This window comes from Paenibacillus sp. FSL P2-0089, from assembly GCF_038595095.1.
Classification (GTDB): domain Bacteria; phylum Bacillota; class Bacilli; order Paenibacillales; family Paenibacillaceae; genus Paenibacillus_AQ; species Paenibacillus_AQ silagei.
Genome location: NZ_CP152006.1, coordinates 6,226,600 through 6,284,270 on the forward strand (window position 1 = coordinate 6,226,600; position 57,671 = coordinate 6,284,270).

Annotated in this window: 56 protein-coding genes and 1 pseudogene (2 of these 57 only partly in view); 12 read left to right on the plus strand and 45 right to left on the minus strand. The window is 53.2% G+C overall.

The window, feature by feature from the left end:
* From NST69_RS26245 to NST69_RS26295, 11 genes are all read right to left on the minus strand, one after another.
* Positions 1-45, minus strand: partial view of an FGGY-family carbohydrate kinase gene (locus tag NST69_RS26245; RefSeq protein WP_340957979.1) — the beginning only. It extends 1,473 nt beyond the left edge of the window; only the first 45 of its 1,518 coding nucleotides appear in the window; it begins with the start codon at positions 43-45; the stop codon falls past the left edge of the window.
* 9 nt (positions 46-54) lie between these two features.
* Positions 55-2,124, minus strand: coding sequence for a TIM-barrel domain-containing protein (locus tag NST69_RS26250; protein WP_340957977.1), 2,070 nt, complete (start codon positions 2,122-2,124; stop codon positions 55-57).
* Between the two features lie 39 nt (positions 2,125-2,163).
* Positions 2,164-3,045: a carbohydrate ABC transporter permease gene (locus NST69_RS26255; RefSeq protein WP_340957976.1), complete on the minus strand. Its 882-nt coding sequence runs from the start codon at positions 3,043-3,045 to the stop codon at positions 2,164-2,166.
* A gap of 14 nt (positions 3,046-3,059) precedes the next feature.
* A complete protein-coding gene (locus NST69_RS26260) occupies positions 3,060-3,971 on the minus strand; it encodes an ABC transporter permease subunit (protein WP_340958230.1) in 912 nt (303 codons plus the stop codon).
* A 15-nt stretch (positions 3,972-3,986) separates the two neighbouring features.
* Positions 3,987-5,609 (minus strand): extracellular solute-binding protein, encoded by a 1,623-nt coding sequence (locus NST69_RS26265; protein ID WP_340957975.1) that lies wholly within the window; start codon positions 5,607-5,609, stop codon positions 3,987-3,989.
* 41 nt (positions 5,610-5,650) lie between these two features.
* Complete coding sequence (locus NST69_RS26270) at positions 5,651-8,896, minus strand: DUF6259 domain-containing protein (RefSeq protein ID WP_340957974.1); 3,246 nt, start codon at positions 8,894-8,896, stop codon at positions 5,651-5,653.
* Between the two features lie 3 nt (positions 8,897-8,899).
* The gene (locus tag NST69_RS26275; protein ID WP_342547519.1) at positions 8,900-10,351 is read right to left on the minus strand and encodes a family 43 glycosylhydrolase; all 1,452 of its coding nucleotides are present in this window, start codon (positions 10,349-10,351) and stop codon (positions 8,900-8,902) included.
* Between the two features lie 9 nt (positions 10,352-10,360).
* Positions 10,361-12,004, minus strand: a complete 1,644-nt coding sequence (locus NST69_RS26280; protein ID WP_342547520.1) for an extracellular solute-binding protein — start codon at positions 12,002-12,004, stop codon at positions 10,361-10,363.
* A gap of 98 nt (positions 12,005-12,102) precedes the next feature.
* On the minus strand, positions 12,103-13,773 hold the full coding sequence (locus NST69_RS26285) for a response regulator (protein ID WP_342547521.1): 1,671 nt from the start codon (positions 13,771-13,773) through the stop codon (positions 12,103-12,105).
* Complete coding sequence (locus tag NST69_RS26290) at positions 13,748-15,430, minus strand: histidine kinase (protein ID WP_342547522.1); 1,683 nt, start codon at positions 15,428-15,430, stop codon at positions 13,748-13,750. Before NST69_RS26290 ends, NST69_RS26285 begins: the two co-directional genes overlap by 26 nt.
* A gap of 186 nt (positions 15,431-15,616) precedes the next feature.
* Positions 15,617-16,576: an alpha/beta fold hydrolase gene (locus tag NST69_RS26295; protein WP_342547523.1), complete on the minus strand. Its 960-nt coding sequence runs from the start codon at positions 16,574-16,576 to the stop codon at positions 15,617-15,619.
* Positions 16,577-16,676: 100 nt separating this feature from the next.
* On the opposite strand from NST69_RS26295, the gene NST69_RS26300 reads away from it, so the two are divergent.
* Positions 16,677-17,540 (plus strand): PocR ligand-binding domain-containing protein, encoded by an 864-nt coding sequence (locus NST69_RS26300; protein ID WP_342547524.1) that lies wholly within the window; start codon positions 16,677-16,679, stop codon positions 17,538-17,540.
* A gap of 243 nt (positions 17,541-17,783) precedes the next feature.
* Here the strand turns inward: NST69_RS26300 and NST69_RS26305 are convergent, their stop codons facing one another.
* The 11 genes from NST69_RS26305 to NST69_RS26355 all read right to left on the minus strand — a co-directional run bounded on the left by NST69_RS26305 (position 17,784) and on the right by NST69_RS26355 (position 23,618).
* Positions 17,784-18,167 carry an ATPase gene (locus tag NST69_RS26305; protein ID WP_339314978.1) on the minus strand — a complete coding sequence of 128 codons (384 nt, stop codon included), beginning with the start codon at positions 18,165-18,167 and terminating at the stop codon, positions 17,784-17,786.
* 157 nt (positions 18,168-18,324) lie between these two features.
* Positions 18,325-19,098 (minus strand): ABC transporter permease subunit, encoded by a 774-nt coding sequence (locus NST69_RS26310; RefSeq protein ID WP_342547525.1) that lies wholly within the window; start codon positions 19,096-19,098, stop codon positions 18,325-18,327.
* Entirely contained in the window at positions 19,095-20,009 is a 915-nt protein-coding gene (locus NST69_RS26315) for an ABC transporter ATP-binding protein (protein ID WP_036726213.1), read from the minus strand. The genes NST69_RS26310 and NST69_RS26315 overlap by 4 nt, the downstream gene beginning before the upstream one ends.
* A complete protein-coding gene (locus tag NST69_RS26320) occupies positions 20,009-20,200 on the minus strand; it encodes a PLD nuclease N-terminal domain-containing protein (protein WP_036726214.1) in 192 nt (63 codons plus the stop codon). Before NST69_RS26320 ends, NST69_RS26315 begins: the two co-directional genes overlap by 1 nt.
* Positions 20,201-20,240: 40 nt before the next feature.
* On the minus strand, positions 20,241-20,468 hold the full coding sequence (locus NST69_RS26325) for a hypothetical protein (RefSeq protein WP_339311596.1): 228 nt from the start codon (positions 20,466-20,468) through the stop codon (positions 20,241-20,243).
* A 2-nt stretch (positions 20,469-20,470) separates the two neighbouring features.
* A complete protein-coding gene (locus NST69_RS26330; RefSeq protein WP_342547526.1) occupies positions 20,471-20,791 on the minus strand; it encodes a YxlC family protein in 321 nt (106 codons plus the stop codon).
* Positions 20,781-21,323: an RNA polymerase sigma factor SigY gene (gene sigY, locus NST69_RS26335; protein WP_209880030.1), complete on the minus strand. Its 543-nt coding sequence runs from the start codon at positions 21,321-21,323 to the stop codon at positions 20,781-20,783. Before sigY ends, NST69_RS26330 begins: the two co-directional genes overlap by 11 nt.
* Positions 21,324-21,381: 58 nt before the next feature.
* Entirely contained in the window at positions 21,382-21,588 is a 207-nt protein-coding gene (locus NST69_RS26340; RefSeq protein WP_036726218.1) for a hypothetical protein, read from the minus strand.
* A gap of 217 nt (positions 21,589-21,805) precedes the next feature.
* Positions 21,806-22,435: an MBL fold metallo-hydrolase gene (locus NST69_RS26345; RefSeq protein WP_036726226.1), complete on the minus strand. Its 630-nt coding sequence runs from the start codon at positions 22,433-22,435 to the stop codon at positions 21,806-21,808.
* 5 nt (positions 22,436-22,440) lie between these two features.
* The gene (locus NST69_RS26350; RefSeq protein ID WP_036726219.1) at positions 22,441-23,007 is read right to left on the minus strand and encodes a thioredoxin family protein; all 567 of its coding nucleotides are present in this window, start codon (positions 23,005-23,007) and stop codon (positions 22,441-22,443) included.
* Positions 23,004-23,618, minus strand: coding sequence for a DedA family protein (locus NST69_RS26355; RefSeq protein WP_036726220.1), 615 nt, complete (start codon positions 23,616-23,618; stop codon positions 23,004-23,006). Before NST69_RS26355 ends, NST69_RS26350 begins: the two co-directional genes overlap by 4 nt.
* Positions 23,619-23,793: 175 nt before the next feature.
* On the opposite strand from NST69_RS26355, the gene NST69_RS26360 reads away from it, so the two are divergent.
* Both NST69_RS26360 and NST69_RS26365 read left to right on the plus strand, forming a co-directional pair.
* Complete coding sequence (locus tag NST69_RS26360; protein ID WP_340958229.1) at positions 23,794-24,147, plus strand: autorepressor SdpR family transcription factor; 354 nt, start codon at positions 23,794-23,796, stop codon at positions 24,145-24,147.
* A gap of 36 nt (positions 24,148-24,183) precedes the next feature.
* Positions 24,184-24,837 carry an SdpI family protein gene (locus NST69_RS26365; protein ID WP_342547527.1) on the plus strand — a complete coding sequence of 218 codons (654 nt, stop codon included), beginning with the start codon at positions 24,184-24,186 and terminating at the stop codon, positions 24,835-24,837.
* A 629-nt stretch (positions 24,838-25,466) separates the two neighbouring features.
* On the opposite strand, the gene NST69_RS26370 is transcribed toward NST69_RS26365, so the two are convergent.
* The 6 genes and pseudogenes from NST69_RS26370 to tnpA all read right to left on the minus strand — a co-directional run bounded on the left by NST69_RS26370 (position 25,467) and on the right by tnpA (position 32,139).
* A complete protein-coding gene (locus tag NST69_RS26370) occupies positions 25,467-26,417 on the minus strand; it encodes a hypothetical protein (RefSeq protein WP_342550249.1) in 951 nt (316 codons plus the stop codon).
* Positions 26,418-26,894: pseudogene (locus NST69_RS26375) on the minus strand (hypothetical protein); the annotation flags it as partial. It abuts the gene before it with no gap.
* 1,691 nt (positions 26,895-28,585) lie between these two features.
* Positions 28,586-29,767 (minus strand): SAM-dependent methyltransferase, encoded by a 1,182-nt coding sequence (locus NST69_RS26380; protein ID WP_339311604.1) that lies wholly within the window; start codon positions 29,765-29,767, stop codon positions 28,586-28,588.
* Positions 29,768-29,824: 57 nt separating this feature from the next.
* The gene (locus tag NST69_RS26385; RefSeq protein WP_339311605.1) at positions 29,825-30,487 is read right to left on the minus strand and encodes a DUF6483 family protein; all 663 of its coding nucleotides are present in this window, start codon (positions 30,485-30,487) and stop codon (positions 29,825-29,827) included.
* A 170-nt stretch (positions 30,488-30,657) separates the two neighbouring features.
* Positions 30,658-31,731 (minus strand): IS200/IS605 family element RNA-guided endonuclease TnpB, encoded by a 1,074-nt coding sequence (gene tnpB, locus NST69_RS26390; RefSeq protein WP_339311606.1) that lies wholly within the window; start codon positions 31,729-31,731, stop codon positions 30,658-30,660.
* A gap of 6 nt (positions 31,732-31,737) precedes the next feature.
* Positions 31,738-32,139, minus strand: a complete 402-nt coding sequence (gene tnpA / locus NST69_RS26395) for an IS200/IS605 family transposase (protein ID WP_339314980.1) — start codon at positions 32,137-32,139, stop codon at positions 31,738-31,740.
* Positions 32,140-32,447: 308 nt separating this feature from the next.
* Here tnpA and NST69_RS26400 point away from each other — a divergent pair, with 308 nt between their 5' ends.
* Positions 32,448-33,005, plus strand: coding sequence for a helix-turn-helix domain-containing protein (locus tag NST69_RS26400; RefSeq protein ID WP_342547528.1), 558 nt, complete (start codon positions 32,448-32,450; stop codon positions 33,003-33,005).
* Positions 33,006-33,008: 3 nt separating this feature from the next.
* The gene (locus NST69_RS26405) at positions 33,009-34,313 is read left to right on the plus strand and encodes an MFS transporter (protein ID WP_342547529.1); all 1,305 of its coding nucleotides are present in this window, start codon (positions 33,009-33,011) and stop codon (positions 34,311-34,313) included.
* A 79-nt stretch (positions 34,314-34,392) separates the two neighbouring features.
* On the opposite strand, the gene NST69_RS26410 is transcribed toward NST69_RS26405, so the two are convergent.
* Positions 34,393-35,178, minus strand: a complete 786-nt coding sequence (locus NST69_RS26410; protein WP_342547530.1) for an alpha/beta hydrolase — start codon at positions 35,176-35,178, stop codon at positions 34,393-34,395.
* 68 nt (positions 35,179-35,246) lie between these two features.
* Complete coding sequence (gene yyaC / locus NST69_RS26415) at positions 35,247-35,735, minus strand: spore protease YyaC (protein WP_342550224.1); 489 nt, start codon at positions 35,733-35,735, stop codon at positions 35,247-35,249.
* Between the two features lie 201 nt (positions 35,736-35,936).
* Between yyaC and NST69_RS26420 the strand changes: the two genes are divergently transcribed.
* Positions 35,937-36,161, plus strand: a complete 225-nt coding sequence (locus NST69_RS26420) for a DUF1128 domain-containing protein (protein WP_036730289.1) — start codon at positions 35,937-35,939, stop codon at positions 36,159-36,161.
* Between the two features lie 118 nt (positions 36,162-36,279).
* On the opposite strand, the gene NST69_RS26425 is transcribed toward NST69_RS26420, so the two are convergent.
* A complete protein-coding gene (locus NST69_RS26425) occupies positions 36,280-36,999 on the minus strand; it encodes a pirin family protein (protein ID WP_209876824.1) in 720 nt (239 codons plus the stop codon).
* 323 nt (positions 37,000-37,322) lie between these two features.
* Here NST69_RS26425 and NST69_RS26430 point away from each other — a divergent pair, with 323 nt between their 5' ends.
* Both NST69_RS26430 and NST69_RS26435 read left to right on the plus strand, forming a co-directional pair.
* Entirely contained in the window at positions 37,323-37,847 is a 525-nt protein-coding gene (locus tag NST69_RS26430) for a YtxH domain-containing protein (RefSeq protein WP_209876822.1), read from the plus strand.
* Between the two features lie 129 nt (positions 37,848-37,976).
* Positions 37,977-38,306 carry a DUF5665 domain-containing protein gene (locus tag NST69_RS26435; protein ID WP_036694977.1) on the plus strand — a complete coding sequence of 110 codons (330 nt, stop codon included), beginning with the start codon at positions 37,977-37,979 and terminating at the stop codon, positions 38,304-38,306.
* A 220-nt stretch (positions 38,307-38,526) separates the two neighbouring features.
* Here NST69_RS26435 and NST69_RS26440 read toward each other — a convergent pair whose 3' ends face one another.
* From NST69_RS26440 to NST69_RS26485, 10 genes are all read right to left on the minus strand, one after another.
* On the minus strand, positions 38,527-39,297 hold the full coding sequence (locus NST69_RS26440) for a sigma-70 family RNA polymerase sigma factor (RefSeq protein ID WP_036730293.1): 771 nt from the start codon (positions 39,295-39,297) through the stop codon (positions 38,527-38,529).
* Positions 39,294-39,746, minus strand: coding sequence for an anti-sigma B factor RsbW (rsbW, locus tag NST69_RS26445; RefSeq protein WP_036730295.1), 453 nt, complete (start codon positions 39,744-39,746; stop codon positions 39,294-39,296). The genes NST69_RS26440 and rsbW overlap by 4 nt, the downstream gene beginning before the upstream one ends.
* 18 nt (positions 39,747-39,764) lie before the next feature.
* Positions 39,765-40,103, minus strand: coding sequence for an STAS domain-containing protein (locus NST69_RS26450; protein ID WP_036730297.1), 339 nt, complete (start codon positions 40,101-40,103; stop codon positions 39,765-39,767).
* Between the two features lie 96 nt (positions 40,104-40,199).
* Positions 40,200-41,870, minus strand: a complete 1,671-nt coding sequence (locus NST69_RS26455) for a response regulator (protein WP_340980366.1) — start codon at positions 41,868-41,870, stop codon at positions 40,200-40,202.
* Positions 41,871-41,887: 17 nt separating this feature from the next.
* A complete protein-coding gene (locus tag NST69_RS26460) occupies positions 41,888-42,748 on the minus strand; it encodes a protein-glutamate O-methyltransferase CheR (protein WP_235192022.1) in 861 nt (286 codons plus the stop codon).
* Between the two features lie 90 nt (positions 42,749-42,838).
* Positions 42,839-46,507, minus strand: a complete 3,669-nt coding sequence (locus NST69_RS26465; RefSeq protein WP_340957953.1) for a response regulator — start codon at positions 46,505-46,507, stop codon at positions 42,839-42,841.
* Positions 46,504-47,667, minus strand: a complete 1,164-nt coding sequence (locus tag NST69_RS26470; protein ID WP_339251306.1) for a fused response regulator/phosphatase — start codon at positions 47,665-47,667, stop codon at positions 46,504-46,506. Before NST69_RS26470 ends, NST69_RS26465 begins: the two co-directional genes overlap by 4 nt.
* 212 nt (positions 47,668-47,879) lie before the next feature.
* Positions 47,880-48,227, minus strand: a complete 348-nt coding sequence (locus tag NST69_RS26475) for a general stress protein (RefSeq protein ID WP_036730305.1) — start codon at positions 48,225-48,227, stop codon at positions 47,880-47,882.
* Positions 48,228-48,318: 91 nt separating this feature from the next.
* Positions 48,319-48,855 carry a hypothetical protein gene (locus tag NST69_RS26480; RefSeq protein WP_342547531.1) on the minus strand — a complete coding sequence of 179 codons (537 nt, stop codon included), beginning with the start codon at positions 48,853-48,855 and terminating at the stop codon, positions 48,319-48,321.
* 67 nt (positions 48,856-48,922) lie between these two features.
* Positions 48,923-49,429 carry a DUF948 domain-containing protein gene (locus NST69_RS26485; RefSeq protein WP_036730309.1) on the minus strand — a complete coding sequence of 169 codons (507 nt, stop codon included), beginning with the start codon at positions 49,427-49,429 and terminating at the stop codon, positions 48,923-48,925.
* Between the two features lie 187 nt (positions 49,430-49,616).
* On the opposite strand from NST69_RS26485, the gene NST69_RS26490 reads away from it, so the two are divergent.
* Positions 49,617-49,784 (plus strand): DUF1328 domain-containing protein, encoded by a 168-nt coding sequence (locus tag NST69_RS26490; protein WP_036730311.1) that lies wholly within the window; start codon positions 49,617-49,619, stop codon positions 49,782-49,784.
* 323 nt (positions 49,785-50,107) lie between these two features.
* A complete protein-coding gene (locus NST69_RS26495; RefSeq protein ID WP_076080441.1) occupies positions 50,108-50,512 on the plus strand; it encodes a hypothetical protein in 405 nt (134 codons plus the stop codon).
* 269 nt (positions 50,513-50,781) lie between these two features.
* On the opposite strand, the gene NST69_RS26500 is transcribed toward NST69_RS26495, so the two are convergent.
* Both NST69_RS26500 and NST69_RS26505 read right to left on the minus strand, forming a co-directional pair.
* Positions 50,782-51,879: an SH3 domain-containing C40 family peptidase gene (locus NST69_RS26500; RefSeq protein WP_342547532.1), complete on the minus strand. Its 1,098-nt coding sequence runs from the start codon at positions 51,877-51,879 to the stop codon at positions 50,782-50,784.
* 212 nt (positions 51,880-52,091) lie between these two features.
* Positions 52,092-52,961 carry a cation diffusion facilitator family transporter gene (locus tag NST69_RS26505; RefSeq protein WP_339251314.1) on the minus strand — a complete coding sequence of 290 codons (870 nt, stop codon included), beginning with the start codon at positions 52,959-52,961 and terminating at the stop codon, positions 52,092-52,094.
* Positions 52,962-53,092: 131 nt separating this feature from the next.
* Between NST69_RS26505 and NST69_RS26510 the strand changes: the two genes are divergently transcribed.
* Positions 53,093-53,278, plus strand: coding sequence for a hypothetical protein (locus NST69_RS26510; protein ID WP_036694961.1), 186 nt, complete (start codon positions 53,093-53,095; stop codon positions 53,276-53,278).
* A 111-nt stretch (positions 53,279-53,389) separates the two neighbouring features.
* Here NST69_RS26510 and NST69_RS26515 read toward each other — a convergent pair whose 3' ends face one another.
* On the minus strand, positions 53,390-55,015 hold the full coding sequence (locus NST69_RS26515; RefSeq protein WP_209876806.1) for an ATP-binding cassette domain-containing protein: 1,626 nt from the start codon (positions 55,013-55,015) through the stop codon (positions 53,390-53,392).
* Positions 55,016-55,132: 117 nt separating this feature from the next.
* Positions 55,133-56,131, minus strand: a complete 999-nt coding sequence (locus NST69_RS26520) for an MBL fold metallo-hydrolase (protein ID WP_209876804.1) — start codon at positions 56,129-56,131, stop codon at positions 55,133-55,135.
* 559 nt (positions 56,132-56,690) lie between these two features.
* Between NST69_RS26520 and NST69_RS26525 the strand changes: the two genes are divergently transcribed.
* A protein-coding gene (locus NST69_RS26525; protein WP_342547533.1) for a conserved virulence factor C family protein crosses the window boundary here: on the plus strand, positions 56,691-57,671 show its 5' portion. Its footprint extends 153 nt past the window's final position; the window shows 981 of its 1,134 coding nt (coding positions 1-981); its start codon is at positions 56,691-56,693; the stop codon falls past the right edge of the window.

Below are 57,671 nucleotides of genomic sequence, written 5' to 3' on the forward strand. Positions count from 1 at the left end.
CGTGCCTGTTGACCCGATATCTAAGCCTATGAGATCGACGGCCATGTCCCCGATTCAGCCCCTCTCCCCATCCGGGACGTATTTCACACCGGCTATACTATAGCGCTCAGAGATTATGTCTTGTTCCTCTATGCTCAGACCGCCTTCTTGGGTCACCTTAATTGTGGCAAAAGGCAGGCTCTCAGAAATCTTGGAATAGCTTACTGCATCATCACATAAAAGCGAGCATTCCCCTGCTTCCGCACCGTACAGAACAGGCTCTATATTAAAAACGGTGTCGTCCCGGACACATAGAACGGGCTCTGCCCAAGGAATTAGCGCGCCCTGTTTGATATACACAGACACTTCATCCTCTGGAACCTGACGCGTGATCCATTGTCCGCCATCCAACCACTCGCCTGTCAGCCATTCATACCAGCGGCCTCCGGGTAAGTAGATCTTACGCGTGTCACCATTGCCGTAGACAACGGGAGCAGCCATCAGATCGTCTCCCACCATAAACTGGTCGAAGCAATCCAGCACCTCGCGGTCCTCCGGATAATCCATCACCAAGGGACGGATGGGCGGTACCCCTTGTTGACGGTATTTGCCAAATGCAGCATACAGGTAGGGAATCAGGCTCATCCTGAATTGCATCAGCTTTCTGCATTGCTGCGCGAGCTGCGGCCAGTCCTCAAGCCACTCACCGGCATGGTTACGGTCATGATCGAATTGTTTCCAGGGCGGCGATGGGATCATATAACAGTTAAGTACAGCCATTGGTGAGAAAATCACAGCACCGATCCGGCGCAGCAGCTCCTCCCTCGTAGCGGTCTGACGAACCTCCGGCGACCAGAGGAGACCTGAGAAGGATGCGGTGGCCATTCCCCGTACAAAGTCTTCATGGTCGTACAGGTCGCTGTACAGTACATAGGGATAGGGCGCCGCAAGCGCGTGGGAAGCGCGCACCTGTCCATAGGTCCGGCGATCCGCTGCCTTGAACGGGGCGAGCATCGTTTGCTGATAGAGCTGGCCGAACAAGCTGTGCATCTGCTCCCCGTCCGCCCCTCCCGGAAAACGGGCGAAATCGGGAAAACCCCAGTTACCGATATAATCGCCGTTATCACATTCATCCAGCTTGAAGCCTGACAACCCCGCCTCAATGAAGGGCTGGTGGATGTCCGTGAAGGCTTCCCGGGCCTCAGCTTGCGTGAAATCCGGCACCAGGCCGTCCCACACATAGCTGTCTGCCGAATGGGGCTTCAGCTCCGGGAAGACAGGACTCTCCGGATGCACATAAGCATGTTCCCAGAGATTGAGCCGGTAGCCCATTTCATTCAGATCCCGGATAAGCCCTTTTTCATCCGGGAATCTGCTTTTGTCCCACACATAAGTGCAAGAGTAGGCGTTCGTCTGCCAGCCCGGCTCCAGACCGAACATGTCACAAGGCATTTCATCTGCCCTGATTTGCCGGGCGAGCTGCAGGACATCTTCCTGATCCGCATGCCAGTCGGCGCGGTACATGACACCCAACCCCCACATCGGAGGTAACGCCCCGCCGCCGCTGAACAGATTATAACGGCTGACCGCGTCCTTCATATCCCCGCCGCAAAACACATAAATATCTACTCCTTGCGCCGCAGGGATATCTACCAGCATATTGCCGCTTCCCTTTTTCACTTCCCAGTGCCCCTTCTCGGTGCCTGCCGATTCGAAGCCTTCCAGATCCTGCTTGCTGCCAACTCTCTTGCACCCTCCGCTGAAAAAAGTCGCGTACCGTGCCGTATCCACCAGAATGGCATAACCGGCGGTGCTCACATAAAAGGGAACCGGCGCATGAGAGTCGCCCAGATCCGCGGACGGGTCGGAATTCGTGCGCAGCTTCTTCTTACTGCCGCTCTGTCTGAACGATTTAAGCTGTAAGCCCAAACCGTATACTTCCTCTTCCGGCTCCAAGGGAATCTCCAGCAATACGGAGCCTTGGCGCGGTTGAAAATGAATGTCCTCCCTTAGAAAGGGAAGCGGATGATCTTCAAGCGCATTCAGCGCTTCGAGACATGTGACGGGCTTCAATACCGATACCGGTGTAAATTCTTCGGGTGTTCCGAAGGTCAGCTTAAAGATTCCACTGGCAATTTTCTGCATAATCCATTTCTCCTACTCTACTGTAAATAGTTTTTGGAACTATCCCTTCACGCTTCCCAGGACGAGACCAGACACGAAATAACGCTGTAAAAAAGGGTAGACGCACAAGATGGGCAACGTGGCCAGAATGATCTGCGCGCTCTTGGTCGTGCGCGGTGAGATGCTGGCCAGGAGTGCGGCATCCTCAGACCTCACATTGCTGAAATCGAAGCTGACAATAATGGAGCGTAAATAGGTGGCGAGCGGATAGTTCTCGGTCTGGTTCATGAAGATCATTCCGTCAAACCAGCTATTCCAATGCCCTACCATAGCCAGCAGCAGGATGGTTGCAAAGGCAGGCAACGACAGCGGGAAATATAACCGCCACAGGATGGTCCAGTGTCCGGCTCCATCTATGCGGAAGGACTCATCCAGTTCCCGGGGCAGTCCTCTGAAGAAATTGATCATCAGAACGATGTTGAAGACCGCCAGGGCTGTCGGCAGGACCAGTACCATCATGCTATCCAGCATGTGTAGGGATTTCACTTGCATGTACAGGGGAACAATGCCTCCGCTGAAGAGGATGGTGAACATGAAAAACCAAACATAAAACGTCCGCATGCTGAAATCCCTGTTCTCCCTGGAAAGGGGATAAGCCGAAATAAAGGTAACCAGCATTTGCAGGGCGCTGCCCACAAGCACCCGGATCACAGCCACGCCCAAGGATCTTAGGAATTCCGGACGGGTAGCGATAAATTTATAAGCGTCCAGTGAAAAGTCCGACGGAAAAAACCGCACCTTCCCCATCGCCACCGCCGAGGCGGAGCTGAAGGAAATGGCTAACGTATTGACAATCGGCGCAATGCAGAGGATTCCCAAGAGAATGAGAAACACTTTGTTGAATACTGCGAACACGGTGCTGCCGTTCAAACGGTATTTCACCCTTGCTCCCCCTTTCAAAAAATGCGGTAATCGGCAAACTTATAAGCCATATAATAGGAAACTGAAATAAGTACTCCGGATACCAGCGATTTAAACAGTCCTACGGCTGTCGCTACGCTGTACTGCGCCTGATTGAACGCCAGCCGGTAGACCAGCGTATCCAGGATATCGCCGGAATCGACCACCAGCGGATTGAGCAGCATGAATACCTGTTCGAACCCGGCGTTCAGCACATTGCCCAGACTGAGAGTAGCCAGAAGAATGATTGTGGGACGAATGCCGGGCAGCGTAACATGCCAGATCTGCCGCCAGCGGCTGGCTCCGTCAATCATGGCTGCTTCATACAAATCCGGATTGATGGAGGTTAGCGCAGCCATATAGATAATCGTATTGAAGCCAAAGTTCTTCCACACTTCAGTAGTGACCAGTACGCCGGGGAACAGCCGGTTGCTGGACAGGAAGCCCACCGGCTCTCCGCCAAAGGCCTGGATGAGGCTGTTAATCACCCCCTCCAGACTGAGGACATCCAGAATGATGCCGCCGAGCACCACCCAGGACAGGAAATAAGGCAGGTACATCGCAGTTTGCAGCACCCGCTTCAGCCTCTGGCCGCGCATTTCGTTCAGCAGCAGCGCAACAACGATAGGCACAATCAATGAAAATACAATTTTCAAAATCGAGATATAGATCGTGTTATACATGACCTGCCCGAAGCGGGGCATGGAAATAATATATTGGAAATTGTCCATCCCGACCCACGGACCGGCAAGCCAGCCCTTGAACACGCTAAAGTTCTGGAAGGCCATGACAATCCCCATCATCGGGATATAGCAGAATAGAACAGCCAGTATAATTCCCGGTATCAAAAACAAATGGTACGGTAATTCATGTCTGAAGCGGCTCTTCAGGTGCAAAGCTCTCACAATAGGCTACCCCTTTCATCACAAGCTGGCGTTGATCTCGTCCAGAATCTGCTGGCCGCCCAGCTTGTGCCACTCGGATACGAAGGTATCGAAGGCGTCAATAGGCTCCGCACCCATGATGATCTTCGTGAAAATTTCACGTTCATAATCGCCCAGAATGCCCATTTTGTTCAGCATCGTTTCCGTGGTGCCTCCATAAGCCTGGGGAATCAGATGATCCGTGCCATAGCCCTCCACAATCGTTTTGAAGGCTTTGACCTGGTGATATTCCATATAGCCGGTCCCCTTGCCGTCCAGATAAGCTACGCTCGGTTCGTATTTCCCCGTCTCGGTCAGAGCCTGATCCAGCTTGCTGGGATCGCGCTTCTCGATGGCTTCGATCAGGTATTCCAAAGATTTCACGGTGGCATCATCGGTCGTAAGGGTCCGGGCCAGGGACAAGTGCCCCTGTTCCACAATGGTCTGCCCTTTTTCGAAAGCAAAGAATTTCTTGACCTCGGGATCGTTCCGGTTCGGACCGTAAGCCATCTCGTTGTAATCATTCAATAATTGGACAAGAATTTCGGGATGCTTATAGTCTTTGTTCACCGCGTAGTAACTCACCACGGTTGTGCCTACATTGGCAAATACATCCTCGCCGTCGGCGCTTGGGGCCGCCAGTGGAGTCCAGACCATATCCGGCTGGCCCTCCAGGCCCGTACCGTACATGTATACGTTCCAGCAGCGTCCATAGCTGATGCCGTATTTGCCGCCGCTTACCTCCTCCGTTACCTTGGTCGTATCCTTCATGCCAAACTCAGGATCAATCAGGCCGGCCTGATACATTTCTCTGAGCTTAGCCAGGGCATTCTTCATTTCAGGCTGCACGCTACCGTAGGTGATTTTGCCGTCATCTCCTTTGAGCCAGCTCTGCGGATAGGCATGATATCCGTTGAAGAATCCGGTGGTGGAGGTAATCCCGTCGAATAGCCAGTTGCTGAACGCCAGCCCGCCGGTGTCGTCGATGCCGTTGCCGTCCGGGTCCTGTTCCTTGAAGGCCTTGGCCACCGCAATCACATCGTCAATGGTCTTCGGCACTGGTAAGTTCAGCTTATCCAGCCAGTCCTGCCTCACCCATAGCAGACTGGGTTCATAGATGACCGAGGTCGTGTAGGGCAAAGCCATGAGCTTGCCGTCAAAGGTTGCCGAATCCATCGCAAGGCCGCCGTCACCGGTGAGAATCTCCTTCGTCAAATCAGACGCATGCTCTTCGAAAACATCGGTCAGATCCGCTGTCATACCGGCCTTCACCATGGTCTCCAGCTGGTTGGTGGAGGCTTCGATGACGATATCCGGAATCGATCCCGAGGCAATGACGATGTTCAGCTTCTCATTGTATTCATTCTGCAGAGCTGTCCATTCGTGTATGACGTTCAGATTGAACTTGTCAGCATAATGCCGGTACCAGATGTTGTTCGCAAAATCATCCCCTGCGGGATACCCCCAGGTGGGCAGGGAATAACGGCCTACCCGCAGGTCAATGGGTTGCTTGGGATCGGCACTGGAGCTGGCAGTGTCTTTGGTATTGGTATTGGATGGTGAGCTGCAGGCTGTCAGGGCCAAAAGAACGGTACTAATAGATAAAGCGGCAATTTTTCTCATGATTTTGCTTCCCCCTCATATTCGGTTTCTGCATGATCTCTTTATTGCACAATCAGAGCCGGCTGGCCCCAGAAGGCCCTGTCATATCCGTAGTCGCCCAAAGAATCAGTGATCAGGGTGATGATGACCGAAGTTCCGGCATATTCGGCCAGCGGGATACTGAACGGCGTCCAGGCCCCGCCCGGCATGATATCCTGCGACCACTTTACCGTTCCGTTCACCGCTATGCGGAAGCCGGCGCCCTGGGAGTCATCCGATCCGTCCTTAATGCCGGCGAATCCCTGCAGTACAGCCTGCGTGTCTGCGGGCAAATTCAAGGCATATTCAATATGCGTCTGCCCGTGCTGCGGCGGGTGGGCATCCAGCCCCTGCTTCTCAACGCCGAGTACAGAGCCGCTTCCCGGGAATCCGCCGAACGGAGACTGGGCTTGCCCTTCGCTTCCGTCCTCGAACACCAGGCTCGAATGATATGGAGCTCCGGGTAACGATAACGGCAGCTGCACAGGAGCAGACACGTTGTGAATCAGATACACCGTACCCGAGGCAGGTGCTGTAATTTCGTAGTGATTGTTACCTAGACTTACAGACGAGGCTGCTCCATAGCTGGATTGCACCACAGTTAAGGGCAGCGGGCTGTTCACCTTGAAGTTTACGCTGCGATTGCCGCCGTAAGTTGCGACGGCTACCGTAGGTGCCACCCATACGGCAGAATCATTGTCCACCGTCACACCGGGATGCGTCTCCAGCCGGAGGGTCACTTCTTTGCCTGCTAATTCCGACAAATCCAGCTCCATGGCTGTGGGTGAGGCACTTCTGCTGAACTGCTCTTCACTCAGCACCGTACGGTCTTCAGGCGCTTCTGCCTTATCCCAAGCGGATACCTTGAAGGTGACACCGTCACTGCTCGCAACGTTCTGCTCGGAGCCCAGCTGTACACCCGTTTGAAAGCTCGCTGCCGCTGCTGCGGGCAGACTGATATCAAATTCCAGCCAGGTATGCCCGCCCTGCCACTGTCCTGCGTAAGGCGGATGGGCCAGGATCCGGTCGCCCCAGTGCTGCACAGTTCCTCCTCCGGGGAAGGAGTAGGAGAATCCGCCCGTGGTAGGGAACGGGGCTGCGGTTGTATGGACGGTGCCGTCTCCCAGGACCTCTCCTGCTCTGACCGATCCTTCGTAATTCAGCAGATCTATATCCCCGGACTGAAGCTTGTCGTCCATAACGATGGTGGTGTGGGTGGACCGGCTGGACAGCCGTTTTAACGCCACATCCTCCGGCCACTCATAGACATGGAATCCCTCGGGGTCGCGGACCTGGTTCAAATACAGATACGTTTTGTCCGGGTCCAGCCCGAACAGCTTCTGTTCGTCATAGAGCAGCCACCCCGGAATGCTTCCCGGCAACGGATAGGTCTCTGCCCCGTACAAATAACGCATGATGTCGGTGCCCCCGCCGGAAGGGTTCCCGTCGTAGGCGGTCAGCTTCTCACCATAGGAATCGCGCACATATTTGGCACTGCCGCCGTTTGCTGTCCTGAAAGCAAACAGAGTGGGATCTGACATATTGCTGAAATCAGCTGTAGGCTGTGCGCTCTGGTACCAGCCCGCTTCATCCAGCAATTGTTCCATCAGCGGGGTAGGATTGGCGATCTGGCCCAGATTAGGTCTTGTCAGCATCGGAATGGCCCCGAGCCGGTTCTGAACGACCTTATGCCAGGCCATGAAATAATCCTCCGTGATCGGGTTCGCATGATCTGGATGACCGTAAATAGTCGTATACGGGGCAAAAATCGCTGAGCTGGCCGGAACCACCTGATTGATTTTGCTGTCATCCCACGTTCCGCTCGCGGAGAAGATGCCATAGGCATGGCGCTGCGCAAAGGACTCATACCGTGTCGTGATTTCGTTCAGGCTCTCCCCGCCCAAGGCGATATCCGGCAGCGCTTCTCTAAGCTCGCGGTGCAGGGCGATATTGCCTTGCATCATGTTGTTGCCGTCAATCAGGCCGTTGGCATCGTTATACATGAGCAGCGACTGGTCCAGATGCAGCGCGTCCGGTCCGACCTCATTCACCAGGGCAGTCATCTTGTTAACGAAGAGTTCCCGCCATGCCTCCGCCGCCGGATTAATAACGGCAAATGAAATCTGTTCCGATCCTGCTGTATACTCCCAGCGCTTCCGCTCCAGCGTGAACGGATCTTTCACCTGATAGGGCTGCATCTGTGTGTAATTCTCGTTGTTAAATGATGTTCCAAATATATTGACATACAGCATCACTCGGAATCCCAGCGCCTGAGCAGCGTCGATCCTGGCTGCGATATCCGGCTTAGGCTCATAATTTGGAAAATTCACATCATAGGGGTCCGCTCTCCAGCCGGGAACAACCAGCAGCGTCCGCTCCGCATCTACCCGCTGTGCAAGCTCCTCAAGCATCGGCTGGTCTTCCAGATCCGTCAGTACCGTGAATCCGATATCCTTGGCCCAATCCGGTGCCTTCGCGGAAGATTCAGCTAACCCGAAGGCGCCATCTGCCCACTCCCGGTACATTGCCGATCCTTTTGCCCAGTCACCGGCGTAGGCTTTGAGCCGCCAATCGGTGGATACCGCCTTGGTCGTCTGCTGGAATGGCGCCGGCGCTTGCGTCTCTATTCCTACATAGAAGCTGCCATTCTCATGCTTCACATGCAAGGTTTTGAAGAACCCGGCGTTGTCATCCGCATGAACCAGCAGTCCGCCATTCGCCCCTTGCACAAGCAGCATCTGCGCCTCCCACACATCGGGATAGGAGAACTGGGAGAAGCCATAGGCGGCGTCCGGTGATTCGGCAGTGAGCCGGATGCCGCCCAGTGCGGGAATAATCAGATCATACGTATCCGGGACAATGAATCCCCACTGCACACCGGATATGCCGGGCTGCGCTGTCTCTGCATACTGGCTGACGGTCAATGTACCATCATATTTACGGGCAACCGTCGTCTCCAGTTCAGCCAGTGAAGAGCCTGAACCCCATTTGTGTTCGAAGGTGACATGCCCCCGCTTCGCTGAAACCGTAGAGGATGCCGCATCATTCCACAGATTGTTCTGCGCCAGATGGCGGATGCCGGTCAGCTTACCGTCGTTGCCGCCGCGGGCCAGCTGTACCGTGCCGTAAGTGAAGTTGATGGCGGCTGTGCCGGAATCAATCGTTACCTTCCCATTGACTGGATCTGCAGCACTGAAGCCCGGCAGAAGGCTATACAACAGCATACACGCCACACACACCATCACTGTTCTTCTGACAATATTGATCATTACCTATCCCCTCTCTTGATCCGGATTGGAATGAATCTGCATTTCAAACTGGCTGAACCTGAATTCCGCACTCCCCTCACTAACGAACAATCCCTTCCCTCCCTGCTTAAAATCATACAGCCGCGTGCTTAACGCAATCTCCCCATTCACATAGACTACGCAAACCTGATCTTCCAGATAGACGCTTAACGAGCACGGGGTTCCAGGCAGCAATGGCAGCGGGCGCTCCATGCCGATAGCGTAAGGGACATCTCCCTTTCTCGGCCACTGGTCTACGACAATTCGGTTACGCCCGGGCTCCAGCCGGATCATATACCCCTGCCCGAACTCCTGATCGGTCCGCAGAATAATGCCGCAGCCCCGGGTGCCGGCAGCGAACGTTATCGTCGCCTCCAGCTTGCAGGCGCCGTCCGGTAATAACCCCGCATAGGCACCGGCGAAGGAATCGGTTGCCGTAACCGCAGCCGTGCTGCCGCTGAACTTCCAGCGTCCGAGCACTTCGGTGAAGGATAAAGCGCTTTCTTTATTGAACGCAGCATTCAGGGTATCCGGCACTTTTACAAGCAGCGCACCATCCGTGCCCTGTACGACTTCATGCACAACCAGATGTCCGCCCCATTGCCAGGTGCCCCCGTCATGCTCGCCTTCCCGCGTCGGATTCCATCCGAATGCATAACGCCGCTCACCGTCAGTCCAGGTCTTGGCGGCATAGAATGCCCGGGTATCAAGTGCATCGTTCTCGGGCGCCAGCCAAGGCCCCTGCAGCGAGCGGCTCATCCGGTAATGCGTGACCGTACGGTCCGAGAATGTCGAGTACAGAAGGTACCACCAGTCCCCCATCCGGAACAGGTCCGGGCATTCATGAGTCGTATACAAGTAGGGAGCCCAGAACGGATCGCGTACCTCCCAGCTGGTCAAGTCCTTGGAGGCGCATAGGGCAACGCAGCCGCGGCGACCCGCGGGGCCTTCCTTCAAACGGGCGGCAAGGAGCATCCAATATTCCCCCGCCTCCTCGTTCCAGAACACAAACGGATCACGCCAGTCATGCTCCTCATAGCCCTCCGTTGGTGCGTAGAAGGCATCCTCCGGCCGTTTTTCCCAATGTACAAAATCGCTGCTGACCGCATGCATCACTGCCTGCTGCGCCTTACCCTGCGCCGGATAATGAAAATTGTTGCCGGTATAGAAAATATGATACAGTCCGTCTTTTTTCAGCACGCATCCCGTATAGATATACAAGTCCTGCTCGGATACCCCGCCCCTCGGCAAAACCTCTCCGTATTCCTTGTAATGAATGAAATCCCGGGTCCCCAGCAGAAACCAGGGTGTGCCTTCACCGTGTCCTTCCCTGTCACGCCAATCTTTCAGATACAGCAGCTTGAACTCGCCGTCTTCATAGAACGGGATAACGTCGGCCAGCCAGCCGTCTTCAGGCTTGTAGAATAATTTGCTCATGCTGCACGTTCACTCTCCTCCATACGGTTCATTAATTTCTTCCAGGATCGCCTTACCGCCAAGCCGGTTCCATTCCTTTACGAATCTATCGAATTCATCAATGGAAACCGCACCCATAATAATTTTGGTGAAGGTTTCTTTCTCGAGCCTATCCAGCATGGCCCACTTCTCGGTCATCGTAGGGGTCTGTCCGCCGAAGGCAGTCATCAGCAGCCGGTCGCCGCTATAATGATCCATGGTTGTCTCGAACCCGAAATATTGATGGGCAACGGCCCAATTGTCCATATTCCCGGTTGTCAGGTAATCAAGGGTAGGCCCGTATTTGTCGGTTTCGGTGAGCGCATCCTTCAGCAGGCTTCCATCCTCGTTCCTGATGGCCTCGCGCAGTAACGACAACGACTCTGCCACATCCTCGTTGGATACGCCGGATTGGACAAAGGACAGCCTGGAGGTGTTGATCCGTCCGCCGGCTTCTTCCACGGTAATGAATTCGCCTTCGCCGCGTCTGGAGCCGTGAACCACCTCTTCATGCAGGTTCAGCATTTTCACCACAGCCTCCGGGTGCTGATAGCCTTTGCGCACTACGACATATCCGCTGGCCGAGAAGCCTACGCTGGCCTTGGCCGGCACGCCATCCACCGAAGGCACCGCATACGGCTTCCACTCCATTCCGGGGTTTTGCCGTACGGCATCCAGAAATACATAGGGATTCCAGTTGGCGCCGAACGTCATGCCGAGCTTGTTCGCGGAGATATCCTCCACCACCTGGTCGCTGTCCTTGACACCGAATTCCCGGTCCAGCTGCCCGTTCCTGTACATCTCCTGAAGCTTGCCCAGCGCACGCTTCATCTCCGGCTGAATGGAACCGTACATCACTTGACCGTTCCCGCCCATGATCCAGGTCTGCGGATAAGCGTGGTATGCATTGAAGAATCCGGTAACCGAGGCAATGCCGCCATACAGGTAATTATTGATGGCCAGGCCAAAGGTATCCTGCCGGTTGTTGCCGTCGGGATCTTGCCCCGTAAATGCATCGGCAATCGCAAACACCTCCTCCAGCGTTTTGGGCTCAGGCAGACCCAATTTGTCCAGCCAGTCCGTTCGCACCCACAGCAGATTGGCTTCGTAGATCGGAGCATTGACGATGGGAATCGCCAGCAGTTTGCCGTTGAACGTAGCGGAAGCCAAGGCCGCACCGCCGTCTCCCAGCTGCAGTTTTTTGGTGCGGCCGGAAGCGAAGCGCTCGTATACCGCCGTCAGATCTTCCAGTTGATCCGCATCCGCCAGCTGTTTGAGCTGGCCTGCGGAGACGGAGAACATCTCCGGCAGACTGCCCAATGCAATCAGGACATTCAGCTTGCGGCTGTACTCCCCCGGCAGGGCGGTCCAATCGTGTTCAATTTCGATGCCCAGCAGGCTGCGGTACTCCCGGTACCAGATATTATCTTCAATGCTGTCACCGCCGGGATACGTCCAGGTCTGATCGACCGGACGCGCGATATGAAGCTGAATCGGCGGATCGTATTTTCCAAACGGGTAGACTTCATGTTCCGCAGAGTTCAAAATTCTGCCTGTTCCGGGACTGCTCGCGCTCAGCAGCAGCGACAGAACGATTCCGTAAGACGTCAAGACTGCCAATCTCTTTCCCTTCACTTCTTATCCCCCTTCAATCTTGGAGGAGCTTCGTGAAAGTTCGCCTTATTTAGCATTATTATAGGCTCGCTTCCCCTGACCCCTCTACTCGCCGATTTTCACTTTTGATTATCCGATTTGGATAAGGTATGCCGCTCTCTGTATTCCTGGGGAGTAATGCCGGTCTCCTTCTTGAAAAAGCGGTAGAAGGATTGCTCCGTCATAAAGCCGACCGCTTTCGAAATGTCCTGCACAATCAGACTGCCGCCCTCCAGCAGCTTCTGGGCTTCAGCTAACCGGGAGGAAGCCACGTAATCCGGCAACGACTGGCCCGTTAAACGCTTATACAACCGGGTCAAGTAATACGGATTGTAGCCGACGACATCACCGATCCGGGTCAGTGAGAGATCGCCGGCCAAATGGTGCTCCACGTACAACCGGACGCGGGTAATCAAATCATGCTCGCGGTAGACCTGGTCATCTTGCTTTTGTTCAAACAACTGCATGGCCAGCGCCGACAAATAATCTTCCGCGCTCTCCCAAGAAGGGTGGGCCTCATAGCTTGTAAGCTTGTCCAAATCAATGGACTCTCCGATGACCTCATGCAGTTCCCAGCGGTTCATATAAGACAGCAACAAACACATGAGCGAATAGTAGATCTCCAGCTTCAGCCGGTTGTCAGTGCCACGCGCAGGGGAGGCCAACGCTGCCAGCTTGCCGAATTCGAGAAAAAAATGCTCCTGCTGTCCGTTGTCCAAATAAGCCGCCATGGCTCCCAGCTTCCCCAATTGGCTGCTAATTTCATGATTGTGCAGCTCTGCCTGCTGCGCCTCCTCTCCGGCCTCCTTGCCCCGTTCGATCAGGACAAGCTCCTTGCCCATGCCAAGTCCCCGTCCCAGCAGCGCCTTCAGGGTGCTGAACTGCCGGGGCGCCTCCTCCCAGGGGCGAAATGCTGCACCGGCCGAGAACGACAGCCGCAGCTTCAGCAGCCGCTTGCAGCTCATGGCGATCGTCTCAAGCGTCCCATGGATGAACCGGAGCGCCCGCTCCCTGTCCTCCGGAGCGTCTGCCATAGGCTGCAGCAGCCATAGCAGCTTGCTCTTCTCATAACGCAGACTGAGGCAGCGCACGGAGGGGAGCCAATATTCTTCGGCAATATTCCGGATAGCGTACAGCATCAGCTCCCTGTCTGCTACACTAAGCTCGTCCCGCCAATCGTCCACACGCCCGATGGTGAGCAGTACGCCCCGGGCAGCATTCAGCGGGCATTCCAGCTCCTGGAATTTATGTGCAAGCTGGCTTACGCCCGGGCTATCCCCCTGCATCAGCTCCAACAAATAATCGCCCAGCAGCATCGGGCGGACAAGCTGTAGCTGCCGGTGTGCGCGCTCGATCAGCTCTTCTGCTTCCACCGCCGCATCCAACTGTGCAGCAGCCTGCTCCACAGCGCGAAGAATCGCGTCCTCGCCTTCTGTCTTTAACAGATAGTCCACCCCGCCGCCACGCATGACTTGCTGTATATAATCAAATTCGTTATATCCGCTCAAAAAAATAATTTTGCACCACGGCCAGTGACGTCTGATTTCCTGCTGCAGCTCAAGCCCGTCCATTCCCGGCATACGGATATCGGACAATACAATATCGAACTTCATCTTCCCCAGCTGCTCCAGTGCCTCCGTAGCGGAATACGCACCGTATACCTCCAGCTCGAGCTTGTCCCAATGCCCGAACAGATCAAGCAGGTTCCGTACAATCCACCGTTCATTATCGACAATCAGCAGTCTGATCATGGCTGTCTCCCTTCTTCCGTCTTATCATCAGCAGCACCTTCAATCCGCCCAGCCCGCTGCGTGACACCTCAATTCCGAACGCCGGACCATAGTTCAACTGAAGCCGGCGGTGCACATTGAGGATTCCTGTCGTCTCCATAGCTTCTTCAGCAAGAGCCAGCGTTCTGCGCAGCGCATGCAGCTGTTCATCATCCAGCGATTCGCCGTTGTCTTCTACCCCGATGACCAGCCGGTCCGCCCCTTCCTCCCGGAAGGTTACCCGCAGCATCCCTTCTGCCAGCTTGTTCTCCAGCCCGTGGGCATAAGCATTCTCAATTAATGGCTGGACAATGAGCCGAGGCACCATGGAAGCCTCCCACCCCTGCGGTATGGACTCCAGTTCGGCTGTGACCGTACCGGCGAAACGTATATTCTGAATCTCGACATAAGACCATGCGTGCTTCATCTCTGCAAGCAGACTGACCTGCTCTGCTCCACTACGTGTAATAAACTGAAAATAGCCGCTGAGATGGTGAAGCATCCGCTCGGCTACTTCATGTTCCCTCATTCGGACAAGACCCTGCAGAATGAAGAAGGTGTTGTAGAAAAAATGGGGGTTAATCTGCGATTGCAATTGCTTAAGCTCGGATTGCTGGGATCTGATTCTCTGCTCATACACCTCATGAATCAACTCCTGAATCCGCTCCAGCATATGGTTGAAGTGGTTATATACATAATTGAATTCATCCTGATTGCCGTGATAGAGCCTGACACTCAGATCACCCATCTCCACTCTCCGGAAGGAAGTAATCAGCCGCCTCATCGGCTTATGAATAAACCTGTATATCCAGTAAGAGAAAACTACGGCGAGCAGCAAAGCGACCAGCGACTCTCCCCAAATCCAGTTGCGATGCTTGTTCAGCGGCTCGAGCACCGTCTCCGCAGGAACAAACACGGCCAAAGTCGTCCCCAGCAGTGATGAATATTCACTGGCTCCAAAATAGTCAATGCCTGCTGACTCCAGCCGGTATTGGCCGGACTCGCCGCTGTCGTCGAGCAGTTCTCCCCGCAGTGTTTCCCCGAACGCAGCCAGCAGCGAGTCCTCCACGCCGGAGGCAATCTGCCACTGGCCGCCGGTGTCCATCCATACAGCTCCGCCGCCCTCGCCCTCCGCCATGCTGGAGAGCGAGCGGAGAATCTCCGGGCGTGACAGCATAATTTCGATGGCCAGCACAGGCGGCCGGCCGGCGTACACCGCATCGGGGTACACGCCGCTCATCAGCAGCTTCTCGCCCATGCCGAAGATCGGCGATTTCATGTGAGCCGGGTTCAGAATGCCCTCCAGTTCTTCAAGCGGCATCTCACTGTCGAAATTGTTGGCATTGATGCTTCGGTCCAGGGAAGGAATATACAGCTTAACGTTCTCCACGAACGGGCTGGAGCTTTTGAGCAAATACAATTTACTCTTGGCGGATAACAAGGCGCGGGTCCGTTCATAATCGTTCAACTGGTTCGGAACCGTCGCCAGCAAGAGCAAATCGTCATCATTGACATACTCCAGCTTCAGCCGCGTAAGCCGGGTCAGCTCTGTCTCCAGCGAAGTCAGATAGAAGTGGACACGGCTGGCCATGGATTCCGAGATTTGCTTCTGGACAACCTCCTGTCCGGATTGATTCATGACCAGACCCCACAGGTAGAGCGGAATAATGACAAGCAAGAAAGCCATAACAAGTTTGGGATAAATTGAAAGCGTTCTCATAAACCTGATCAACAGCATCTCTCTCCTTCCACAAGCCTCCCCTGTAGTCCCATCATACCTCTGCAGCAGGCCCTTAAACAATAATAAAGAGAGGCGGTTAGCCTCTCACATTTCAAGCAGAAATTGTATGGTTTTGTCCTCGAAGCCCGGCAGCCGTTCATGGATGAAATCGGGATAGATCTCCAGTTTCTTCTCGCAGCGGATTCGGTTGTAGGCGGCGAATTGTGTCGAAGGCGGACACACCGTATCCAGCAATCCCACACCCATCATCACCTTGCCGCTGATCCGGTCCGCCAGATGTTGAACATCAATATAGCCGAGCCGTTCAAAAATCTCATCCTCCCGCAGGTGCTGGGGATCGCGGTGACGGAAAAACGTCCGCAGTTCCTCGTAAGCATCTCGGGCCAGGTCCATTTCCCATACCCGTTTATAATCACACAGGAACGGAACACTGAGTGCAGCCCGGTTGATCCGCGGCTCAAGCGCCGCACAGGCCAGCGCCAGCCCTCCTCCTTGCGATCCGCCGATTGCCGCGACACGGGCAGCATCCACTTCCGGCATGTCCATTACAATTCCAGCGAGCTGTGCCGTATCAAGATAGATCTGCCGGAACAGCAGCCGTTCGGGCGCATCATCCAGTCCGCGAATTAAGTGCCCTTTATGTGTGGTTCCTTTGACCCCGCCAACATCTTCGGACAGTCCTCCCTGGCCTCTGCAATCCAATGTGGCTATAGTAAAGCCCAAGGATGCATAGATTAGCTTGTCGGCCCAGTCATCCGAATGGTGGGCGTACCCATGGAACTGCACTACCGCCGGGTGCGGACCTGCAGCATGCTTCGGCTTGATCAGCTTCGCGTGGATACGCGCTCCGCCTGTCCCTGTAAAATACAAATGGAAGCATTCGGCGAATGGAACCTGAAATTCGCTCCTCACCAGTTCAACGCAGGCATCCGTATTTCTCATCTCTTGCAGTGCCTGCTCCCAATAAGCCTCGAAGTTGGCCGGACGGGGATTCCGTCCCTCATAAGTTAATAATTGCTCTAGCGGCATATCAATTAGCGGCATTAAAAAGCACCTCCGTCACTCTTTGTTTGTGTGTCCTATATCAAATACAGTACAATGTTGCCAGCAACGCAGATCCACCGGAAGAAGAGGAGGCCGCACCATGAGCTTGTTGTTCAACCTGCCCGAAGTCAAGGAATTACTGCGCAATTTCTATACATTGACCGGTATTCGCACCGTGATTTTCGACAATTCCTTCACTGAGCTAGCTGCCTATCCCACCCGCCATTCGACATATTGCCATATCATCCGCAGTGATCCGCGCGCGGAGGCCCAGTGCATCCTCTGTGACCAGGCAGCCTGCACCCAAGTGAAAAAGGAGAAAACCCTCTACACCTATCAATGTCATGCCGGACTTACCGAAACGGTGGTTCCTATTCAAACGGACAATCAGGTCATCGGATATATTATGTTCGGCCAATTGCTGCAGACCGGGTCCCGTGATGAGTTATGGGAAAAGGTCTGTGAGAATATGAGTCCCTATAATGTGGATATGAATAAACTGTACAGCGCCTTCCAGCGCAAAAAACACATCTCCAAGGAAGTCATTGATGCTTACGCCAAAACCATGGAGATGAGCGCCAGCTACCTGTATCTATCCCGAATGCTGGTTCTGAAGGAGGATACGCTGGCACAAAAGATCGACGGTTATATTACAGAGCATATCCAGGAACCGCTCTCCGTTCCCGTTCTGTGCAAAGCATTCAGCATCAGCAAATCCCATCTCTATAAGCTCTCGGAGCAGAACTTTGGCATGGGCATTGCAGAATATATCCGTAGCCTCCGTATCCAAATGGCCAAAAGGCTGCTGGGTGACACCGACAGTCCGATTTACGAAATTGCGGAGCAAGTCGGCATTCCCGATTATAATTACTTTACCAAAGCCTTCAAAAGGGTCACCGGCACATTGCCCAGAGTCTACCGCAAAGAAAACACTTTACAAGGACGCACTCTGGACCGGTTCTAATTATAAGTGGAAGCGTATACAGCATGGGAGGCGCCATGGCTGTCTCCCGTAAGCAGCTGATTTTTATCCCCCCCGGTTTATAGCTATATTGCCCTGCTCTTTGCTGATCTTATCATCCATTCCTGGACCAAAATAGTAATATTCGTTTGAATTAATAGTCATTTTGTTTCAAGGGTGTGGATTATAGGCGGCGTGCCTATCTCATCACAAGACAAAAAAAAGCCGGCATTCGCCGGCCCTTACTTAAATCCAAGCGCGAAGATTCACCTGCTTGATGAAATCCGCCTGGGACAAACCTTCTTGGGATGTTGTCTCTATCTCTTCCACTTCAACTTCTTCGCCGTTCATCAGGTGATGGAACAGCTTCTCGTTGTACGTTGACAATGCATAATCTATCAGCGCTTCGTGCGTGGCTCTCTCGGCTTCTGCTACCAGCAATTGCTCCTCGGCCTCAATATCCTCTGCCGTAACATAGAAATTCCGGTTAGCTTCGGGAACACGAATGACATAATCAAACGCATTATCAGGATTGCGGTCGTAAGCAATCAGGTAGCCATAGTCTCCGATAGGAAGACTCTGCTCAAAAGCGTCCGCGACAATGACAATCTTCTCTCCTAAACGCAGCATCATCCTACCTCCTGACCAAATCTATCATGGATCTGCTTGTTTCAACAGTCTACTAAAAAAAGATAGAGCTGTCCAGCAGCAGGATGATGGTACGATGAATTTCCGCAGAAAACAGTCTGAAAATTCATGAAAGATCGCTTACTTATTGCAAAGCTTGCTATACTGGCAATTTATTCCTCCCAGCCAGCAGTGAGGCACCGGCAATACAAATAATAATCAGGAGCACGGCGGAGACAATGGGCGCCAAGCTTACTCCGGTGCCTCCATCTGCAAGCACACCGGCAGACATTCCCGGCAGAGAAGCAGGCATCCAGTTCAGCTTAACCGGCAACAGGCCATGGACGAGGCTCATGACCGCTGCCAGCAGGAGAGATAGACCGGCAGCAGCAGGCCCGCGCAGCCAGGCACTGAAGAGCAGCGTAAGCGACACCGCACAGAGCAGCCACAGCGCATACAGTCCGGACGCTGCAATCACATCCCGCCAGGATAAAGCCCCCATAAGCTGTACTGTATAATAAGCCGCTCCCGCTGCCCCCAGCCCAATGGCAATAACCAGCACTGTGAAGTTCGCGGTCCATTTGGCTGCAACAACGGATATAGAGGAGACCGGCTTCGCCATTAACAGTTCAGAGGTACCGCTGCTGCGCTCACCTGCCAGGCTGTTCATCGTTCCCAGCACCAGAATCAGCATCCCAATTGTTCCATACTGGCCCAGGGCCTGAGCCATTACAGAGGACGCGGCCGGTCTCTCCATATTCTCCATCAATCCAGCCGGGACATTGGAAGAGAACGCCAGGATATCCGCCATATAAAAGCTGACCAGCGGCTGCATAATTCCCAGAACAATAAACACCACCGGAATCCAAATCAGCTTATAGCTGCGCACGCTCTCCAGCATCTCCTTCAAATATAGAGCCCAAAGCTTCTTCATGTTCCCACCACCTTCATGAACAGGTCCTCCAGTGTCGATGAGCCTGCTTCAAATTGCAGCAGCGGAATATCCAGCTCCACAGCTTCCTGCAAGAGCGTCCGGCGGGCGAGTTCTACATCTGTGACGTTGAACACGGCCTTGCCCTCCGAAATTAGCGCTTCTTCAATAAAATCCTTGTGTCTAAGCGCTTCAAGCCAGCGGATAGCCGAATCTTCTTTCCCTGTAGTGAGCCGGATTACCGGCAGACTGTACTCTGCGCGGAGACTGGACAAGGTTCCTTGAACGGCTATAGTCCCCTTGTTCATCAATACGACATCATCGCATATCTCTTCCGCATCATGCAGCACATGCGTGGAGAAAATAACAGTTGTCTCCTCCCGGATGTCCCTGAGCAGCTCCATGACTTCCCGGCGTCCGATAGGATCAAGCGCGGAAACAGGCTCATCCAGCAAAAGCAGGCGCGGTCGGTGTACCAGGGCCTGGCCCAGCCCGAGGCGCTGCTTCATCCCCCCGGAATAACCGCCAATCCGTCGCCGTGCCGCAGAGCTTAGCCCCACACGCTCCAGCACAGCGCCCGATGCCGCCGCAGCCTCCCGTGCATTCATGCCGCTCATCCTGGCGGCAAATAAGATGTATTCGTGACCGCTCATCCAGTTGTAAAAAGCCGGGGCTTGGGGGAGATAACCCAAATACTGACGGTAATCCGTCCCCGGAGAGCTCCCGCCAAAAGTGATCGATCCGGCAGACTGCGTCAGAAGACCGGCAAGCATACGCAGCGTTGTAGTCTTCCCGGCTCCATTGGGTCCGAGCAGCGCGACACAGCGTCCTGCTTCAATTCCAAAGCTGATGCCGTTCACCGAGGGATGCCCCTTAAAGCTCTTGTGAAGATCCTTGACCTCAAGCAGCGGCATCAGAATTCTTTCCTTCCAAGAGTGAAGTAAGCCACGCTGCCCAGCAGGTTGCCAAAAATCAAGAACAGAACCCACATCCATTTCGGTCCGCGTACTTGCTCTGTCTTGCTCAATGAAATCAGACCGATTATTGCCAGCACTACCTGCAGTGCAAGCAGCGGCCCAATCAATCCCCAATTCAAATCCTTCATAAAGGTATCCTCCTTGTCTCCCTGGCAAGGGACGATTGTCTCAGCGGCTCCTTCCAGCCTTCCGTTTGCGCTTATCTGGAAGAACTACAAACAGCAGGTAACATACTGCCGGTGACGGTGCACCGGTAAGTCCCCAGATTCCCCAGAACCAGGCCTTCATCCCCTGACCTCTGTCCCTGGCATCACGGAACAGCCAGGTTCCCTGCAGCAGCAGCACAACTGCAAGAATTATCCAAATCCAAACAGGTATCTCCTGCAGCTCCTTCACGATTATGATTCCTCCCGCCCGTGTCTGATCCGCGCTGCTCCCAGGCTGCCAAGTGCGCTCAGAATGAACACTGCCTGCAGACTCCAATACAGCACCGGCGCCGTACTTAGAATAGAAATCACTATGGTAACCAGCACAAGAGCCACTAGAATGAATAGCAGCAGTTCCTTACGGCGCCGCTTCCTCCGGCGGACAGCTTCCCCGGCAATTAGCTGCTCCAGCTCCGGCAAGGAGGGCGGAGTAACATCGGCGTACAGCATATCCAGATGATCCAGTTCTTCGGACAGCTTACCCAGCAGCTCCTCGTCACTCTTAAACCTCATCCTCATTCAGCTCCTTTCGCAGTTGACCCAGTCCGGCAGCTACCCGTGATTTGACCGTTCCGGAAGGGATCTCCAGCATCTCCCCGATCTCATCGTAGCTGTATCCGTAATAATGCTTCAGCAGCACAGCCATTCTGTGCGCAGAGGATAGACGCGACAAGGCATCGAGCACTTCACTCCACTCCATATTCCGGCTCTCAAAGCTCCAGCGCAGACTGCGGTTCCCCTGCTCCTGCATCTGCCCTTCCCGCCACTGTGCCTCCCGGCTCCAGCGCCGCTTACGGTCAATATACAACCGGCTGCCAATGGTAATTAGCCATGAAGAGAATGCCGAGGTCCCATTATAAGTCCCGATCTTCTCCATGCATCTGACCATCGTGTCCTGAGCAATCTCTTCCGCAAGCAAAGGGTCAAGTGTCGCTTTGATCAGATACTTGTACAGGAAGGGATAATGCTCCCGCAGCAACACCGCCAGTGCGGCAGCGTCACCCTGCTGTGCCTGACTGATCATCTCCAGCGTCGTGTCGCCCATAGCCCCTCCCCTTATCTCTTCTGTCACACCTGTAATACGTCTATGTAATAGTTATCGTTCATTCCGAGTCAGAATTATTCTGCAGCTCCCACAGTCTGCGTCTCCATGGCTGAATAGCCCCCTTGCCTCCGGGAAAGCTCCAGAACAGCGTATACTTAGTATCACTCTTCCCGGCCAGATCATTCACTTCATTCCGCTCCGCTATCAATGAATCTTTCGCTTCTAATTCCCCGTAATCCAACTGGCAATGCATATTATCCTTCATTCTGCTTCCCCCAATAAAATTCATCTCTATAGGCAAAAAAAAGAACGCAAACCGGGATTATTCCACAGTCTGCGTGCTTCGCGAGGTAAATGTTACATTTAATTAACCATATTGTAACAATCTGGCCCCGGCTTGTCTACCTCTAATTTCCCGGTTTGTGTCAAATCCGGCCAAAAGATGTCGTTACACGGCAAACGGAAACGGCTTTGGCGTCCTCTTACATCGGGACATAAGGGTTGTGAAGCTTCTCATAGCCGATTGAGGTTCGCGGACCATGTCCGGGAAACACTCTCACTTCCTCATCCAGCCGGTAGAGCTTGCCGCGGATCGAGTCAATCAGATCCCGTTCTCTGCCGCCCGGAAGATCGGTACGTCCCACTCCCATTTTGAACAAGACATCACCGGCGAACAAATCATTCCCGCACAGGAAGCTGACGCTTCCCGGTGAATGTCCCGGCGTATGCAACACCCGGAAAGAAAGGCCTAGCAGCTTCAGAATCTGGCCTTCCGCCAGATCGTATTCTGCCGGATCTGTGCTGACGGGAGGCGTGGTATCAGGCCACATCAAGGAGCCGTTCAGCTTCGGGCTGCCCAGCCACTCGCTCTCCAGCGGATGGATATAGACCGGGCACTTCTTCGCTTTGCGGACCTCGTCCAGCCCGGCAATATGGTCAAAATGGGCATGCGTCAGCAGAATCGCTTCAATCTCCATTCCCTCAGCGCCGCGGAGCAGACCCGCAGGATTAGCACCCGGATCAATGATGACACCGCGCTTAGGGTCTGCCCCCGTCAGAAGGTAGGCATTGGTCTGGAGTGCCCCCAGATTATAAGAACGAATATTAAGCATCGGCATTAGAATCCGGAGATCAGACTGCGCAGCTCTTTGGCGATAACTGCGTGTGATTCCGTTCCTTCTCCGTAGGCTTGCCCCATTGCTTTGCGCACTTCGGTAATTTTGCTGTCATAGTCCGCTGCTTCGCGGTCCGGGTTCTCCCGTTTGAATTCTCTCATCAGGGTCTGGACATGCTCCGGACGCGGTCCCCACTGCCCCAGTACATAACCTCCGGTGTCTGCAAAAATCACGATGGGAACGGAACGACCGCCCATGGTCAGGAAGTTATCCATCAGGTCCTGGTTCTCTTCGAGAATCAGCACTTCCGTCTTGATACCCGCAGTCTCCAGAATCCGGAAGACCACCGGGACATTGCGGACCACATCTCCGCACCAGTCCGCAGCCAGAATCAGCACACGCAGATCATCACGGTGATTCAGGCTCTCGAAATATTCTCGGTCACTCTCGTCTTCCCAGGTGAACTTCTCGTACCAGGATTCAAAAGCCTGCTGGTTCTTCGTCATGGCTTCCACGAACTGGCGCGGAGTCAAGCCTTGGCCAAATTTGGATGCTACATTCTGCTTCATACTGCACTACCCTTCTTTTTGGATTTGTACCACTTGAACAGGAAATACAGAATAATTACCGCAATAGCGCCAAGAAGAATCTCATGAGTGTACTTGGCTGCGACCTCATCAATGGTCTCCCACTTGTCTCCAAGCGTATAACCCAGATAGACAAACAACGCGCTCCATGGAATGACTGCAAGGGTTGTCAGCAAAGTGAATTTGCCCAGCGGCATGCGGGAAATACCGGCCGGGACCGATATGGCATGGCGGACAACCGGGATAAAGCGGGCGGTGAAAATCACACCGGTTCCATACTTTTGAAACCATTCTTCAGAGTGGTCAATATGCTTTTTGGAGATGAAAATGTACTTGCCGTACTTCTCCAGCACAGGCCTGCCGCCATAACGGCCAATCCAATAAACAAAGATCTGGGCGATCACTCCCCCGACGGTACCGAACAACACGGCGCCAAAAAAGTTAATATCGCCTTGTGAGACCAAATAGCCGCCAAAAGCCAGGACAATCTCACTTGGAATGACTTCAATCATGAGCCCGATCATAATTCCAAAGTAGCCCAGAGACTGAATCCATTCAAACAAATGTGAAATGACATCAGATATAAAGTGCACTGCAGGTCTCCTCCCGTATGGCGTAATAGCCTGGTATTCTGCTGGCAGAACCCATCTGCTTAACCGCTCTATGTATCCAGCTTCTCCTAGCCTATTCTAGCATATGCAGGCTTACGACTTCTAGTTGAGGGAAATGAAGCAGAAGGATTCCTTTGATTCAAGAGTGAAATCTGCAATTGACAAAGGCTGGAAACGGAACGAATCGTTCAAAGCGCTCGCAGACCCGACCCGAAGGCAAATTCTCCGGCTGCTGCGTGAAAAGGACCGGACGGCCGGGGAAATCGCCGATTTTTTCAATATGACGAAGCCCAGCATCTCTCACCACCTCAATGCGCTGAAGCACGCGGGGCTGGTGCAGGACGAACGTAACGGGCAATTTATCGTCTATTCGCTGGACTCCACGGTACTTGAAGAGGTGCTTGGCTGGTTTCTCGAATTGACGGGTACAGGCAAGGGCAGTACGGACAGCCAACCCGAAGAACATGCGGATGTTGGCTCAAAGGGTTCAGGACCCAAAAGGAAAAAGTAACCCGCACGCTATTAAACATACGGAGGATGAACATTGATGAAGAATTTCACATGGAAGTGGCAGGATACGCTTATTGTCATTCTCGGGTTCCTCTCACTGGGCTATGCGCTGGTGAATTACGGCAGGCTGCCGGATCAGCTTCCCGCCCAATTCAGTCTTACCGGCAAGGTCAACACTTACTGGAGCAAGGGTTCGGTTATTGCTTTGTTCTCTTTTATGGGATTGATTTTTCCTTTGGCGATACAGTTTATACGTAATATTGATCCCAAGGGAGAGAATTATAATAAGTTCCAGGGGGCTTACAAAATGGGCCGTCTCACCATTGCCGTCATATGTGATGCCGCCCTTGTGCTGTCGGTGAGCTACGGGCTGGATGAGCATTTCGCCGCCGCGAAGTGGGCTACTGTAAGTGTGGGACTGCTGCTGGCTGTAATCGGGAATTTCCTGCCGCAGATCAGGGATAATTATTTCACGGGAATCCGCACGCCCTGGACGCTGCATGACCCTGCCGTATGGCGGAGAACCCACCGCTTCTCCGGGAGGATGTGGGTGAGCGGCGGTCTGCTAATTGCGCTTGCGGCCTTCATGCCCGTTACGCTGTCGATCAGCATGATCATCACTGCTCTGGTAATCATGATTATTCTGCCTATTGTGTACTCTTGGCTGATCTCACGGCGGGTTAAAGTCTGAGATTAGTCCGGGGATGGCTAGAAACTGTGGCTTGGGTGATGGGCGACGGCGGCAGTCCTAGTACAGCGTCAATTAAATTTATGGATTGGGTCAGTAAAGCGATAACACCTACTATTGTGTTCGGTTTTCCGCATACATTGGGCCCAAGGACTGCACTCTTTTAGTCCTTCAGGCCTCATCATGCCCACCCACTATTTTTAATCTGATGCGCTACTAGCACAGTGTCAGGTTTAAAAGGGTGGATAAGCTTGTTAAACTCCACCCCGAAATCTAACGGAACGGAGAGACCTTATCCCCACGAAAACGCCACTTTTTGCAGCGTAACGGACTCAGGCGGCCTTATTGTCTCCCTACGAGACGTTTTGGAGCCGAAGTGTAAAGGATAAGGCCCATGGAGTCCGTCACTCGCCCAGTTGGCAACTTTCTTCCCAAATAAGAGCACCTCAGTCCGTTACGCTAAGCCAAACGCCCCTGAAGAACAATCCCCGCTTGGAAAAGATGTAATTTGAAGGGTAATTGCTTCTTCTCCACTATTTTAAATCTGATGAGGTACTAGGATGAAGCTGCAGTCATTATGCTGATATGTTCACCACCTCAGATCAAGCTCCGGTTCCAATATGAGGCGCGTCTTATCTATTACTGGAGCTGAGGGCCGCCTGGGACTGTAAATGTGTTAACTGAAAGTAGATCCCTGCACTCTGCGGAAGCAGGGTGAAGTTGCGGTCATTGTGCTGCGGTCCTCTGTCCTGCTCCTTGGCGGTCAGCAGGCTGTACTGCCGCAGCAGCTCTAGTCCCGCCGCCGCGCTGTCCGCCGCTATACGTCTGTCTCCCTCTGCCAAGCTGCGTTCCCCCATCTCAAGCATTCCTCTTAAAGCAGCAAGCCTTCTGGCAGCATTAAAGTGATCCGTCTCTTGACTGCGGCGGACCCAGTATAACGCTTCTCCAGGATCACTGCCCCGCAGATAACTTGCCGCAAGCTCCCCGTGCAGGGCAACGTCCCCCGGAGAGAATGACAGGCTTCGCAGGAGCAGATCAACCCCCTGCTTCTGTGGAAGCAGCCGCGATAACGCAACCGCAGTCTGCGGCTCTCTCGGATTCCAGCTCAGTGATTGCTGCAGCAGCGTAATTCTTACGGCAGGATCACTCTCCCTGACCGCCTGCTTGAATAGGGCGGCCCCCTTCATGGCCTGGAAGGAAAGACTGCTGCATAGAAGGGTCAGCCCGCAGAGAACGGTTATGCCTGCGTATCTCCATAATCGGCGAAGCCGGTTCTTTCGCTGGCCAGCCGGCTTGCTGCGCCGCCAACGGGAGTCATGCAGAACTGTAGGGACAGCCGTCCTAGCGGTCCGGCTGTTTGCTTCGGCAATTGCCCAAGCGGGCAGCAGGAGCAGCAGCAAACAGACCAGTCCATAGCTCCAGTCGAAATCGGCTGCGCTATGCAGAATAATCACCAGCAGAGGCGGAAGCAGCCTTGGTGATGCCTTGAATACCAGCCCTCCTGCGGCCAAGAGCAACAGGAGGACCGCAGCCAGACCCGCCATCCCGAGGTTCAGCAGGATGTCGAGGTAACCGCTGTGCACCTGGCTGCCCACGTAGGGGCGGGACTGAGCGGCCAGGTACGTATGCCGCCAGGTCTCGCCCCCGCTCCCCAGCCAGGGCGCTTCTGCCGCGAGCTTCCAGGCGTCGCGGTAGAACAGCCCGCGCGCGCGGCGGCCGTCGGTGACGGCCCGGTGATCCGCGCGCGTACCAGCAGCAGGATGGCGCTGGCCGCCGCCGTCCAGCCCGCCGCCGCCAGCGCCAGCACGGCGGCGCGGTGTCCGCCCGCCGCACGGCAGCTGCGGCGGTGCAGCCACAGGCCGGCTAGCCACGCGCCGGCCCAAAGCCCGGCCAGCAGCAGCAGGCCGGGCAGGGGCTCTGCCGCCAGCCCGGAGCGGGCCAGCTGGCGGTAGAGCAGCGCCGCCGCGGCAACGGGGGCGGCGCCGGTGATTAGAAGCGGCACGAACAGTTGCCGCTTCAGGAGAAGGGCTGCGGCACCGGCGGCAGCCGCAGCCAGCCATGCGCCGCGCGACTCGCTGAGCAGCAGCGCGGCGGCGTACGGGAAGAGCGGCAGCAGGCGCGCCGCTCTTAGCCAATACAAAGCGGACCAGGTTCTGGTCCGCTCCCAATTGATGCCTGCATCTCCTGTACCTACCTCACCCTCTCCACTGACACACATAGGCTCAGCATTATTGCCCGCACCCGTGCCTTCTGCATCTGCCTCACCCGCTCTGCTGACACACATAGGCTCAGCATTATTGCCCGCCCCCGCGCCTTCTGCACCTACCTCACCCGCTCCACCGACACACATACGCTCAGCATTATTGCCCGCACCCGTACCTTCTGTACCTGCCTCACACGCTCCCCTGACACCCGAACGCTCAGCATTATTGCCTGCACCCGCACCTTCTGCCCCTACCTCACCCGCTCCACTGACACTCGCACGCACCGCACTGCTGCCTGCACCTCCCTTATCTACTCCGCCTACAGCCACGCCTCCAAACGCACCGTTCTTCTCCCCATCCGCTGCTTTCCCAGAACCTCCAGACCCGAAGCTATAAGCGGCAGCAAACAGCCGTTCCAGCAGATACACCGCCATCACCGCACCAAAGGCATTCGGATACTGAAGCAGCCCGGCCAGCCTCGCACCAGTGGCACTGACCCCGGGCGACTCAGTGTATGCCACCGCATAAGGAATCGGCAGACCTCCGCAGACCGCCAAAAGGGCCGACAAACTAATAGTGATTCCAAGCAGATGCCACACTGCTGCAAGAAGAGTTACTCCCCGGCGGGTTCGCGCCGCCAGCAAAGCGAATGTCACAAAGCTAGTGTAGAAGCCCCAGCGCAGCATTTCATTGAGTGTTCCTTGTGCGGATACGGGGCTGCCCAGTGCCTGGATAGCATACAAGAGACAGATTAGCACACAAGCGCTGAGTAACCCCCAGACAGCCAGCCCCCTCCCTCCACCTATACTGCCAGCCAACTCCCGAATATGCTTTCTACGTTCAGGCTGCTCCTCTACTTGCGCGCCCCTACCAGCCGCCATATAGATAACTACCAATCCCAGCAAGACTCCGCACAAGCCAAACCACACCGTCAGGAACAAATACATTTCCCCGGTGAAAAAGAACCCTCTCAGCACACACGCCGCCGTCCCCGCTGCTAATAACGCCAACCCGCAAACCAAAGTAACCAACCAATCACTTTGCCGTTCATTCCTGTTCACCCGCATCCTAAATCTCCTATTGCTCATGATGCTTAACAGTCTGCCCATATTTACCGGAAAACAGAAGAGCAGCTGATCCACCCGAGTAAGCTCAAATGCACAAATGAAGAGCACTTGTGCACCTCATTCCACCAAAAATAGCTCGAACACGCAATTGAAGAGCACTTATGCACCTGATCACACCCAAACGCAGCTTACACGCTCAATTGAAGAGCACTTGTACACCTGATTCCACCAAAAGTAACTCGAACACGCAATTGAACAGCACTTGTGCACCTCATTCCACCCAAAGTGGCCCTCCGCCAATTCTGGAACACTATTGTCTCTCAAAAGCTATCTATAACCATCATCCTGCCTACTCACCTTCGCGTCAGCACAAATTGTGTTCGGTTTTTCACATACAGCCCCGAACCCGCAAAAAAACAGCCGCCCCCATCAGGAAGCGGCCGGCCGGTCTGTCATACCCTAAACTATTCAACACATGAATTAAACTTCCGTACTGCCGGCGGGCAGCAGGTCGGAGCAGACGCGTTCCAGGTAAGGCTTGGCACCGAGGAAATCGCGGAATGCGGTGTATTCACGCCATTTGGCAGCCCGGTCACCGCTGTCGCTGCGGACGGCACGGATCAGGATGTTCTTCGGGGTGTGCTCCATATCGATGAATTCCAGCAGCTGGCTGCGGTATCCCATCAGGTCCAGCAGCTTCGCCCGGATCGCATCGGTGGCGAGCGCCGAGAACCGCTCCTTCAGGATGCCGTGTGACAGCAGCGGATTCAGCACCTCGCTCTCTACCTGCGCGAACAGCTCATGCTGGCAGCAGGGCACCGAGAGGATCACCGATGCGCCCCAGCGTACGGCCTTCTCCAGTGCAGCATCGGTGGCGGTATCACAAGCATGCAGCGTGACCACCATGTCCACCTGATCCAGCTCATTATAGTCGGCGATATCGCCCACCAGGAACTTCAGCCGGTCATAACCCAGCCTGGCAGCCAGTGCATCGCAGTGCGCAATGACATCCGCCTTAAGGTCAAGGCCGACAATATTCAGCTCCCGCTGCTCGCGGACCGCGAGATAATGGTACAGGGCGAAGGTCAAATAAGACTTGCCGCAGCCAAAATCCACAATCGTCAGCGGCCGGCCTGCCGGCAGATCGCCCAGCACATCCTGAACCATCTCCAGGAACCGGTTGATCTGGCGGAACTTATCATATTTCTTGGCCAGCACCTTGCCTTCGCTGTTCATAATACCAAGCTCGACCAGAAACGGCACCGGCTCCCCCTCATCCAGCACATACTGCTTCCGGCGGTTATGGGCCAGATCCGGCGCTTCCTGCTTGCTGGCTGATTTGGTCAGAATAGATACCTTGTATTTCTTGCTGATCAGCACCTGATAGTCGGCACCGGCAGTACACAGCAGACCTTGGCGGAAGGTGTCCCTCAGCAAAGAGAGCATCTCTTCAGCGGCATCCTCTGCGGGAATGTTGCGGTGTATGGCCTTAGGGCCGATGTAATAGGCAAACTGATAATGCAGCTTCCCTTTTAGCTCAACAGGCTTAACCTGTACTTTATTGTAGGCGGCATCGCCCTTGCTGCGCAGCTGGCTTAGTGTAGCCGTAATCAGAGTGCGGCCGGTTATCACTTGCTCGATCAATTCCTTCAACGCTTCCAAATGGGTACATCTCACTTTCGGGTTTATAAAATAGAGCACGTTGTCTCCTGAATATCGTTACATTATAGCATTAACCGTGAGCTTGCTCCATTCTTCCCTGCCCTGCTGCACTTCCTCCAGAGGAAGACTGCCCTGGGCTAACTGCTCCGGACTTAACAGCAGCAGCCGTTCATACAGCTCTCTGCCTTCCTCCGCTACATTCTCCCCCTGCTCCCAGAGCCGGTAGAGACTGTTCTCCGCCTTGGCGTAATGTCCCCGGGATTCGTGGTAAGCCATCAAGAGGCATTCGGTCTTGGCGGGAAGGCGGTACGGCTCCACTTCCTCCAGCAGCTCATTTATCTCTTCTGTCATGTTCAGCAGCTCACGGTCCGCGCCATGAAGATCGGCATAAATGAATAAATGCAGGGCACGCATCGCCCTGAACAGGGCCGCATCCCGATCTCCTTTGGCCGCGTAAATCCCGCCTTCCTCCTTCAGCAGCCGGGCTACTCCTTGCAGCTTGTCGGCCTCCAGCACGCCTCCGAGACGAAACATATCAATAATATCCTCTACGGACAACGAATTGAGCAGACGCGAATTCAGGCGAAAATGCCGCATCAGCAGCTCATCCACTTCCCACAGAGCTTCCGTTGTTTTTTTATCCTGCTTCAGGGTCATTACTTTGGCGACCATAGCTGTCATATCCTCAATCATCCGTACAATATAATCCCTCCGGAACATACCCGTGCTCCTTTCGTTACGCAGTTGCTTCTCTTCTGTATCCTATGCTTGCTGTTGGACTCATCGTGAACTACCATCCACCTAAGAGGTGGCGGCTTCTTGGTCAATGAAGCTACTGCTCCAAGTTTACCCAAGCTCAAAGGCTAGTCCCTAGCCCAATCATTGCCATATCACATGGCTAGTTTGAGTAGGTTTTGAGCAGCGTTTACATCGCGATCATGATGCACGTTACATTCTGGACAAGTCCACTCTCGCAAGGCGAGATTCTTCACCTCTGCGTTCTTATAACCGCAACAGGAGCAAAGCTGACTGCTTGCATAGTGCTTAGGGGCAATAATAAGTTCTCTGCCATACCATTGAGCCTTATATTCAAGCATCGAACGGAACATACTCCAAGATACCTCGCTAATCGCTTTTGCAAGTTTGTGATTCTGCATCATATTCTTTACACGTAAGTCTTCCATCACGATGACTTGGTTTTCGTTTATCATTTTGGCAGACGTTTTATGCAAGAAGTCTTTACGCTGATTCGCTATTTTTTCATGTAACTTGGCAGCTTTCAGCCTAGCCTTATGACGGTTATGGCTTCCCTTCTTCTTCCGCGATACATCCTTTTGCAGCTTCGCTAATCGCTTTTCAGACGTACGCAAGTATTTAGGATTGGATATGATTTCGCCATTTGAAGTCACAGCAAAGTCTTTCAGCCCAAGATCAACGCCAATCTTCGTATGCATTTTGGGCAACTGGACGATATCCGTTTCAACCAATACGGAAGCATAATACTTTCCCGTTGGTGTTTTTGAAATCGTGCATGATTTGATCAGTCCCACGAATGGGCGGTGCAGCTTGATTTTAATGCCCGTTTTTTGCTTTGGAATCTTAAGATATCCATCCTCTATAGCCACGGTTCCATTTTGGTTATTCGTTGTGAAGCGATGATTACTCGTCTTCTTGCTCTTGAATTTAGGAAATCCCGTTTTCTGGTCCCGAAAAAAATTCTGATAAGCCTTGTCTAAATTCAGTTGTGCATTCGCTAAGGCAAGGCTATCGACTTCTTTCAGCCAGTCGAATTCCTTTTTGTATTGTGCGGGTGTATTCCTCAGCATCGTTTCCGTTTGCTTGTAATGTTCAATTTTATCTGCAAGCATTCTGTTGTAGATGAAGCGAACGCATCCGAACACTTTAGCGAAGTAGTGTTGTTGCCCATGGCTAGGATAGATACGGTATTTGTAGGCTTTCAGCAATGGCGATCACCCTTTCACCCCTTGGGTTTCGATGTATTTTTGAATGACGTCTATTGGCGCTTCACCCGTGGTAAGCAAGCAATAGGAGCGTGACCAAAAGGCCTCTTTCCAAAGTGATGTTCGGAGGGTAGGAAACTCCTTCTTGATCAACCTAGATGATGCACTTTTATAAGCGTTGAGAAATTTAGAAATGTCGGTATTAGGATGAGCTTTCATTAGGATATGAACGTGATCCCTGTCATGATTCCATTCCTGCAAAGTCACATTGTAAGTAGGCTGAATGGATGCAAATATCTCTTTCAGACGTTCGGATATGGGATCTGTAATGACTTTCCTACGATACTTGATGACTAGAATAAGGTGGAAGTGAAGGGAGAACACTGAATGGTTATTCGAGTCTAATTTCATTAATTTCACTGACCTTTCCAAGATACGACTGAATACTTTAATTATAGCATCTTAGGCGGTTAGAAACCATGTAGATTAGACCGTTTCCATTCATCCCCCACTTAAAGAAGATGGGAGAATTCTGTCAACTGAGGGTTAAACCATTCGTCTCTCCGGCGCCACTGTGCGGAGTTAAGTCTTGACCACACTATAATGATGAACTATAATTCAGTTACCCAATCTGTATTACAGATTGAACTATTTAGCAGATTGGAATTGGATACAGACTGTATACATGTTAATACGGACCCTACATAGGAGGTTTATTGATGACCAAGCCAACCGGCAACACGCAAGACTCCATCACAGCAGCCGTTTCAGGTCAACCGGATCTGCAGTCAAGCAACCGGATTTTGAACGTTACGCCGGAACAGGATAAGCTGCTGGAGAGCGCCTTACGGATTAAGATTATGCACACGCTGTCGGCAGAGCCGCTTACATCCAAGCAGGTTGCGGAGAAGCTGAACAAGACTCCGGGTAATATTCACTACCATATCGTCAAGCTCTATGAGGGCGGTCTGCTGGAGCTTGTCCGTACAGAAGCCTCAGGAGGAATCATCCAGAAATTTTACCGTTCCAAAGGTACGATGTTCCACTCGGAGGCGCTTCGCAGCCTTCACTTCCGCGAAGAAGACCAGACCCGGCATTTCAATACCAGACTTACTCTCTCTCCTCAGGAGCTTGCGGAATTCCACCAGGAGCTGCTGGAGCTGATTACCGCCTGGGAGTCCAAGGTAACGGAAGGTGACGAATACGGTGTGGAAGTGATGCTGGGCCGTCTGCAGTCTGCCGATTCTGCTGCGCAGCCGGAAGAGGAGGCACATTAATAGATGAGCACCGCTGGCCCTTCCGGACAACCGAAGCATCATCCGCTTGAGGGCTTCGCCGCCCCTTTCCGGCAATCCCGCGCCTTTCCTTACCTGTGGCTGGGACATTTAGTTTCTTTTTTAGGCAGCTCGGTAACCATGGTTATCCTGCCTGTCCTGGTCTATTCCCTGACCGGCTCCACCACCATTATGGGGATGGTCATGGCCGCCTACATGCTGCCTAATGTAATCATGCTGCCGGTATCCGGACATATTGTCGACCGCTACGACCGTGTACGGATTATGATGCTGGCCGATATTGCCCGGTTCATCGTTATGATTACGACTGCTGTGCTGTCCTTGACCGGAGTGCTGAGCATTCCGTTGCTCTATGGACTAGTTGCCTGTTACGGCCTGCTGGACGGCTTATTCCAGCCCGCCTACGCTGCCGTCCGCGCTACCGTATTCACTCCGGATATCCGCGTAGCAGCGAATTCTTTAACTCAGATCACAACCCAGTCCGTGCGGCTGATCGGTCCCGCGTTAGGGGGACTGCTGATTACCCACCTGTCCGCGGGCATCGGCTTCGGAATTGATGCCTTCACCTATCTTATCTCCCTCCTCTGCCTGGTCTATCTGCGCAGAGCGATGATGACCCGGCTGCAGGCTGCCGCCACTGAGACTGACATCCCGGCTAAGCCTGCTGCCGGGACCTCTCCCGCTCCGCACTGGAGGCAGGATTTCGCCGAAGGAATACATGTTCTGCGCAGCCAGCCCTGGCTCTGGATTACAATTCTCGCCTTCTGCTTCGTCAATATATGTTATACGGGCGTAATCAGCGTCCTTCTTCCCTGGCTGTTCAAGGTCCATCACGGCTGGCCTCCTTATCTCTATGGCCTGGCCGTTACGTTCTCCGGTGTCGGGGCCATAGCGGCCGGCCTGCTGTACGGCCTGCGGCCGAAATGGAATCACCGCGGCATCCTGGCTTACGGCGGCGCACTGATCAGCGGGGCTGCTCTGCTGCTGCTCCCGTTCGCAGGCACTCCGGCAGCAGCTGTCACCTTATTTGCCGTAGAAGGCTTCGGACTAATGATCTTCGGGCTGATCTGGGAGATCAGCCTTCAGGAGCTTGTTCCGAAGGAAGCCTTCGGACGGGTAGCCAGTCTGGATATGTTCGGGTCCTTCGCCCTGCTGCCGGTCGGATATATCTTAGTCGGCTGGCTGGCCGACCAGATCGGAGGAGTGCCGACCATTATTATTTTTTCCGGCCTGGGCCTCTCCTGTGTTGCCCTGGTGCTGTGCGTTCCGGCTATCCGTAAGTTTCAATAAAATCCTTAGACAGCAAACAGAAGGCAGCACCCGCCGGAGAGCGGAAGTGCTGCCTTCTGTCCCTATTGCCTGATGTAATTTACTTCTGCACAGGGGCCTGAACGAAATCCTTAATAATCTTCGCCAATTGCTCCGGTGCTTCAAACATACCCATGTGGCCTACACCCGGCAACGTCACCTTGGTGATATTCCGGTTGTCTGAGGTGAACGTCCGCTCCGGCGTCACCTTCGAATCCTCAGCTCCGGCAACGAGAAGCACCGGCAGCGCCGTTGCCGAGATCACATCTCGGCGGTCCGGGCGCTCACGCATCGCCAAGGACGCGCCAACCGCGCCTTGCGGCGGAGTCTTGTAGCCGATCTCCTTGGCCCTTTCCAGCAGCCGGGGCTCCGCTCCAGGAGCAAACAGTCCAGGCACCAGCTGATCCACAAAAGCAAAAATGCCTTCGCTCTGGATCATGGTGACGCTCTTCAGCCGGTTCTCCTTGGCTTCTTCACTGTCGGGATAGCCCGAGGAATGAATCAGCCCGAAGCCCTTCAACCGGGAGGCATGGCGCTGGGCAAACGACAGGGTAATATAGCCTCCGAGCGAATGTCCCAGCAGATAACATTCCTGAATCTCCAAGGCATTCAGCAGCGACAGCACATCATCAGCCATCTGCTCGATGGTATAGGCTCCAAGCGGAGCATCGGAAGCCCCGTGCCCGCGCAGATCCGGGGCAATGACCCGGTAATGGGCAGTCAGGCTTGGAATCACCTTTTCCCAGTACTCGGCACTCCCGCAGAATCCATGCAGCAGTACGATTACATCCCCTTTGCCTTGATCACTGTAGCAAATGTTGCTTCCCTCGCATCGAACATTTTCCATGGCTGCTTACCCTCTTTCTATGTAGTGGTCTATATTAATAAGCTAGAACAGGCTGATTTGAAACGCTCTCAATCCGTAAGTCCGAATCCCTGGGCGGCTGCCTTGGCAATCTGGTCGGCCATAACCATTACCCGGTAGAGCGGGGTAGTCTGGATGGTCCGGTAAGGACGCGGACTGTTCACATCAACGATCGCGGCCAGACTGTAATTCCCTACAGCAGGCAGGAGTCCTCCTACCGATTCTGCCGGACGCAGCGGCTGCGCTGCCGCAAAGTAACAGCCCAGTGCGGCCGGCGGTCCAAGGCAGGCATCGACAGCGACAATAATGTGCCCTTCCGGAATCTCTGTTATCCGCTGAACCAGATTATCCGCATCACAGGGCGCCGGAAGCGTACCCGTTACATTCGGAAATCCGTACTCCAGCAGGCGGCTTCCCGTCAGCGGCCCCAGTGCATCTCCGGTGGAGCGGTCTGTTCCGATACAGAGGAAGGTCAGCTGCTCAGCGGAATACTCGTCTGCGATCCCGCGGAAGAAAGCCGCCAGTCCCCCGGCATCCATTTTACGCCGTTTTCTGCTCTCTTCTTCTCTGATGGCCAAAGACTCTCTCCCCCTTGCTAAGCAGCCAGTTATATTTACCTTTAATTTAACATGTTTGCGTGATCTGGACAAAAAAATGGTCATCCCCTGCCCAAACATGATAAGATATTTGAACTATACCAGTTCACATTCTATATTACTCAGGGAGGATGGTTATACTCAATGGATTTGTCAAAACCAAGCCAGGAGAACGTTGAATATATGATTGAAGGCATCAAAAGCAAGCTGAAAATGGCCAGTGCCGCTGCAATGCAGGCGTCCGCCTTTTCGGTGGAGCAGTATGAGGATATCCAGGATATTTATGAGGTTGCGATGGGCAGTGACCGGCTCAGTATCTCCCAGGTGGAAGCGCTCGTCTCAGAGCTTGGCCGCCTGCGTAAGAAATAGCACCAGCAGTTCGTATACAATATAAAGCCCTTCAGCTTCATTGTCCGTAAGACGGGACGTTGAAGCTGAAGGGCTTTTGTATACTCCAATAATAATCTTACTGTCATGCTCCGGCCTGCTACGGGAGATCAATCAGAATGAATTCTGCATCTCCTGAGCTGCTTATGCCTTTGAGCGTAAGCTCGCAGCTCTTGCGGATACGCGCCGCATCCCCCTGCTGGAGCTGGAATACACCGTCCGCGCATGATATCTCCAGATTCCCGGAAATGACATACAGATGAGTTCGCCGCTCCTCCTGCTGGGGATAGCGCAGCTCCCGGTTCGTCTGCAGAACAGACAAGTAGATGTTAACATCATTGTCCAGCTGCAGCGAGCCTTGAGTCCCTTCCCCTGAAGCAATAGGCAGCAGGTGGTTGAGCTTAAGCTCGGCCGGATAGAACCGGGCATCCCATTTCGGGGTCTTACCGGGCCGGTCGGGCAACAGCCAGATCTGCAGGAACCGGACATCCACATGGTCTGACGGATTCGTCTCCGAATGGTTAATGCCTGTTCCTGCGCTCATCAGCTGCACGCTGCCTGCCTGCAGATCTGCATGATTCCCCAGATCATCCTGATGCTTCAGCACACCGGATACCACATAAGTGATAATCTCCAGATCATGATGCGGGTGCTCATGCATGCCTTGCTCCGGCTTCAATTCATTGTCGTTATGCGCCAGCAGTGCGCCGAAATGGGCGTTGCTGGGATCATCATAATCGGCAAACGAGAAGCTGAATTCACTGTGTATCCATTCTCTATTCGAAGTATGACGCTCGGCTGCTGTAACTACTTTTATCATAATGTTGCACCTCCATAGATGTTGGAATCTTATCAATATCCTAAACAGGGGAATGAATGCTCTTCAATATGGGATGTATAGATGCGCTATGATTAACTATTTCTTACCCCCTTCCCTTCGAGATCAATCAAACTTGTAAAGCCGCATATTCACCGAATTAGGTATGAAAAAACACCTTTTCGGCTGTGATGCTCCCTTATGCTCCGGCAATCTTTGCCAAGCTATTCCGCTGTTTCAGCACATAGCCCAAAGTGTATATACGAAGTAAGAACATTCAGGCTCACCTGAATTTGAATAACAATTCTGATAAGGAGTGATTGATAATGAATAAAGCAGAGAAGGAATATCCGGTAGAAAGCGGCGGCACATTCTTAAAAGGGATCTTCATCGGCGGACTCTTGGGAGCGGCGGCAGCATTGCTATTCGCACCGAAGCCTGGACGCGAGATGCGCAGTGACCTGTCCGATAAGCTCACAGTAGCTACGGATAAGACAAAAGAGGTTGCGGGAGCAGTAACTGACAAGACCAAGACGATTGCTACGACCGTAGGTGAAAAAGCTACAGACCTGGCAGGCACCGTATCGGCCAAGGCCTCCGATATCTTCACCACCGTCAGTGACAGCAAGCAACAAATTGCAGCTACTCTGGCGGAAACCGGCAAAAAGATTGGCGAAACGGTAAGCGATGCCTCCAAGGACATCACGGGCAGCGTTAAGGACGCCTCCCAGGACATAGCGGTTGAAGCCAAGGATACCTCCCAAGAGGTTGCCGACAAGGCGAAAGACGCTTCCAAGGAAATCGCAGGCGCAGCGAAGGATGCCAAGGACGAAGTTAAATCCTCTTATTAATCCCGGATGTTCAGGCTGATTATACATTGAAGGGAGCGGCCAGATCTTCCGTAGCTGGCCGCTCCCTATTTATGCATGTCTTATATCTCAATAAAGCCTGATTCAGGCTACAGAAAGCAGGTACGCCTTATGGGAGAAGCGGACAACAGAACCAAAGCTTATGACGTAGATGAGCATCCCTTCGAGCTGCGGCATGAGGTAAAACGCTTGAATGCGAGGCTCGACAAGATCGCCGACTCACTGGAGAAATCCGAGTTCAAGGATATCCTGGAGAACTATACAGACCCCAAGAAGCGGATTATCACCAACCTGATGGCCGGGATCTCCAGAGGCCTGGGCCTCTCACTCGGTACCTTTGTCATTCTTGGTATCCTTGGCTATATCCTCAGTTTGTTTCTCAATGTACCGGTTATCGGGGAATATCTTGGAGAAATCAAAAAGTATATAGATGCTAACTAAACACATTTCCCGCGCATCCCTCCTGCAGCCTACTCTACCGCGAATAGACTGCAGGAGGGATGTTGCTCTTTAACCCCACAAAGTGGGGCTCTAGCGTAGGTGATGACTCAGGTACTTGGCGGGGACCCCAAAACATATAAATTCTTATCTACCCAAAAAAGGGCAGGCTCTATCCCTTACGGGATGGAACCTGCCCTGATAAATATAATGACCTTGATCCTTAATAGGATGAATTAGCCATGATCTGCTTCAGCTTCTCAGTGGCCCGCTTCTGGATGCGGGATACGCTCATCTGCGAGACACCCAGCTTCTGGGCAATGGCCCGCTGGGATTGGCCATCCTGGAAGGCCAGCAGCAGCACCTGCTGCTCCTGCTCCTTCAGTTGTCCGAGCGCCTGCTGGAGATCCATACGCTTCTCCACTGTCTCGTAGTCATTCGCATCGGAGCTGATCAATTCACCGAGTGTGGCCCCACTCTCTTCCTGGGAGAGCGGTGAATCCAGGGAGACATAATGATAACATTCTCTGCCGGCCAGTACTTCCACAGTTTCCTCTACGGTGAGATCCAGATAGTGGGCAATCTCTTCAACCGCCGGAGAACGTTCGAGCCGAATGGTCAATTCATCAATGGCCTGCTGAACAAGCGCGCCCTTTTCCTTAATCCGCCGTGGAACCTGTATGTACCAGGATTTATCACGCAGGTAGTTTTTCATATGTCCAATCATGCTCTTCATCGCATACGGCTCGAAGGGAATCCCCAAGCTGATGTCGTATTGCGCTAGCAGCCGGATCAGCGCCATTTGCCCTACCTGATACAGATCCTCATAGAGATCCGGACGGTTACGGGCAATTTTGCCGGCTGCCATCTTTACCATAGGTTCATATTTGCGGATGAGCACTGTTGCGATTTCATTGTCTTTCGTCTGCTGGTATTCCCAGATCAGGCTTACTGCTTCATTCATGGACTCTGGGGGAGTCACTTTGTCATTCATACTTTCTCCTCGCTGAAATTGAGCCGTTTAGTCAGGGTAACGACTGTCCCTTTCCCTGATTCGCTAACAACGCTAACGTCATCCATCAGCGCCTGCATTAGATAGAAGCCCAGTCCGCCCACTTGAACATCATTCAGCTCCTTGTCATGAAGCGTCAGACGTTCCCCGGACGCATCCAAACCGTCAAAGCTCTCCCCCTCATCTTTGACAGTAATGGATAAGACACTTGATCCTACCTCAAAGATTACATCAACCATACCGTCCGCTTGCCCATAGGCATAGAGCACGGAGTTATTACATGCTTCCGAGACGGCTACCTTCATATCTTCAATGTCTTCATAAGTAAAACCCATTTTGGAGGCAATGCCGTATAAATTAAGTCTGACAATATCGACATATTCTGCACTGGCGGGTAACTGAAGAACTACTCTTTGTATGTCATCACTCATTCTTAGTTCGATCCTTTCCTAGTGGGAATTCTCTTGGGAGGCAAAAAACTTGGAAATGCCGGTCATGTCAAAAAGCTTCTGAATTTGCGGGGGAACTTCAGCAACGGTGAACTTGACGTCCATTCCATGTCTTGCTTTGAGGATCGACAACAGGATTCCGATACCGGTGCTGTCAATATACTTCAGATCCTTCAGATTAATCACGAGATCAAGCCCCGTGTCTCCCACTAGCGGTTCCATCACCAGACGAAAGTCAGGTGCCACAGACAGATCGAGTTCACCTGTCAGATAAACAGTACATACCGAACCAACGGTTTCGGTCTTTGCGTGAAACTTTTCGCTTTTATGTGTATTCATAGACAACTCTCCTGGTTAAATGTTTTCTTTACCAATAACCCTAATAGCCTAGGGTTGAAACAACAAATAGACAATACGGCACTGGTAATTCATGGATCATGCGTTGAAAAGCGAAGTGTTCCGCGCGGTTGCGGGATTATCTCTGCCTGAATATCTGGAGATCATTTGTTTGATGCTGCTTAGCTTGAGCGGCTTGCTGATGTAGCCGTCCATTCCGGCAGCGGTGCAGCGGTCCTGAATCCCCTCCATCACATTCGCAGTCATCGCAATGATCACCGTCTTGTCAGGCGAACCGCTGCTCTCCTCACGGATCAGGGAAGTGGCTTCAAGACCATCCATCACAGGCATCTGCAGGTCCATGAAGATAAAATCGTACTCGGATTGCCGGGCCAGTTCTACAGCCTGGTTCCCGTCCTCAGCAACATCGGCACGATATCCGAGCTTATCCAGCATGCTAACCATAAGGCGCTGATTAATCGGATGGTCATCTACGACCAGCACTTTGCTCCGGCTTGCTTCATCTAGCTCGTCCGCTGTACCGTCCTCTTCCCGGCAGCCGCCTTCCAGCTCTTCCTCCGGCAGGGCAACCTGGATAGTGAATACAAAGGTAGCCCCCTTCTCTTCCATCGACTCTACACGGATATCTCCGCCCATCATGCCCACGAGGGACTTGCAGATGGCGAGGCCGAGGCCTGTGCCTCCGTATTTACGCGTCATGGAGGAATCAAGCTGGGAGAAGGGCTGGAACAGCCGGTCACATTTCTCCGGTGAAATTCCAATGCCTGTATCCTTAACGGTAAATTCTATTACCAGCTTATTATCCGCTGCAGGCAGAAGGGAAGCAACTAAATAAACGCCGCCCTGGTTGGTAAATTTCACCGCATTGGATACGAGGTTGATCAGCACCTGGCGCAGCCGGGCCATATCTCCATAAATCAGCCGCGGCAGCTTCTGGTCGATGAAATAGGCCAGCTCCAGATTTTTTTTGCCGGCTTCCGCCGAGAACAGACTAAATACCTCCTGAACGGTGGTATGCAGCTCGAATAATTGCTCTTCCATTTCCATTTTGCCCGATTCCATCTTGGTGAAATCAAGGATATCGTTAATCACGGTTATTAGTGTGTCCGCACTTTTACGGATAATCTCTGTATATTCCTTCTGCTCAGGAGCAAGCTGGGTCTCCATCAAAAGATCAATCATGCCCACTACACCATTCATCGGCGTGCGGATCTCATGACTCATCATCGCCAGAAATTCGGTCTTGGCCTTAGCCGCGATCTCCGCCTCTTCCTTGGCTTTGATCAGTTCACCGTTCATGCGCTCAAGCTCCAGCGTCTTCTGCTGCAGCTGCATCGCCTGAATCTGCTGCTTCTTGCTGGTCAGATGCATATTCACAAAGCCTTCAATCTTCGACTTCAGAATCTGCGGGATAAACGGTTTGACCATATAATCAATAGCGCCGGCAGAGTACCCTGCGAAGAGATGCTCCGACTCCCTGCTGTTGGCAGAGATGAAGATGATCGGAATATCCTTGGTTTTCTCCCTGGCTTTGATTAACTTGGCGGTTTCGATCCCGTCCATACCCGGCATCTGAACGTCCAGAACAATCACGGCGAATTCATATTTCAACAAGCACCGCAGTGCTTCTTCTCCAGAATTGGCTTTGACAAGCTTGTAATGCTGACTCTCAAGGACAGCTTCGAGTGCCAGCAAATTCTCGGGACGGTCGTCAACCAGCAGTATATGAATCGGTTCCTGAACCCCCATAGGTCCCTCCTTACCCGCTATTTATTTTTGCGGTATATTTTTTCTACCCTGTCCAGCGGCTCATAGCTGTCACTGTAGCGTGTGAAATGAATAGATTCCTTGGAACCGAGGACCAGCACTCCGAACCGGCTGAGGCTCTCATGGAACAAGCCATGCACATGATCGCGGAGCTCGTCGTTGAAGTAGATCATTACATTCCGGCACAGGATCACATTGAATTCGTTGAAGGAAGTGTCCGTTGCCAGATTATGCTCTGCAAAAATGATGTTCTTGCGTAAATACGGCTGCAGAATCACTGAGTTATATTTCGCTGTATAGTATTCCGAGAAGACGCCCGTGCCTCCGGCCTCAAGGTAGTTCTTGGTGTATTGCTTCATCTTGCCGATCTCGTACACGCCTTCTTTGGCCTGCTGCAAGGAACGGGCGTTCATGTCCGTGGCATAAATTCTAGCCTTGTCATATAATCCTTCCTCATGCAGCATAATTGCCATCGAGTAGACCTCTTCGCCTGTCGAGCAGCCGGCATGCCAGATCCGGATATAAGGATAGGTCCGCAGGAGCGGAATGACCTTCTGACGGAAGGTCAGGAAGAGTCCGGGATCACGAAACATCTCTGTCACAGGGATCGAGAGACTATACACGAACCGCTCGAAGCAGGCACGGTCATGCAGCACCTTTTCCTGCAGGGCAGAAATAGTAGGTAAGCTCTCCGCATGGACATGATGCCAGATGCGCCGCTTCAAGGAAGGCAGGGCGTAATTCCTGAAATCATATCCATACAAACGGTGTACTCCGTTCAGAAGCAGCTCAATCTCAATCTGTTCAAGCTCCTGCTTGCTCTCCGGCGGATTCCCCTGACCCTCATATCCGTGCTCCATCGCTGCCATTGTCATCAATACTCCCTTGCCTGCGCCTTATTTCCGTACTTGGTTTGAACCTGCTGTATAGCTATTACCCCGAAATCACCCTTACGAATACAACCAGACGCGCATTAACGAAAGAAGCTGATCCGTGCTGATCGGTTTCTTCATATAATCGGAGGCTCCGGCTTCAATACACTTGGCCCGGTCCTCCTTCATAGCCTTGGCTGTGAGGGCGATAATCGGCAATTTCTGGTACTGCGGCATCTGCCGGATGCGGCGCATAGCTTCATATCCGTCCATCTCCGGCATCATCATATCCATCAGCACCAGATCATAATCACTCTGTTCGACAAGCATGTCGATGGCCTCGCGGCCGTTCTCGGCAAATTTCACTTCCATGTGATAGCCTTCGAGCACGCTGGAGAGAGCAAAGACGTTGCGGATGTCATCATCGACGAGCAGTATTTTTTTTCCTTCAAACAGTTCCTCTTTATTGTGCAGCTTTTGCAGGATTTTACGCTTATCTTCCGGCAGATTTGCTTCTACCCGGTGCATGAACAGCGTTGTCTCATCCAAAAGCCGTTCCGGCGAGCGGACATCCTTGATGATAATGGATTCCGCATATTTGCGCAGCTTGGTCTCTTCCTTGCTGTCCAGATCCTTGCCGGTATAAATAATAATCGGCAGATCGTTCAGCTCCTCATCGTCGCGGATCTGATCCAGCAGCTCGAAGCCGGTCATATCATCCAGCATCAGATCAAGCACCATACAGTCATATCTCTGCTTGTGCAGCTCATTCAGCGCCTCTTGGCCTGAAGACACCGCCGTAATCACTACATCGTCATGTCCGATAAGCTCCTCGATGGAACGGCGCTGGATATCGTCATCCTCGACAATCAAGAGATGCTTCATCGTGCTGGCGGTGTAATTCTCAATCTGCGAGAAGGCCCGGTCCAGCGCTTCACGGGAGGACGGCTTTCTGAGGTAGGCCATCGCTCCCATCATGAGCCCCTGCTTCATCTCATCATTCACAGAGATTACATGCACCGGAATATGGCGTGTCTGGGAGTCGCTCTTGAGCTCTCTCAGAATCGACCAGCCGTCCAAGACAGGCAACTGGATGTCGAGGATGATCGCGTCCGGAAGCAGGGTCTTGGCCATCTGCAGGCCGATATCACCCTGCAGGGCTACCAGCCCCTTGAAGCCGCGTCCGCGGGCCATACCCAGCAATATCTTGGCAAAGCTCTCATCATCCTCAATAATCAGCAGCACCTTGTCGCCGCTGGCAAGGGATTCCCGGTCATCTTCCACAACTACAGGTTTAGCAGGTGTAGGCGTGATGTCCCCTGCCTTATCCCATGAAAGTTCCTCCCGGAACTCCTCAAGCTGCAAGGGCTCCCCGGCAGGAGCGGCTTCAACCGCTCCCGGCAGCAGGCTAAAGTTCCCCTGAACCGGCAAATACAGTGTAAATACGCTGCCTTGCCCTTCACGGGACTCCAGTCCGATGGCCCCGCCCATCAGGCGGGCTAATTCGCGGCTGATCGACAGGCCAAGCCCCGTGCCGCCATATTTGCGGCTCGTCGTACCGTCAACCTGCTGGAACGCCTCAAAGACGATATCCATCTTATCTGACGGGATGCCGATCCCGCTGTCTTTGACGGATATGGCAATATAATCATATTCATGCGGCAGATAGGCAGGCAGCCGCTTGACGTCCGCACGGCTAACAGAGAACTCTACATACCCTTCGCTCGTGAATTTGAAGGCATTGGACAGCAGGTTACGCAGGATCTGCTTCAGTCTGTGACTGTCGCTATATACACTGTCCGGAAGCGGCTCGTCAAAGGACAGGCGCAGCGACAGCCCCTTCTGCGCAGCCAGTGGAGCAAAGTTCTGCTTCACGAAGGTCTTCAGCTCGACGAGCGGGATTTCTTCATGATTCAGCTCCATTTTGCCGGCATCGACCTTGGACAGATCGAGAATCTCATCAATCATTTTAAGCAAATCTGCACCTGACATATAGATGGTATGGGCGAATTCGACCTGCTTCTCGCTCAGATTGCCTTCCTTGTTCTCCGTAAGAAGCTGGGAGAGAATGAGCAGGCTGTTCAGCGGAGTACGCAGCTCATGGGACATATTGGCCAGAAACTCGGATTTGTATTTACTGGTTACTGCAAGCTGCATAGCCTGCTTCTCCAGCTGCATACGGGCATGTTCAATCTCATCCTTCTTCTCTTCAACCTCTTGCACCTGATCCTGGAGGGCACGTGTCTTGGAGACCAGCTCTGTATTGTAATGCTCCAGCTCCTCCTGCTGGCGCTGCAGCAGCTCCTCTGAGCGCTTCAGGGCATCCGTCTGCTCCTCCAGATTCTCGTTAGAGCGGCGCAGCTCCTCCTGCTGGGTCTGCAGTTCCTCCGACTGGCATTGCAGCTCTTCCGTGAGCGCCTGCGATTCGCGCAGCAATTCCTCAACCACAAGCCTGCGGCTGATGTTGTTCAGAATAATCCCCAGATTATTGGAGAGCTGATGCAGCAGTTCATTCTGCAGCACCGAGAATGGTGTGAAGGAAGCGAATTCCACAACACCCAGAACCTCATCCTCGAATAAAAGCGGGTGGATCGATATATAACTTGGATGCGACTCCCCGAATCCCGAAGACACTGAGATATAGTTGTCAGGCGCCTCCGTCAGCTTGATCGGCAGCTTATCCAACGCGCTCTGTCCGACCAGTCCCTGACCGATCTCGAAGCTCTCCCTGGGCGTAACACCCTCCTCACCGGCATAAAAAGCGCTGCTGACCAGCAGGTTCGGATTATCCTGGCTCTTCAGATAGACGGCACCATACTGCGCTCCAAGCACAGGCGTGAACTCACTGATGAAGGTCTGGGCTACCTGATCCAGTGAGCTGACGCCGCGCAGCAGCTCCGTAATTCGGGCAATATTGGCATTCAGCCAGGCCTGATCGCTCTGTGCCTGGGCATAGGATCTCTCAAGCTGCTGCTTCTGCTCAAGATCCTCGGCCATCCGCTGGAATACCCGGGCCACATCGCCGATCTCATCCTTCGACTTCACCTTGATCCGGCGGATCGCCCGCATTTTACCGTTGCCGAAGCTGGTAATCATCATGGAGACGACACTTAGACCGCGCGTGATGCTCGGTATCACCCACAGAATGACACCCAGCCCGAGCAGCAGCCCTAAGATCATGATCAGGGTTACCATCTGAATCGATCTGCTCGAAGCCTCTTGGGCGTTAGCAGTCTCCTCCGTCATCCGGAAGGCATTGTAATCAGACAATGCATTCAGGCTGTTAAGCACCTCGTTCTGAATATCCTGTCCTTCTGCATTGCGGTACGTGTTGGCATTCTGAAAGTATCCGGCACTCAGCATCTCCAGGACCTTGTCCTGATACTTCAGATAGCCGGAATAGGCATTCTCAATCCGGGATAACATCTGCAATTCCTCTGCCGTCTTCAGCGAGGCCTTAATATTCTCCAGATGCTCCGCAGACTTCAGGACCTTGCTGTCAATTTCCGCCTTCTGCGCTTCCAGGGTTACAGTATCAGCATTAAGCATGGAAGTGGTCAGTATCCGTGCCATGTCGTTCACTTCCCCGCGAAGTCCCGAAGAAGCACGGCCTTTGCTATATCTCTCCTGGTAGCTGTCCAGCTGATTGCTCATATAATGGAGCCTGTCATACCCGATCAGGGTAAGCGCCAGCATAATCGCCAGCATGGCACTGAATCCGATCAGCAGCTTAGCCTTAATCTTCATTCCTTATCGGTTCCTTTCTTCAGCGAGATCCACACCAGGCATTTATCGTCATCACGTTCCGAATTAACCGGCTCGCTCAGGAAGGCAGCGCGCACCAGGTCTTCCTGCCAGTCATGAGTGGCATTCAAATGCCCGATCATGAATTTCAGCTGCTCTTCCTGCTCGCCCTCCACCATCTCCATGAGGCCGTCCGTGAACAGCACCAGATGACCCTCGTCCTCGTAGCTGAGGCTCTGCTGCTGGATATCGATCCGGTCAAACAGCCCGACAGGGTGGCCGTTGCTCTCAAGCAGTACAGGCGTCTTGGCCTCCCCTTCAAAAAATAGCGCCGGCGGATGCCCGGCATTCACATAATTAATCCGCTTCATGCGGGTATCAATGACAAGATAGATCGCCGTGAAATAATACTGGACCAGTTGCTTCTCAATGTATAGCTGGTTAAAGCGTCTGTTAAGCTCCTGAATAACCTTCTCCGGTTCCACATAGGTCGTTACGGTATCCTTCAGGACCGAGGCCAGGAACATGGTAAACAAAGAAGACGAGATACCGTGGCCCATCATATCCAGCAGGATGACCGCATAACGCCCGTCTCCCAGCGGATACCAGGCATACAGATCCCCGGCCAGCTCGAAGGAAGGCTGGTAAATCGCATGTACCTCCAGGGTCTCCTCGGCAAGCGGCAGACTGAGTACCGCATTCTGCACCAGGGCAGCCAGCTTCAATTCATCCTGAATCCGCTGGTCCCGCTCCTTATGCCAGTCCTTCTCGCGCTTCAGCCGCAGCGCGAGGCGGATACGGGCCATCAGCTCCACCTTGTTAATCGGCTTCGTAACATAATCCACCGCTCCGGCATCCAGCGCCTCTGCGAGCTTCTTGGAGTCACCTACAGCCGTAACCATAATAATAGGAATATCCTTTAGATGCTCATATTGCTGGACCACCCGGCAGGCTTCAATTCCGTCCATTTCCGGCATCATCATATCCAGCAGAATCAGATCCACATCGGACGGCCGGGGCTCTTCCCCCACACCGACGCCCAGCAGCTTCAGCATATCTTTGGCGGACGAAGCCGTTATGAAATTCCGGTAATCTTCCTTCTTGAGGATCTCACGGATAATAATTACATTGGTAGGATTGTCGTCTACGATTAATATTCTCAAGCTTCCTCACCTCACGCGAATATTGTGTTAAGGCCCTAACCCGCAGCTCTGTCATTCTATCATACGATATTTACACGGCCTGTTACCAACCAGCTAGATATTGGCATAAAGCAGGTCCCGGCTTCAACAAAGTAACCTCCAGCTCCACTAACGTCTAGTGGGACTGGAGGTTACGCTATTGTACTATTAAGGTCAGCGAAGCCGACCCGCGATTATTGTGGGTTTCTTTTGGCAATGACCAGAACCTTGCCTGTATCAAGCTCTTTCTCGTAAAATGCCGCCTCCGCTGCGCTGAAGCCCAGTGAAGTCATCTTGAAGCGTAAAGCGTCGCCGCGCGAACGGAAAAGGTTGGCAATGGCACCGAACAGCCCTTCTTCACTCAGCCCCACTTCATTAGTATCTGCGGCGTCCACGATACGCCCTTCGCGGTCTTCATCGTGACTGATCACATAAAGATCCTCTCTGGTGTAGCCGCTGCTACGGAGCCGATTCACTTCTTCGATCGCCTGAACGCCGTTCTCCAGGAGCTTGGCATAAGCCTGTGTACCTGTTGAATCCATGAGATCACTCTCCTTCATAATGAATAAAGGCCCAGCCACCGGATGGATGACTGAGCATTCATTAACCCAAATCGCCGCGCTTGAAACAGCTTCAGAAGGAATACGCGTCGAATAAATCCAGCCCGGCCCATTCGCCGCTCTCCGTATTGCGGTAGATCTTGAGCGCAGCCTCTCCTCTAATATAAACATCCCCATCCTCAGCTTCAAAATCAGGCGCTCCCAGCATATCCTGCACGTTCATGGCCTGCGGATTAAGCATCCGTCCATTGAGGCTCAGACCATATTGTCCGGCCTGGGAAGGCGAAGCATGAACATACAGGACAACACCGCCGCATACCCCCGCCGAGCTATCGGCATACTGATATTCAAGACACCCGGCCCAAGGATCTTCAACAATCTGCTGAGGGGTTCCCTTGATCTGCAGCAGCTCCTCTTCCGTCATATATAAGCTAATGCCGGACAAGGAGTCGAAGCTGCTTATGTAGAGATCGGCAGCTGCGCTATGCTCGAAGGCGAACATTACCGGCAGCTGTGCAGCGGTACCGGGAGCGGGAGAAACAGTCTCATCCTGCGGCGGTGCAGATATGAAGGGAGCAAGCAGACTAAGCAAGAGAATAACCATTTTCATAGGGTTCCCGCCTTTCATGAGCTGGTATTGCCCCGTCCTGAGCCCCGCCGTATTTCATTCCATCGTATTAATGGCGGAATTTCTGCCAGATTGCAGCGGCTGCATCCACGCCTTTGAGGGCTGAGGCTATCTTGCCCTTGGATTTGCTTGAACTCACTGCCTCATAGGATTGCACGGTTCTCTCCTCGGCCGGTGTTAACGGGGCTTCTGCGATGGATACCGATTTTGCCTTATCCTTCAGTTCACGTGATTTACGGAATTTCTCAATTACCGTTACAGATACCTGCTTCACGGTCAATGTCAGCTCGTTCATGACATCGCCCAGATTCTTTACAGAATCCACGATCGGGTCAATCTTCTGAATTTTACCCTGCACATCCGCTGTGATGTCATTGGCATGCCGGACTGTTGTTTTGACTTCATAGGTAAGCTCATCAATAGTCTTCTGAACCTCCTGCAGAGTCTGGCTGACCTTGTCGAGCGATTCCTTCGCTGACTTCAAGGTTTTGATTAAAAAGAATACGAGTACTGCGAATGCGATAGCAGCCAGTGCTACGCTAAGTTCAATGATCATTGTAGATAACCCCTTCCGAGTGTGTAAATTATCGGTTTGCACTGTCTGATACTGCATAGTTACCCTTACAGAATTGGGCCGAAACAAAGGTCAAGCCCCTGGAATCCTCTTCCTTTCCTCCCTGTTTCAAATGGATACGCCCCGTTTAAACAATGACTACATCAACGCACAGAAAGGATGACATCTCATGCTAAGATGGTCAATAATTCTGCTGGTAGTCGCCCTGATCGCCGGTATCTTCGGATTCTTCAATATTGTGGCGGCGGCTGTCGGCATCGCCAAAGTATTGTTCTACATCTTCCTGGTCCTCTTCGTGGTCTCACTCTTTATGGGCCGCAGGGGACGATCTATGTAGGCAAGCACGCCGTTAGCTGACTGCCGGACAGGCAGTGCTGCAGGCCCGGAGGCCTCCGCCAGGAGATCTCCGGGCCTTTTGCTGTTCCCGCCAGTCTTATGTAGTGTTGAAATGGGCTTCATTCCCCTTCAAAAAGTATAGGCCTTTCCGCTCAGGTTGTCATCCGTGATTCAGTCCGTAATGAGGCGTTCCCCGCTAAGGCCGGACAAGAAAAATAAAATTTATTGATGCCGCTGGTTCATTCAATGCAATTTATGTTTACATCCTTATTAGCACAGCATGAACATAGAACATCTCACCATCATACCTAGGAGGAATCATCGATGAAAAAATTAGCCAGTTTAACAGTAGCAATGGGTCTTATGGCTTCCTTGGCAGCAACAGCTTCCGCAGCTGAGGTAGTAACAGGAACAACAGAAACTACCAAAACCACTTCTTCCGATGCAGTAACTACTGTAACCGGAGTAACTTACCTGAATCCGGCAGACCCTATTATCACCCAGGCTGATATTAAGCCGGCAACACCTCAGATCATTCTGACCAAACTCACAGCATTCCATCTTTCTGCGGGAAGCACAACTGCTATTGGCTGGTTGGGTGCACAGACTGTTGATACTACTGGTGTGATCACGAAAGACGCTATGGGCAACGAATGGAGAGAAATCTACACTTGGCTGGGTAAAGCCTGGATCAAGGTTCCTGCCTCTGCATACGTAATCAATCCATAAGCGATTCGACATATAGGAGTCATAGCTGCTCCACTCATATGCTGCAGCTATGACTCAACGGATGTACCTAACAAGGCACGTGGACGCCAATCCAAACGGCCTTTTTTTGCGTCTAATGGATGCTAAATTCCCCCACCAAAACATATAAAAAGGGTTATCCCTCCAGTAGAATCTTCTACTGGAGGGATAACCCCGCCATACACCCGCTTGTAGTTCACCCGTCACAAACTTGTACTGCCTGTCGCTTCTTGCTGTCCTAGCTGTATATATTAGCGGATGACCGAGCCTCCGTACAGGAAACGGTTCATCCAAGAAGCGCTAAGATTATCCACTCTTACACCGCCGGAGCTTACTGAATAGGTATGCAGCAGCTTCCCGTCACCCAAATACATGGCGACATGCGTAATTCTTGCCGTAGATTTGTTGATTCCGGCATAAGCAGAGGGAGAAGTTCCTTTATAATCCATGAAGAACATCAAATCGCCCCGCTTCAAGCCGGATACATCCGTAACTGCACCACTGTTCTGCTTCACCCAGTCCCCTTGCTGCCGGGAATCGGCAGGCAGCTTCAAGTTCGCTGCATCCATGAAGATCTGGCGGATGAAATCAGAGCAATCGAAGGTACTTGTATTATTGCGGTCAGAGCCATATTCATATGGTGTTCCCAGATAGCCCATGCCCGCTGATATCACTCGTTCAATCACAGCAGTCTGCCCGGCTGTAGGTACAGGTGCCGGAGCTGGTGTTGGAACAGGTGCCGGCACCGGTGTCTGAACAGGTGCAGGTGTTGGAGCTGGAGTGGCTGGAGCAGGCGGCGATGAAGCACCCGCTGTAATATATTGATCGGATGAGCTTGTATAACCCACCGTCCCGTTTGCCGTTCTTATTTTGTACCAATAGCTGTTGGTCTCTTCAAGAATGGTTACCTGGTCATTCTTATAGAGATATCCAACCACTTGCCCGCTGGTTGCTGGGGTCTCTCTTACACGGACCGTGGCCTGAATCACCGCTGTCCGGGACGCAGGTGCGGAAGCTGTACCTACCCGGATATAGGAATCCCCCGAGCTCATATACCCCACAATTCCCTCTGCCGTTCTTACTTTGTACCAGTAACTGTTCGCAGCTTCCAAAATAACAACCTGGTCGCCTTTATTCAGATATTTCAATACCGTGCTGCTGGTAGACGGATCTGTACGCAGCCGGACCGAAGCTTCAATAATGCCTGTCTGTCCAGCGGACGCCGCAAGCGTTGTAATCGAAGAATCGGTTGCAGCGAAAGCCTGCCCGGGACTGAACACTCCCAAGGATAATGCCAGTGATGCGGAAACCCATAACGATGCTGTAATTTTCTTGCGTGATACGATCATAGCGTTCCCCCGCTTAGCGTATTAAGAAAATCAACAACGGCGCGCGCTACGTTTGTTGCTTTCTGCCCTCATTATAGGCTGGCCCGGGATTTGGAACATGCTCCAAATTTCACAAAAAACCTTTCCATCTTATGGTAACATACAGGTCTATAGTCTCGATTTCTCCTTGGATTTGGTGGAAATTACAGCTAACTAGGAGAAATCATGGAATGTTAATCCTTGGGCTCCACGTGAACTTGCACATGCATGATGTTGTGCAGCTTGGTCATCCGTTCTTCAATCGAGTCGCTGATCTCATGCCCTTCCATGACTGTCATGCGGGCATTCACCTCTACGACTACATCCACCAGCACATGATTGCCGTGTACACGGGCCTTCAGATCCTTGATGCCCTCTACGCCCGGTGTCCGGGCAATGGTGCTGCGCAGGTCCAGCAGCTTGTCTTCGTCAAAGCCGTCCGTCAGCCGGTACGTGGAATCGCGGAAAATATCCCAGGCGGTCTTGATAATCAGCAAGCCGACTCCGATGGCAGCCGCGGAATCGATCCACGGCAGTCCGAATTGTGCCCCTACAATCCCTACAGCTGCACCTACGCTTACGATAGCATCCGAGAAATTATCCTTGGCAGCAGCCATCAGAGCATGGTTATTGATCCGCTTCGCCAAACGCTTGTTATATATATATACCCCCATCATCGCTACGGCACACACCAGCGCCACTCCGGCCGACCAGAGCTGCGGTACAGCCTTGCTTCCCTCAAACAAAGAGCGTACCGCTTCCACTATAACCTGGATGCCCACCAGCGCCATAATGAAAGAAGCCATCAGCGCGGCAACCGTCTCGGCCCGGAAATGTCCGTAGGTATGATCGGAATCCGGCGGCTTCCGCGAGATGCGCAGCCCGATCAGCACCGCCAGCGAGGCCACAATATCGGTTAAATTGTTGAATCCGTCCGCCAGGAGCGCACTGGAAGCGAACAAGTAGCCGCAGATCAGCTTGAAGGCAGACAGAACCAGATAAGCAGCAATGCTGACCATCGCACCCTTTTCACCCTTGCGTATATCCTCATAAATATCGGTCATTTCTGCCGCCCCTCCCATCCTTTGCCGCATAATTACAGGAAAACTTTCTTTGAGTTATTCTTGCCCTTGTAGCAGCATTTAAAAACAATTAGAATAAGGAATAAGGACTTGCTGCCTAAGGGGGTAACATAATGAGCGAGAACAATGAGAAACCAAAAATTAATTTGGCTGATGCGATCCGCCAGAAGCTGGAGCAGAAAAAACAGCATGCTTCAGGAAAACCGGGTTCAACCTTCCAGGCCGGCTCCGCGAAGCCGCTGAAAAGCCAGAATAACAAGAAGCCTAACAATCAGCGCCGCCGGACTGGCGGTTCCTAGACTTCTAGGTTGTTGTATATGGTGAACATAAACGGCTGCGTAATCCCTCCGGGGACGACGCAGCCGTTTGTATATGAACTCATAACTGTTCATTCTGCCTATATCTAGTTCTTAAGCCTCTACAGGGTACATCCGGGCACGCATTTCCTTGATCTCCGGGTTCTCCAGATACTCGTCATAACTCATCGTACGGTCAATGATTCCAGCCGGAGTAATCTCGATAATGCGGTTGGCAATCGTCTGGATGAACTGATGGTCATGGGAGGTGAACAGGATCGTGCCGTCAAAGTCGATCAGGCCGTTATTGAGTGCGGTGATCGATTCCAGGTCCAAGTGATTGGTAGGCTCATCGAATACCAGCACGTTGGCTCCGTTCAGCATCATCTTGGCCAGCATACAGCGGACCTTCTCGCCCCCGGACAATACGCTTGCCTTCTTCAGTGCTTCTTCGCCGGCGAACAGCATCCGGCCCAGGAAGCCGCGCAGGAAGGTCTCGTCCTGATCCTTGGAGTATTGGCGCAGCCATTCCACCAGGTTCATATTCACCCCGTCGAAGTAGCTGGAGTTATCCTTAGGGAAATACGCCTGGGTAGTTGTCACTCCCCAAGTGTACTCACCCGCGTCTGCTTCCTTCTCGCCCATAATGACATCGAACAGCAGGGATTTAGGCTGGGAATGCGGTCCTACAAAAGCGATCTTATCCCCTTTGTTGACTACAAAGCTGATTTCATCCAGTACCTTCTCGCCGTCCACTGCCTTGGTCAAGCCGCTGATCGTAAGCAGCTGCTTGCCGGCTTCACGCTCCGGCTTGAAGTTCAGGAAGGGATATTTACGATTGGACGGACGGATGTCATCCAGTGTAATTTTCTCGAGCTGCTTCTTACGGGAAGTCGCCTGCTTCGATTTCGAGGCGTTCGCCGAGAAGCGCTGAATGAAGGCTTGCAGCTCCTTCATCTTGTCTTCCTTCTTCTTGTTGGCATCGCGCTGCAGCGCCTGGGCCAATTGGCTGGACTCATACCAGAAGTCGTAGTTGCCGACATACATCTGGATTTTGCCGAAATCGATATCCGCAATATGCGTACAGACCTTGTTCAGGAAGTGACGGTCATGGGATACCACGATAACGGTGCCTTCGTAGTCCATAAGGAAATTCTCCAGCCAGCCAATCGATTCAAGATCCAAATGGTTGGTAGGCTCATCGAGCAGCAGGTTGTTCGGACGTCCGAACAGGGCCTGGGCCAGCAGGACCCGCACCTTCTCGTTGCCGCTGAGTTCGGCCATTTTCTTGTCGTGCATCTCACGCATGATACCAAGACCGATCAGCATGGCGGCTGCGTCAGGCTCGGCGTCCCAGCCGTTCAGCTCCGCGAATTCGCCTTCCAGCTCACCGGCACGAAGTCCGTCCGCTTCGGTGAAGTCGCTCTTTGCGTACAGGGCGTCCTTTTCCTTCATAATTTCATACAGGCGGGTATGACCCATGATTACGGTCTCCAGCACCTGGAACTCGTCATACTCGAAATGGTTCTGTTTCAGTACGGCCAGACGTTCACCGGGTGTGATGTGCACATCGCCGATATTCGCTTCGATCTCTCCGGACAGAATCTTTAGGAAGGTCGATTTGCCGGCGCCGTTCGCGCCAATCAGACCGTAGCAGTTGCCGGGTGTGAATTTTATGTTTACATCCTCAAATAGTGCGCGTTTTCCGTAGCGGAGTGTTATACCGCTTGTGCTAATCATTAAGCATTACCATCCTTTTCACATAGGTTCCGGCTCATTATAGCATAAAATCAAGCAAAATGGCCCTTATTACGGCTCTTATTTAAGTAGAAGTGTTTAATACAAGCCTTGTATGGGCTATTGCCCCGCCGGGCGTTCCTCGGGCTGTACGACCAGCGTCTCCCCGTACCCGAGGGTACGGATACGCTCCTCGCCAAGCCCCTGCGCCACCCTCGCCTGCTCCATCCGGTCCAGCGCTTCGCGCGCGGTATCATCGGCCAGCCTGAAGGTTCCGAAGTGCATCGGAATCATCAGCTCGGCCCCTACATCAAGGAAGGCCTGCACCGCCTCCTCGGGATTCACATGCTGGGAGTTCATGAACCATTCAGGCTCATAAGCGCCAATTGGCATCAGCGCAACATGCAGCTTGAAGCGTCTGCCGATCTCCTTGAAGCCCGGGAAGAAGCCGCTGTCTCCGGCAAAATAGAGGTTCGGCGGAAGCAGCTTATGCTGCGCCTTACCCTCCTCCCCCTCCGGGTGCTTCTGCGGGTCTGCCGGCTGAAGCACATAACCGCCCCAGTGCGAGGAATTCGTATCGAACGGCGTTCTCCGCGTCCAGTGCTGGGTCGGGACAAACGTCAGCTTGACGGCGCCCAGTGTAATCTCCTCCCACCACTGCATTTCCTGACAGTTCGGGAAGCCCTTGCGGAGCATTTTGCGCTTAAGTCCGGCAGGCACCACAAGGGTTGTTCCTGCCCGGTACAGCTTACGGATGGACGCGATATGCAGGTGATCATAGTGGGAATGAGAGATCAGAATCAGATCGATGGGCGGGATATCCGCCAGCGGAATGCCCGGCTGCCCGATCCGTTTCTCGAAGCCCAGCCGCCGCGCCCAGATCGGGTCGGTGATGATATTAAGCCCTTCGTATTGCAGAAAAAAGGTAGAGTGCCCGATCCACGTAATCGTTGTCTCCAGCCGGTTCCCGGCCAGATAGTCGAGCCGCGGCGGATGATTCGGCACTTTATAGGTGTAATCCTTCTTCTTCCGACGGCGTTCCTCACGCCATTGGCGGAATTCCTTAAGTGTTTTATCGGTGCTTACATTGTCGATGTTGTTATAACGTATTCTGGCCATAGCAAGAACCACTCCTTATAGCAGATTTGCCATTTCTGTTGCCGGCGGCAAACCACATATCTTAACTATAGGGTTCCGCAGAATCATTTGCAAAATTACAGGGCCCTGCGGGACGCTTCATTACAAATTGTACCCAAATGGCTAAAGGGGAAACGTCCGGGCATCAGTTGTCAGGGATCAGGCGGATTTAACGGGCGGTATGGGGCGGCATGAGGCGGTATCGGGCGGCATAAGGAAGGATGAAATCCTGCACGAATTGCAACATTCCCTCCCTATCTCAGCCTCATACCCAAGATTGTTGCATATATATCAGCATTTCTACCCCACCGTGCGGTCTTAGTGGGATATTTCCTGCATTCCATGCAACATTCCCTCAACAACCCGGTTATTTAAGAAGTTAAAATTGCAAAGTGTGCAACATTCCCGTTTGAGTTGCTAATTCAACAATATTTTAAATTTTAGCGGGTTCGCGTCCGCCCCTTTGTATTCACTTGCTTAAATGAGGTAAAATGCGGGTAAAGCAAACGGTGCTTATGCTACTTAGAAGAGGAGCTGACATATGAAGATTACATTTATTGAACCGACACCGAGTCCAAATACCATGAAGCTTCATCTGGACGAAAGCCTTGCACCCAGTATCCGCCGGACCTATACCCCGGAGACCCGGCGCTCCGCCCCTTCCTGGGCGCAGGAGATGCTGGAGATTCCAGGCGTCACCAGTATTTATCATGCCACTGACTTCGCCGCGCTGGAACGCAAGGGTAGCGCGGACTGGGCAGCGATTCTGCGCGAGGTCCAGAACCGCTTCGGAGCGGACGGCCTCAGCGCGGAATACAGTCTCGGCGATGAGAATGACGGCACCCACTACGGGGAGTCCCAAGTGTTCGTGCAGATGTTCCGCGGCATCCCGATCCAGATCCGCGTCAAGACCGGCGCGAAGGAGGAGCGCATCGCCCTCTCCAGCCGCTTCACCCAGGCGGTGACCGATGTGGCCAGCGCCGTGATGATCAAGGAGCGCAAGCTCAGTGATTACGGCGTACGCTACGGCGAGCCGCCTGAGATTGCCCGCGAGGTCGAGCAGGAGCTGGAGGCGGCGTATCCGCAGGAACGCCTCGACTCCCTCGTGCAGCAGGCCATCGCGCACGGGGCTGCCGGCGAGTTCGTCGAGCAGCGGCACAAGAAAGAGCAGGCCGAGCTGCTGCGGGACCTGCACGATGCGGATTGGCGCGTGCGCTATGCCGCGCTGGAGGATCTGGCGCCGGGCGAGCAGCTCCTGCCGGAGCTGCGGGCGGCGCTGCACGACCCCAAGCTGCAGATCCGCAGATTGGCGGTCGTGTACCTGGGCGATATCCGCACGCCAGGTGCGATGGAGCTGCTCTATGAGGCGATGAAGGACAGCGCCCCGGCCGTGCGGCGCACAGCCGGGGACACGCTCTCCGACATCGGCGACCCGGCGGCGACGCCGGTGATGACGGCGTCGCTGAGTGATGCCAGCAAGCTGGTGCGCTGGCGGGCGGCACGCTTCCTCTACGAAGTCGGG

Coding starts and splice junctions, on each gene's coding strand:
- NST69_RS26250 (WP_340957977.1), bottom strand. CDS start 2,124: ATGCAGAAAATTGCCAGTGGAATCTTTAAGCTGACCTTCGGAACACCC.
- NST69_RS26265 (WP_340957975.1), bottom strand. CDS start 5,609: ATGAGAAAAATTGCCGCTTTATCTATTAGTACCGTTCTTTTGGCCCTG.
- NST69_RS26270 (WP_340957974.1), bottom strand. CDS start 8,896: ATGATCAATATTGTCAGAAGAACAGTGATGGTGTGTGTGGCGTGTATG.
- NST69_RS26275 (WP_342547519.1), bottom strand. CDS start 10,351: ATGAGCAAATTATTCTACAAGCCTGAAGACGGCTGGCTGGCCGACGTT.
- NST69_RS26285 (WP_342547521.1), bottom strand. CDS start 13,773: ATGATCAGACTGCTGATTGTCGATAATGAACGGTGGATTGTACGGAAC.
- NST69_RS26290 (WP_342547522.1), bottom strand. CDS start 15,430: ATGAATCAATCCGGACAGGAGGTTGTCCAGAAGCAAATCTCGGAATCC.
- NST69_RS26295 (WP_342547523.1), bottom strand. CDS start 16,576: ATGCCGCTAATTGATATGCCGCTAGAGCAATTATTAACTTATGAGGGA.
- NST69_RS26300 (WP_342547524.1), top strand. CDS start 16,677: ATGAGCTTGTTGTTCAACCTGCCCGAAGTCAAGGAATTACTGCGCAAT.
- NST69_RS26305 (WP_339314978.1), bottom strand. CDS start 18,167: ATGCTGCGTTTAGGAGAGAAGATTGTCATTGTCGCGGACGCTTTTGAG.
- NST69_RS26310 (WP_342547525.1), bottom strand. CDS start 19,098: ATGAAGAAGCTTTGGGCTCTATATTTGAAGGAGATGCTGGAGAGCGTG.
- NST69_RS26315 (WP_036726213.1), bottom strand. CDS start 20,009: ATGCCGCTGCTTGAGGTCAAGGATCTTCACAAGAGCTTTAAGGGGCAT.
- NST69_RS26320 (WP_036726214.1), bottom strand. CDS start 20,200: ATGAAGGATTTGAATTGGGGATTGATTGGGCCGCTGCTTGCACTGCAG.
- NST69_RS26330 (WP_342547526.1), bottom strand. CDS start 20,791: ATGAGGTTTAAGAGTGACGAGGAGCTGCTGGGTAAGCTGTCCGAAGAA.
- sigY (WP_209880030.1), bottom strand. CDS start 21,323: ATGGGCGACACGACGCTGGAGATGATCAGTCAGGCACAGCAGGGTGAC.
- NST69_RS26340 (WP_036726218.1), bottom strand. CDS start 21,588: ATGAAGGATAATATGCATTGCCAGTTGGATTACGGGGAATTAGAAGCG.
- NST69_RS26345 (WP_036726226.1), bottom strand. CDS start 22,435: ATGCTTAATATTCGTTCTTATAATCTGGGGGCACTCCAGACCAATGCC.
- NST69_RS26350 (WP_036726219.1), bottom strand. CDS start 23,007: ATGAAGCAGAATGTAGCATCCAAATTTGGCCAAGGCTTGACTCCGCGC.
- NST69_RS26365 (WP_342547527.1), top strand. CDS start 24,184: ATGAAGAATTTCACATGGAAGTGGCAGGATACGCTTATTGTCATTCTC.
- NST69_RS26385 (WP_339311605.1), bottom strand. CDS start 30,487: ATGTTCCGGAGGGATTATATTGTACGGATGATTGAGGATATGACAGCT.
- tnpA (WP_339314980.1), bottom strand. CDS start 32,139: ATGAAATTAGACTCGAATAACCATTCAGTGTTCTCCCTTCACTTCCAC.
- NST69_RS26400 (WP_342547528.1), top strand. CDS start 32,448: ATGACCAAGCCAACCGGCAACACGCAAGACTCCATCACAGCAGCCGTT.
- NST69_RS26405 (WP_342547529.1), top strand. CDS start 33,009: ATGAGCACCGCTGGCCCTTCCGGACAACCGAAGCATCATCCGCTTGAG.
- NST69_RS26410 (WP_342547530.1), bottom strand. CDS start 35,178: ATGGAAAATGTTCGATGCGAGGGAAGCAACATTTGCTACAGTGATCAA.
- yyaC (WP_342550224.1), bottom strand. CDS start 35,735: ATGGATGCCGGGGGACTGGCGGCTTTCTTCCGCGGGATCGCAGACGAG.
- NST69_RS26420 (WP_036730289.1), top strand. CDS start 35,937: ATGGATTTGTCAAAACCAAGCCAGGAGAACGTTGAATATATGATTGAA.
- NST69_RS26425 (WP_209876824.1), bottom strand. CDS start 36,999: ATGATAAAAGTAGTTACAGCAGCCGAGCGTCATACTTCGAATAGAGAA.
- NST69_RS26430 (WP_209876822.1), top strand. CDS start 37,323: ATGAATAAAGCAGAGAAGGAATATCCGGTAGAAAGCGGCGGCACATTC.
- NST69_RS26435 (WP_036694977.1), top strand. CDS start 37,977: ATGGGAGAAGCGGACAACAGAACCAAAGCTTATGACGTAGATGAGCAT.
- NST69_RS26440 (WP_036730293.1), bottom strand. CDS start 39,297: ATGAATGACAAAGTGACTCCCCCAGAGTCCATGAATGAAGCAGTAAGC.
- rsbW (WP_036730295.1), bottom strand. CDS start 39,746: ATGAGTGATGACATACAAAGAGTAGTTCTTCAGTTACCCGCCAGTGCA.
- NST69_RS26450 (WP_036730297.1), bottom strand. CDS start 40,103: ATGAATACACATAAAAGCGAAAAGTTTCACGCAAAGACCGAAACCGTT.
- NST69_RS26455 (WP_340980366.1), bottom strand. CDS start 41,870: ATGGGGGTTCAGGAACCGATTCATATACTGCTGGTTGACGACCGTCCC.
- NST69_RS26460 (WP_235192022.1), bottom strand. CDS start 42,748: ATGGAGCACGGATATGAGGGTCAGGGGAATCCGCCGGAGAGCAAGCAG.
- NST69_RS26465 (WP_340957953.1), bottom strand. CDS start 46,507: ATGAAGATTAAGGCTAAGCTGCTGATCGGATTCAGTGCCATGCTGGCG.
- NST69_RS26475 (WP_036730305.1), bottom strand. CDS start 48,227: ATGGATTCAACAGGTACACAGGCTTATGCCAAGCTCCTGGAGAACGGC.
- NST69_RS26480 (WP_342547531.1), bottom strand. CDS start 48,855: ATGAAAATGGTTATTCTCTTGCTTAGTCTGCTTGCTCCCTTCATATCT.
- NST69_RS26485 (WP_036730309.1), bottom strand. CDS start 49,429: ATGATCATTGAACTTAGCGTAGCACTGGCTGCTATCGCATTCGCAGTA.
- NST69_RS26490 (WP_036730311.1), top strand. CDS start 49,617: ATGCTAAGATGGTCAATAATTCTGCTGGTAGTCGCCCTGATCGCCGGT.
- NST69_RS26495 (WP_076080441.1), top strand. CDS start 50,108: ATGAAAAAATTAGCCAGTTTAACAGTAGCAATGGGTCTTATGGCTTCC.
- NST69_RS26500 (WP_342547532.1), bottom strand. CDS start 51,879: ATGATCGTATCACGCAAGAAAATTACAGCATCGTTATGGGTTTCCGCA.
- NST69_RS26505 (WP_339251314.1), bottom strand. CDS start 52,961: ATGACCGATATTTATGAGGATATACGCAAGGGTGAAAAGGGTGCGATG.
- NST69_RS26510 (WP_036694961.1), top strand. CDS start 53,093: ATGAGCGAGAACAATGAGAAACCAAAAATTAATTTGGCTGATGCGATC.
- NST69_RS26515 (WP_209876806.1), bottom strand. CDS start 55,015: ATGATTAGCACAAGCGGTATAACACTCCGCTACGGAAAACGCGCACTA.
- NST69_RS26520 (WP_209876804.1), bottom strand. CDS start 56,131: ATGGCCAGAATACGTTATAACAACATCGACAATGTAAGCACCGATAAA.